Annotated in this window: 56 protein-coding genes (1 of these 56 only partly in view); 26 read left to right on the forward strand and 30 right to left on the reverse strand. The window is 61.1% G+C overall.

The window, feature by feature from the left end:
- The first annotated feature begins 409 nt into the window (after positions 1-409).
- Positions 410-805, forward strand: coding sequence for a universal stress protein (locus C481_RS02635; RefSeq protein WP_006107334.1), 396 nt, complete (start codon positions 410-412; stop codon positions 803-805).
- Positions 806-899: 94 nt separating this feature from the next.
- On the opposite strand, the gene C481_RS02640 is transcribed toward C481_RS02635, so the two are convergent.
- Positions 900-2,360, reverse strand: a complete 1,461-nt coding sequence (locus tag C481_RS02640; RefSeq protein ID WP_049904369.1) for a YjiH family protein — start codon at positions 2,358-2,360, stop codon at positions 900-902.
- Between the two features lie 589 nt (positions 2,361-2,949).
- Here C481_RS02640 and C481_RS02645 point away from each other — a divergent pair.
- A complete protein-coding gene (locus tag C481_RS02645) occupies positions 2,950-4,179 on the forward strand; it encodes an FAD-dependent monooxygenase (RefSeq protein ID WP_083860875.1) in 1,230 nt (409 codons plus the stop codon).
- A 335-nt stretch (positions 4,180-4,514) separates the two neighbouring features.
- On the opposite strand, the gene C481_RS02650 is transcribed toward C481_RS02645, so the two are convergent.
- The 5 genes from C481_RS02650 to C481_RS02665 all read right to left on the reverse strand — a co-directional run bounded on the left by C481_RS02650 (position 4,515) and on the right by C481_RS02665 (position 8,096).
- Positions 4,515-4,838 carry a hypothetical protein gene (locus C481_RS02650; protein WP_006107337.1) on the reverse strand — a complete coding sequence of 108 codons (324 nt, stop codon included), beginning with the start codon at positions 4,836-4,838 and terminating at the stop codon, positions 4,515-4,517.
- Between the two features lie 4 nt (positions 4,839-4,842).
- Positions 4,843-4,974, reverse strand: coding sequence for a hypothetical protein (locus C481_RS22885; RefSeq protein ID WP_275040049.1), 132 nt, complete (start codon positions 4,972-4,974; stop codon positions 4,843-4,845).
- A gap of 20 nt (positions 4,975-4,994) precedes the next feature.
- The gene (locus tag C481_RS02655) at positions 4,995-6,494 is read right to left on the reverse strand and encodes an aldehyde dehydrogenase family protein (RefSeq protein WP_006107338.1); all 1,500 of its coding nucleotides are present in this window, start codon (positions 6,492-6,494) and stop codon (positions 4,995-4,997) included.
- A gap of 216 nt (positions 6,495-6,710) precedes the next feature.
- Entirely contained in the window at positions 6,711-6,896 is a 186-nt protein-coding gene (locus C481_RS02660; protein WP_006107339.1) for a hypothetical protein, read from the reverse strand.
- Positions 6,897-7,016: 120 nt separating this feature from the next.
- Complete coding sequence (locus C481_RS02665; protein ID WP_006107340.1) at positions 7,017-8,096, reverse strand: cupin domain-containing protein; 1,080 nt, start codon at positions 8,094-8,096, stop codon at positions 7,017-7,019.
- A 165-nt stretch (positions 8,097-8,261) separates the two neighbouring features.
- Between C481_RS02665 and C481_RS02670 the strand changes: the two genes are divergently transcribed.
- A complete protein-coding gene (locus tag C481_RS02670; protein ID WP_006107341.1) occupies positions 8,262-9,137 on the forward strand; it encodes a fumarylacetoacetate hydrolase family protein in 876 nt (291 codons plus the stop codon).
- A gap of 74 nt (positions 9,138-9,211) precedes the next feature.
- Here C481_RS02670 and C481_RS22545 read toward each other — a convergent pair whose 3' ends face one another.
- From C481_RS22545 to C481_RS02685, 4 genes are all read right to left on the reverse strand, one after another.
- Positions 9,212-9,538 (reverse strand): acetate--CoA ligase family protein, encoded by a 327-nt coding sequence (locus C481_RS22545; protein WP_241434640.1) that lies wholly within the window; start codon positions 9,536-9,538, stop codon positions 9,212-9,214.
- Positions 9,459-9,977: an acetate--CoA ligase family protein gene (locus tag C481_RS02675; RefSeq protein ID WP_006107343.1), complete on the reverse strand. Its 519-nt coding sequence runs from the start codon at positions 9,975-9,977 to the stop codon at positions 9,459-9,461. Before C481_RS02675 ends, C481_RS22545 begins: the two co-directional genes overlap by 80 nt.
- A complete protein-coding gene (locus C481_RS02680) occupies positions 9,974-11,362 on the reverse strand; it encodes a CoA-binding protein (RefSeq protein WP_006107344.1) in 1,389 nt (462 codons plus the stop codon). The genes C481_RS02675 and C481_RS02680 overlap by 4 nt, the downstream gene beginning before the upstream one ends.
- A gap of 293 nt (positions 11,363-11,655) precedes the next feature.
- Positions 11,656-13,209 carry a class I adenylate-forming enzyme family protein gene (locus C481_RS02685; protein ID WP_006107345.1) on the reverse strand — a complete coding sequence of 518 codons (1,554 nt, stop codon included), beginning with the start codon at positions 13,207-13,209 and terminating at the stop codon, positions 11,656-11,658.
- Positions 13,210-13,244: 35 nt separating this feature from the next.
- Here C481_RS02685 and C481_RS02690 point away from each other — a divergent pair, with 35 nt between their 5' ends.
- Positions 13,245-13,580 (forward strand): hypothetical protein, encoded by a 336-nt coding sequence (locus C481_RS02690; RefSeq protein ID WP_152422133.1) that lies wholly within the window; start codon positions 13,245-13,247, stop codon positions 13,578-13,580.
- Between the two features lie 36 nt (positions 13,581-13,616).
- Here C481_RS02690 and C481_RS02695 read toward each other — a convergent pair whose 3' ends face one another.
- The gene (locus C481_RS02695) at positions 13,617-14,384 is read right to left on the reverse strand and encodes an IclR family transcriptional regulator (protein WP_006107347.1); all 768 of its coding nucleotides are present in this window, start codon (positions 14,382-14,384) and stop codon (positions 13,617-13,619) included.
- Between the two features lie 440 nt (positions 14,385-14,824).
- On the opposite strand from C481_RS02695, the gene C481_RS02700 reads away from it, so the two are divergent.
- The gene (locus C481_RS02700; RefSeq protein ID WP_006107348.1) at positions 14,825-15,664 is read left to right on the forward strand and encodes a branched-chain amino acid ABC transporter permease; all 840 of its coding nucleotides are present in this window, start codon (positions 14,825-14,827) and stop codon (positions 15,662-15,664) included.
- A 32-nt stretch (positions 15,665-15,696) separates the two neighbouring features.
- The gene (locus C481_RS02705) at positions 15,697-16,725 is read left to right on the forward strand and encodes a branched-chain amino acid ABC transporter permease (RefSeq protein ID WP_006107349.1); all 1,029 of its coding nucleotides are present in this window, start codon (positions 15,697-15,699) and stop codon (positions 16,723-16,725) included.
- Between the two features lie 196 nt (positions 16,726-16,921).
- Here C481_RS02705 and C481_RS02710 read toward each other — a convergent pair whose 3' ends face one another.
- The 4 genes from C481_RS02710 to C481_RS02725 all read right to left on the reverse strand — a co-directional run bounded on the left by C481_RS02710 (position 16,922) and on the right by C481_RS02725 (position 20,317).
- Positions 16,922-18,136 carry an ABC transporter substrate-binding protein gene (locus tag C481_RS02710; protein ID WP_049904370.1) on the reverse strand — a complete coding sequence of 405 codons (1,215 nt, stop codon included), beginning with the start codon at positions 18,134-18,136 and terminating at the stop codon, positions 16,922-16,924.
- Positions 18,137-18,258: 122 nt separating this feature from the next.
- The gene (locus tag C481_RS02715) at positions 18,259-18,963 is read right to left on the reverse strand and encodes an ABC transporter ATP-binding protein (protein WP_006107351.1); all 705 of its coding nucleotides are present in this window, start codon (positions 18,961-18,963) and stop codon (positions 18,259-18,261) included.
- A complete protein-coding gene (locus tag C481_RS02720; protein WP_006107352.1) occupies positions 18,960-19,679 on the reverse strand; it encodes an ABC transporter ATP-binding protein in 720 nt (239 codons plus the stop codon). The genes C481_RS02715 and C481_RS02720 overlap by 4 nt, the downstream gene beginning before the upstream one ends.
- A 236-nt stretch (positions 19,680-19,915) precedes the next feature.
- Positions 19,916-20,317, reverse strand: a complete 402-nt coding sequence (locus tag C481_RS02725; RefSeq protein ID WP_006107353.1) for an acyl-CoA thioesterase — start codon at positions 20,315-20,317, stop codon at positions 19,916-19,918.
- 171 nt (positions 20,318-20,488) lie between these two features.
- On the opposite strand from C481_RS02725, the gene C481_RS02730 reads away from it, so the two are divergent.
- The gene (locus tag C481_RS02730) at positions 20,489-20,977 is read left to right on the forward strand and encodes a DUF3237 domain-containing protein (protein ID WP_006107354.1); all 489 of its coding nucleotides are present in this window, start codon (positions 20,489-20,491) and stop codon (positions 20,975-20,977) included.
- 142 nt (positions 20,978-21,119) lie between these two features.
- Here C481_RS02730 and C481_RS02735 read toward each other — a convergent pair whose 3' ends face one another.
- From C481_RS02735 to C481_RS02755, 5 genes are read right to left on the reverse strand one after another with little or no spacing between them, the layout of a single operon-like run.
- Positions 21,120-22,121 carry a malate dehydrogenase gene (locus tag C481_RS02735; protein ID WP_006107355.1) on the reverse strand — a complete coding sequence of 334 codons (1,002 nt, stop codon included), beginning with the start codon at positions 22,119-22,121 and terminating at the stop codon, positions 21,120-21,122.
- 6 nt (positions 22,122-22,127) lie between these two features.
- Positions 22,128-22,907 (reverse strand): ABC transporter permease, encoded by a 780-nt coding sequence (locus C481_RS02740; protein ID WP_006107356.1) that lies wholly within the window; start codon positions 22,905-22,907, stop codon positions 22,128-22,130.
- Positions 22,898-23,698: an ABC transporter permease gene (locus C481_RS02745; protein ID WP_006107357.1), complete on the reverse strand. Its 801-nt coding sequence runs from the start codon at positions 23,696-23,698 to the stop codon at positions 22,898-22,900. Before C481_RS02745 ends, C481_RS02740 begins: the two co-directional genes overlap by 10 nt.
- A 4-nt stretch (positions 23,699-23,702) precedes the next feature.
- Positions 23,703-24,548, reverse strand: coding sequence for an ABC transporter ATP-binding protein (locus C481_RS20980; RefSeq protein ID WP_006107358.1), 846 nt, complete (start codon positions 24,546-24,548; stop codon positions 23,703-23,705).
- 18 nt (positions 24,549-24,566) lie between these two features.
- Positions 24,567-25,574, reverse strand: coding sequence for an ABC transporter substrate-binding protein (locus C481_RS02755; protein WP_006107359.1), 1,008 nt, complete (start codon positions 25,572-25,574; stop codon positions 24,567-24,569).
- 217 nt (positions 25,575-25,791) lie between these two features.
- Between C481_RS02755 and C481_RS02760 the strand changes: the two genes are divergently transcribed.
- The 7 genes from C481_RS02760 (at position 25,792) to C481_RS02790 (ending at position 33,682) form a co-directional block, all read left to right on the forward strand.
- Positions 25,792-26,949: a thiamine pyrophosphate-dependent dehydrogenase E1 component subunit alpha gene (locus tag C481_RS02760; protein WP_049904371.1), complete on the forward strand. Its 1,158-nt coding sequence runs from the start codon at positions 25,792-25,794 to the stop codon at positions 26,947-26,949.
- A 4-nt stretch (positions 26,950-26,953) separates the two neighbouring features.
- Positions 26,954-27,922 carry an alpha-ketoacid dehydrogenase subunit beta gene (locus C481_RS02765; protein ID WP_006107361.1) on the forward strand — a complete coding sequence of 323 codons (969 nt, stop codon included), beginning with the start codon at positions 26,954-26,956 and terminating at the stop codon, positions 27,920-27,922.
- A gap of 315 nt (positions 27,923-28,237) precedes the next feature.
- A complete protein-coding gene (locus C481_RS02770; protein WP_006107362.1) occupies positions 28,238-29,008 on the forward strand; it encodes an IclR family transcriptional regulator in 771 nt (256 codons plus the stop codon).
- A 411-nt stretch (positions 29,009-29,419) separates the two neighbouring features.
- Complete coding sequence (locus C481_RS02775) at positions 29,420-30,754, forward strand: methyl-accepting chemotaxis protein (protein WP_049904372.1); 1,335 nt, start codon at positions 29,420-29,422, stop codon at positions 30,752-30,754.
- A 69-nt stretch (positions 30,755-30,823) separates the two neighbouring features.
- Positions 30,824-31,063, forward strand: a complete 240-nt coding sequence (locus C481_RS02780; RefSeq protein WP_006107364.1) for a hypothetical protein — start codon at positions 30,824-30,826, stop codon at positions 31,061-31,063.
- Entirely contained in the window at positions 31,060-32,700 is a 1,641-nt protein-coding gene (locus C481_RS02785; RefSeq protein ID WP_006107365.1) for a long-chain-fatty-acid--CoA ligase, read from the forward strand. The genes C481_RS02780 and C481_RS02785 overlap by 4 nt, the downstream gene beginning before the upstream one ends.
- A gap of 217 nt (positions 32,701-32,917) precedes the next feature.
- Positions 32,918-33,682 carry an IclR family transcriptional regulator gene (locus C481_RS02790; RefSeq protein WP_083860876.1) on the forward strand — a complete coding sequence of 255 codons (765 nt, stop codon included), beginning with the start codon at positions 32,918-32,920 and terminating at the stop codon, positions 33,680-33,682.
- 55 nt (positions 33,683-33,737) lie between these two features.
- Here the strand turns inward: C481_RS02790 and C481_RS21560 are convergent, their stop codons facing one another.
- Positions 33,738-33,911, reverse strand: coding sequence for a hypothetical protein (locus tag C481_RS21560; protein WP_193787831.1), 174 nt, complete (start codon positions 33,909-33,911; stop codon positions 33,738-33,740).
- Between the two features lie 566 nt (positions 33,912-34,477).
- Between C481_RS21560 and C481_RS02795 the strand changes: the two genes are divergently transcribed.
- The 10 genes from C481_RS02795 (at position 34,478) to C481_RS02830 (ending at position 46,108) form a co-directional block, all read left to right on the forward strand.
- Positions 34,478-35,932, forward strand: a complete 1,455-nt coding sequence (locus tag C481_RS02795; protein WP_006107367.1) for a YjiH family protein — start codon at positions 34,478-34,480, stop codon at positions 35,930-35,932.
- A gap of 77 nt (positions 35,933-36,009) precedes the next feature.
- Positions 36,010-36,180 carry a hypothetical protein gene (locus C481_RS21885; RefSeq protein WP_161605617.1) on the forward strand — a complete coding sequence of 57 codons (171 nt, stop codon included), beginning with the start codon at positions 36,010-36,012 and terminating at the stop codon, positions 36,178-36,180.
- 114 nt (positions 36,181-36,294) lie between these two features.
- Entirely contained in the window at positions 36,295-38,244 is a 1,950-nt protein-coding gene (locus C481_RS02800; protein WP_049904374.1) for a 3-hydroxyacyl-CoA dehydrogenase/enoyl-CoA hydratase family protein, read from the forward strand.
- Between the two features lie 7 nt (positions 38,245-38,251).
- Complete coding sequence (locus C481_RS02805) at positions 38,252-39,442, forward strand: thiolase C-terminal domain-containing protein (protein ID WP_006107369.1); 1,191 nt, start codon at positions 38,252-38,254, stop codon at positions 39,440-39,442.
- Positions 39,439-39,927, forward strand: a complete 489-nt coding sequence (locus tag C481_RS02810; protein ID WP_006107370.1) for a Zn-ribbon domain-containing OB-fold protein — start codon at positions 39,439-39,441, stop codon at positions 39,925-39,927. The genes C481_RS02805 and C481_RS02810 overlap by 4 nt, the downstream gene beginning before the upstream one ends.
- A gap of 484 nt (positions 39,928-40,411) precedes the next feature.
- Positions 40,412-40,816, forward strand: coding sequence for a transcriptional regulator FilR1 domain-containing protein (locus tag C481_RS23280; RefSeq protein ID WP_449406446.1), 405 nt, complete (start codon positions 40,412-40,414; stop codon positions 40,814-40,816).
- Positions 40,817-41,878: 1,062 nt separating this feature from the next.
- Positions 41,879-43,003 (forward strand): tyrosine-type recombinase/integrase, encoded by a 1,125-nt coding sequence (locus C481_RS02815; RefSeq protein ID WP_006107371.1) that lies wholly within the window; start codon positions 41,879-41,881, stop codon positions 43,001-43,003.
- Positions 43,004-43,130: 127 nt separating this feature from the next.
- Positions 43,131-44,003, forward strand: a complete 873-nt coding sequence (locus tag C481_RS02820; RefSeq protein ID WP_006107372.1) for an SDR family NAD(P)-dependent oxidoreductase — start codon at positions 43,131-43,133, stop codon at positions 44,001-44,003.
- 90 nt (positions 44,004-44,093) lie between these two features.
- A complete protein-coding gene (locus C481_RS02825; RefSeq protein ID WP_006107373.1) occupies positions 44,094-44,597 on the forward strand; it encodes a hypothetical protein in 504 nt (167 codons plus the stop codon).
- Complete coding sequence (locus tag C481_RS02830; protein WP_006107374.1) at positions 44,594-46,108, forward strand: sodium:solute symporter family transporter; 1,515 nt, start codon at positions 44,594-44,596, stop codon at positions 46,106-46,108. Before C481_RS02825 ends, C481_RS02830 begins: the two co-directional genes overlap by 4 nt.
- 287 nt (positions 46,109-46,395) lie before the next feature.
- Here C481_RS02830 and C481_RS02835 read toward each other — a convergent pair whose 3' ends face one another.
- The 4 genes from C481_RS02835 to C481_RS02850 all read right to left on the reverse strand — a co-directional run bounded on the left by C481_RS02835 (position 46,396) and on the right by C481_RS02850 (position 49,925).
- A complete protein-coding gene (locus tag C481_RS02835) occupies positions 46,396-47,109 on the reverse strand; it encodes a helix-turn-helix domain-containing protein (RefSeq protein ID WP_006107375.1) in 714 nt (237 codons plus the stop codon).
- A 930-nt stretch (positions 47,110-48,039) separates the two neighbouring features.
- Positions 48,040-48,378, reverse strand: coding sequence for an ArsR/SmtB family transcription factor (locus tag C481_RS02840; protein ID WP_006107376.1), 339 nt, complete (start codon positions 48,376-48,378; stop codon positions 48,040-48,042).
- 185 nt (positions 48,379-48,563) lie between these two features.
- A complete protein-coding gene (locus tag C481_RS02845; protein WP_006107377.1) occupies positions 48,564-49,001 on the reverse strand; it encodes a hypothetical protein in 438 nt (145 codons plus the stop codon).
- 480 nt (positions 49,002-49,481) lie between these two features.
- Positions 49,482-49,925 carry an ester cyclase gene (locus C481_RS02850; RefSeq protein WP_006107378.1) on the reverse strand — a complete coding sequence of 148 codons (444 nt, stop codon included), beginning with the start codon at positions 49,923-49,925 and terminating at the stop codon, positions 49,482-49,484.
- Positions 49,926-50,071: 146 nt separating this feature from the next.
- Between C481_RS02850 and C481_RS02855 the strand changes: the two genes are divergently transcribed.
- Positions 50,072-50,707, forward strand: coding sequence for a helix-turn-helix domain-containing protein (locus C481_RS02855; protein WP_049904391.1), 636 nt, complete (start codon positions 50,072-50,074; stop codon positions 50,705-50,707).
- Between the two features lie 29 nt (positions 50,708-50,736).
- Here the strand turns inward: C481_RS02855 and C481_RS02860 are convergent, their stop codons facing one another.
- From C481_RS02860 to C481_RS02875, 4 genes are all read right to left on the reverse strand, one after another.
- Positions 50,737-51,531, reverse strand: coding sequence for an alpha/beta fold hydrolase (locus tag C481_RS02860; RefSeq protein WP_006107380.1), 795 nt, complete (start codon positions 51,529-51,531; stop codon positions 50,737-50,739).
- A gap of 859 nt (positions 51,532-52,390) precedes the next feature.
- Entirely contained in the window at positions 52,391-53,242 is an 852-nt protein-coding gene (locus C481_RS02865; protein WP_006107381.1) for an ABC transporter permease subunit, read from the reverse strand.
- Positions 53,239-54,216, reverse strand: coding sequence for an ABC transporter ATP-binding protein (locus tag C481_RS02870; protein WP_006107382.1), 978 nt, complete (start codon positions 54,214-54,216; stop codon positions 53,239-53,241). Before C481_RS02870 ends, C481_RS02865 begins: the two co-directional genes overlap by 4 nt.
- A 261-nt stretch (positions 54,217-54,477) precedes the next feature.
- Positions 54,478-55,878, reverse strand: coding sequence for an outer membrane protein assembly factor BamB family protein (locus C481_RS02875; protein ID WP_394295598.1), 1,401 nt, complete (start codon positions 55,876-55,878; stop codon positions 54,478-54,480).
- Between the two features lie 584 nt (positions 55,879-56,462).
- Here C481_RS02875 and C481_RS22065 point away from each other — a divergent pair.
- Positions 56,463-56,633, forward strand: a complete 171-nt coding sequence (locus C481_RS22065) for a hypothetical protein (RefSeq protein WP_006107384.1) — start codon at positions 56,463-56,465, stop codon at positions 56,631-56,633.
- 210 nt (positions 56,634-56,843) lie between these two features.
- Here the strand turns inward: C481_RS22065 and C481_RS02880 are convergent, their stop codons facing one another.
- Positions 56,844-57,321, reverse strand: the 3' portion of a protein-coding gene (locus C481_RS02880) for a TetR/AcrR family transcriptional regulator (protein ID WP_006107385.1). Its footprint extends 161 nt past the window's final position; the window shows 478 of its 639 coding nt (coding positions 162-639); its start codon lies beyond the right edge, outside the window; it ends in the stop codon at positions 56,844-56,846.

A 57,321-nucleotide genomic window follows, 5' to 3' on the forward strand; every position in this document is an offset into this window, starting at 1 on the left:
GGTATTTCATCGCTGGCATCGTCTCCCGCATCGAATACAGTATTTGAACTCGCAGTCATCCTCAACTGATCACTTCGATAGGCCATCACACGTTTCACAACGATAAAGCGTTCGACAGCGCGCCGACCGAGTCACTCGTTCCCCGGCACGCTGTCTCGGCGACTACCGCTCTCGAATCGGTCGAGTCTCTCCCGCAGTGGGGCTGAACGGTCGGGAATCTCTCGTTTTACCCCACCTCTCAGTTCGGTTCGATCGACATGACGGTACGCGAAACAAACAGCTATATGCCTGAGGCGTGCTAACTGCTATCGATACGACCAGTGGTCAGTGTCCTGCATCGGCACACCGAACGAGTGCAGCCGAGCGCAGTCACTCGACTCACGGTCGCCGTTCCAGTCTCACCCGACCTATGCAAACGATACTCCTCTGTGCCGATACGGATGGCGAACGAATCACCGAGCAGGTCGACTCAATCACGAGCCTGCCGCTCGAGCAGGATCGCGTGCGGGTACTCGTCTATCACGTCTTCCGGACCGACGACGACGAGGTCAACGCCGCGAATCTCAAGGCGGTCCAGTACGCCACCGCTGAACTCGAGGCAGCGGGCTTCGAAATCGAGGTGCGCCAGTCGAGCGGGGATGCCGTACGGAACATCCTCGAAACGGCTGCGGCCGTCGATGCCGACCTGCTCAGTATCGGCGGCAGAAAACGATCCCCGACCGGAAAAGCGCTGTTCGGCAGCGTCGCACAACAGGTGATGCTTCGATCGGAGCGCCCGGTCCTGTTCTCCACCGCCGGCGAGTAAGCGGGTTCGGTCGCCGGATTCTGAACTCGCGTGGGTTCGGCTTGCGCTACGCGTCTTCGAACGCCGGTTGCCGTGTCGTGTTCGTCGTCGCGGGTCACAGGAGGCCGACGAACACCGCAGCGTGAACTAGGGCTGCGGTGATCGGAACGAGGAGGACCGTTCGCATGACGAACAGCACGAAGAGGTCCCGGAACCGGATCGGAATGTCGTCGAACATGTCCACCATCATCGGGGCCGACGCGGCGAAGAAGATCGCCTGCGAACTCACGACGATCACGACGAACGCTTTCGTGATCACGTCGGTGCCAACGACGAGCGTCGCGGCGATGAACATCTCCGCGCCGCCGATGATGATCGCCGAGGCGGCGATCTGCGGGTCCGGAATGCTCAGGGCCGCCAGGACGGGGACCAGCGGCTGCGAGATCACTTCGAAGACGGACGTGTACTCGTTGAGCGTCACGACGGTGATCCCGATCGAGAGGATCGTTCCGAGCATCATCGCCGTCAGCTTCATCCCGTCGATGAGCCCTTCAATCGCGGACCGCGGAATCGAGGCCCCGTGTTCGGCGGTTCTGACCGCCTCGTTGAACGCGAACCGGATGTAATCGCCGACCGAGCCGCGGAACTCCGGTTCGGGATCGGGGGTCGCGACGTACTCGTTCGGAACGGTCGACAGCGGCGGCACGCGAACGAGGATGACCGCCGTCGCGATGACGCTGATCAGGTAGAGGAAGACGACGATCGGGAAGATGTGCAGGATGTCGAGCACGGCCGCGATCGCGCCGACCGTTCCCAGGTTCCCCGTCGCGAAACAGGTGCAGATCGCAAAGACCTCGCGTTTGTTGTAGCCGCCGCGGTCGAAGACGTTTCGAGTGAGGTAGTAGCCGATACTGAACGACCCGAGCCAGGACGCCGCGCTGTCCAAGGCCGCGCGGCCGGGGAGGTTGAACAGGGGCCGCATCACCGGCTGAGACAGCGTGCCGACGAACTGGAGGCCGCCGAGTTCGGCGAGCAAGTTGACGAACATCGCACCGATCGGAATCACGAGCGCGATCGTCAACAGGAGGCCGCCCCAGACGACACCGGAGGTACTGTCGCTGAGAAGCCATTCCGGGCCGGTTCTGAGCAGGATCGGTGCGGCGACGACGATTCCGAGCAGGCGAAGCGCCCAGAATAGCTTCGAGGTCTGCCAGTAGTCGAGTTCCAACCGATCGACGAGTCGCTGGTCGATCGTCGCGAGTCCCTGATAGTGAAGCATCGAGACGCTCGTCAAGAGACCGCCGCCGAGAATCAAGCCGAACGTAAACACTTCCACGAGAAACGGGTACGACTCCTGAATGAGACCGACGACGACATCGAGCGGGATCGTCGTCTGTCCCTCCCATTCGATCGGAAACAGAAAGAAGAACGACCCGATCCCGAAGGCGAGAACGAACCGTAATAACGGCCGCGGGCGCTTCTCGATCAGCGTCACGTTGTCGATCGTTTTGTCCTCCGGCTCGGCGTTCTCTCCTGACATGTGCTCGTCACTCTCCCACGCGGTCCTCCCGAACATGGTCCGAGGGTATTTTTCATTAACAATAAAGTCACCGATCATGCGTGGTTGTTACTGACCAACTTACACCAATAGTGTTGTTTCGTCACACATTGTCTTCTCACGACGAGCCGAGAGCCGGCGTCGAACTGATCGCACGGACAACCGATGTACTCCATTCCGATCGTGAAGAACGGTGAACTCGTCGCCGACCGATCACGGATTACAATCATCGCTAATACGGGCTGGATATGTGAAATCGGTCTCCAGAAATAATTATTTTGAATTTTTGTAATACACGCGTAGTATGTGCGCGGATCTCATCCGGGAGCAGTTACCATCAAACAAACGGTCAGATTTTACGCACATACCGCTGTAACGCACAGCGTGTAACTCGCTCGGGCCAGTCCCGCCGGACTCGGCCCGTTCCGCCCATAGAACGCCGTCACCGATCTCTCCTTCCGGGTGGCTCGCGCTGGATACGCTGGATACCGTACATACCGCGGCCGCGTGCGCGCTCCGGACCCGGCCGGCAGGATGTCCTCATCCCTCCTCGACACGCGGTGAGCGACCACAACAATTATCACGGTTTGCCCCAACCACTCGTAGTATGAGCGGTGATACGACGGCATCTCCCGTACTGATAGCCGGTGCTGGACCGGTCGGAATGAGCGCAGCACTCGCCTTACACGCGCGAGGAATCGACGCAACGATTCTCGAAGCCGAATCTGCAGACCGGGATCGTTCCGGCAGTCGCGCCATCTACGTCCACGGGTCCACGCTCCGGACGCTCGAACGAGTTCACCCGGGGCTCGGTACCGACCTCGTCGACGAGGGACGCGTCTGGCCGACGCGACGCACGCTCTTCCGGGGCGCGGAAGTGTTCAGCCGAACGTACGACTCTCCCGGCGGCTCGGGTGACATTCCACACTTTACCAGCGTCCCGCAGGTCGTCACCGAGGACTACATGCACGACGCACTTGACGAGGCCGGCATCGACATCCACTGGGACGCCGAGGTCACTACCGTCGAGTCCTCACCCGACGGCGTCCGCGTCGAAACGGCCGACGGCCGCGAACGGCGCGGCGAGTTCCTGATCGGCGCGGACGGCGGCGGCTCGACCGTCCGCAAGGAGATCGGCGCGAACTTCGAGGGCGACCAGTCCGAGAACGCCTTCCTCATCGCCGACATCGAGGAGATCGAAGACGAACAACGCGAACTCGAGCGGGTGTTCCACTACGACGCGCCCGCGGCCGACGGCCGCAACGTGTTGCTCGTCCCCTTCACCGGCGGCTGGCGACTCGACATTCAGTGCATCGAGGGCGACGACCCCGAGGAACTCAGCAGCGAAGATCAGATGCGCGAGTTCATCCGCGACATCATGGGCGAGCGCTACGAGGACAACCTGCAGTGGGTCTCGAGTTACTACTTCCTCCAGGTGATGGCGGACACCTTCATCGACGACGACCGCCGGGTGCTGCTCGCCGGCGAAGCGGCGCACCTGCTCGCGCCCTTCGGTGCTCGCGGAATGAACTCTGGCATCGCCGACGCGGACGAGGCAGCTTCGGCGATTGCGGCCGCTATCGATGCGAGGACCGATGCGGTCGTCCGCGACGAGGTCGAACTGTACGCGGCCCGGCGCGAGAAAGCCGCCGAGTTCAATCTCAACGCGGCGGGACAGGCGCTCGAATACCTCCAGGGCGAGGATCCGGTGACGGTGTTACAGAAGGAGGCGGCGGCCTCGCTCGCGGATCAGTTCGAGACTGCGGGCGAGTGGCTCGACGACGCTCCGTACGGTCCACACGGGACGCCGCCGATCGTGTCGACCGGGAACTACTGACTCCTGAGCGCCCGAGTCGGAGACCGAACGCACCTGTGCTGCGGTCGGTCGTATCGCACGGTCTCAGTCCGCTTTTCTGCTGCTCACTCGCCGGGATTGTTCAAACCGAAGCGTTTGCGATGGTCGACGAGTTCACGACTGCACGAGGAACACGACCGAACGGAGTGAACTCGCCGGGAGTCGGTACTGCGCCTCCGGAGCGCGCTGGTGCTGCGGGAGTACCACTACCGCTACCGGGTCGCCATCGGCTCACCGAATACGCGGGACGTTGCACGTTGTCACAAAATCGTCACCGTCACTCCAAAGACACCGATACCTGCACCAACTCGGGCGTCTCAGACGAGTTCGAGTCGCTTGCCGACCCAGTGATCGCGCGCAGCCAGCACCAACGCCTTCTCGTCCGCGAAGTCGGTCGTCTCCGCGACGAACTCGTCCCACTCGCCCTCCGAAACGGTCTCGAGTTCAGCCGCGGCGTCGGCGGAACTGGGACTCGCCGCAACCAGGTCGTCGAACGAACTGAACTCGGTGCGGGCCTGGACGAACTCCGCATCGAACAGGTCGGTGAGCGGAATCTCGGTACCGGGGTCGTGTACGTCGGCGGCGGTCGGAAGATCGTCACGTTGTTCGGCGGCCGCTCTCACGTCGCTTTCGAGTGCCATGGGCTCACTTGGCGGTCGGGTATTGTAAATCCATTCCATTGTCGCCCGCGTCGACCGGCTCGGGTACCGTCTCACGCGCCGGCTCGCTGACCCGCGAGAAGCGGGCCCCGCCGACCGCCCGTTCTTCGTCGTCCATTCGTTCTCGTTCTCGGCCGATCAGAACGGGAACTCGCGGGGCTCGTGCTGGAGCGAGATCCACTTTTGCTCGGTGATCTCGTCCAGGAAGGCCTCGCTGTTGTAGCCGCCGACACCGGAGGCTCCGGTGCCGCCGAACGGGACGTGTGCCTCGTCGTTGATCGGCTGGTCGTTGACGTGGACCATGCCGGTCTCCAGCTGGTCGGCGATGCGTTTGCCCGCGCCGACGTCGCCGGCGTGAACCGAACCGGACAGGCCGTACGCCGTGGCATTGGCGAGTTCGACCGCTTCGTCGACGGTCGAGAACGGGATGACCGGCGCGATGGGACCGAAGTGCTCGTTGCAGGCGGCCGCCATGTCGTTCGTCACGTCCGAGAGCACGGTCGGCGCGACGACCAGCGAATCGTCGACGCCGTCCAGTTCGACCGTTTCGCCGCCGGTTTCGAGGGTTGCGCCGGCTTCGATCGTCCGCTCGACGTACTCGAGCATTTCGTCGCGCTGGGACTCGTCGATGATCGGGCCGACGACCGTCTCCTCGTGTGCACTGCCGACCGGAAGGCTCTCGGCGCGGTCGGTCAGTTTCGCGACGTACTCGTCGTAGATATCCTCGTGGACGAGGTGGCGATTGATGGAGATACACACCTGCCCCTGGTGGACGAAACTCCCGAACGCGGCGGCGTCGACGGCTGCGTCGACATCGGCCGCGTCGGTAACGATGTGGGCGTTGTTGCCGCCGAGTTCCATCGCGGGGACCGCGAGGTTTTCGCCGGCGGCAGCGGCGACGCGGCGGCCGACCGCGGTCGAACCGGTGAAGGCGACGACGTCGCTCTCGGGGTGGCTCGCGACGCGGTCGCCGATCTCGGACCCGCGTCCGGTGACGACGTTCAACACGCCCTCGGGCAGTCCGGCGGCGTCGAACAGGCGTGCGAACAGGAGGCCGCCGACGATCGGCGTGTTCGTCGCGGGTTTGAGTACGACTGCGTTACCGGCGGCGATCGCCGGCGCGACGGCGCGCATCGAGAGGTTCAGCGGAAAGTTCCACGGCGAAATCACCGTGACGACGCCCTTGGGGACGCGCTGGACGATGTTCTCTTTGCCGGGAATGTTCGACGCGGCGTGCTCGCCTTTCATTCGGCGGGGCAGCGTCGCCGCTTCCGCGGCTTGATCCGATGCTAGCTGGAGGGACGTTTCGCCCATTCCCCGCGTCCCGCCGGCCTCGTGGGCGAGCAGATCGATGATCTGCTCGCGATGGTCATCGAGCAGCCCCAGCATCTCCTGGACGACCTCCTGCCGTCGGGCCGGCGGCGTCTGTGCCCACTCGTCCTGCGCCTCGGCGGCCGCCTCGTAGGCCGCGTCGACGTCGGCCTCAGTTCCGGCCGGCACCGTCGCGACGGTCTCTCGCGTCGACGGATCCGCCACGTCGATCGTCGCCCCGTTCGTCGCCTCTCGCCACTCCCCGTCGATGTACAGCCGATTCCAGTCCGCATCGATGCCGTACGGAGACTCCATCTGTTTCCCCATACCATTCCATTCGGCGGCAAGCAGATCAATGTTTGCAGAGTGGACACCGGTGTTACCGGCTCAACGGCGGCTCTATCCGGATATCGAGATTTCGAACCTCGCGTCGCGGCGGCCGCCTGGAGACGACATATCCCGACACTGAACTCGATCGACCAGTCGAACGCGAAAGCGAACCCGACACGCTGGCGCACGCGGACACGCAACCGCGAGTCGGCATCAGTCTGCAGTCCGTTCGACGGCGGCGTCGAACACTTGCTCCGACCGGAAGACGCCGTAACACTCCTCACAGACCATCTGTCCTTGGACCGCGTATTCCCAGAGCTTTCCGCCACAGTCCAGACAGTCGAAGTGCGCTTGGACGAACGGATCCTCCTCGACGTACGGATTCTCGAACTCGGCCATACGAAGACGCTAGGGACGACAATCTATAAGAGTATTGCCTCTTTTGCTACCAGCCTTTCCGGATTCCCATACCGAGGTGGGAAGCGGAACCCGCACGAACGAATCCCGAGCCGGTTCAAATTAGCCGTCAATACCGGCTTCGGCGTAGAAGTTCATCGCCTCCAGAATCGGGCGGTCGGTCATGCCGAGGAGGATCGCTTCGTCGTCCGGTTCGTGGTGATGGGGTGCGTCCGGCGGCACGACGAAGATGTCCCACTGCCCCCATTCGAGGGCCTCGCCGTCGACGTGGGTCGCGCCCTCTCCTTCGATGACGAAGTAGACTTCCGTCGCGTTGTGGAAGTGTGCGTCCGTCGGCCCGTCGTTTAGCAGCTGCGCCCGGAAGGACATGGTCGGGAACAGCGGCTCCTCCCCCGTGGCCGGATTGACGTACGCGAGGCTGTAGCCGTCGTAAGGGTCCGGCTCGTCATTGTCAGCGCGCTGTCGGAGCGACGCTTCCATCTCGTCCCACCCGAAACGATACGGCGGCGTCGGCTCCTGATTCCCTTCGAACGGGCCGGGAATGGAGCCGTCTTTTTGCTCGCCAGCGGGACGCCCGCGCCCGTACTGGGAGGCCCAGTATCCCTGCGACTTCGTCACCGGCTGGCGCTCGAGTTCGTGATTCTCGAAGACGTGCGTGTTGTTCAGCGTATCCAAGAACAGCGGCAGGTCGAGAACGTCGAGCCAGGCGGCCGTCTCGTCGGAGTCGTTGACGTGGTCGTGCCACTCCCACTGCGGCGTGGTGACGAGGTCGTTGTCCTTCATCGGGAACTCCTCGCCGGCGACGACGGTCTTCATGTCCTCGTGGCCGTCGATGGTGAACCGAAGCGCGCTGGCGGCATGGCGGTGGGAGGGAGCGGTTTCGCCGGGTGAGACCGTCTGCACGCCGACGTAGATCGTGTTCGAAATCGCGTGTTCGGCGTTGATCGGAACTGCAACCCGTCGCTGGAAGCCCGGCGGGAGGTCGGCGATCGGCACGTCCGCCTCGATGCCGTCGATAGCGGCCTGGATATCCTCCCACTTCCAGATGTCCGCTTCGAGGTCGTCGAGGAGATGCCCCATGTCGTCTTCTACTTCCCAGAGCGGGCGGAGGTTGTGTTGCTCGAGGGTGCTCCGCGTGTCGGAACTCAACTCCAGGAGCTCCTCTGGCTCTTGTTCTGCCATAGTCGCATGTTTGATGAACGATACCATAAGTGTGTTGGAGGCACCATCGCTGTCGTAGATGGCTGTAACCGCGGCCGTTCGCTCTCCGGTCTGGTCTCACAGACCGCCGGACGGGTAGTAGACGAGAAAGGATGATTTATGTGGGCGTATCGCAGTGCATGTACTATGCGACTTGTCCGATTCAACGACGACAGGCTCGGCCTGTTGACCGACGACGGCATCGTAGACGTCACCGACCGCCTCGGACTCGAGACGAACGACCCGCTCCGGGAGTACGCGACCCGCGATCTCGACGCGAGCGAGTTCACGGACGCAGATGCGGACTACGACCGCGGCGAAGTACGTCTCGAATCGCCCGTTCGCCGCCCCGGAAAGGTCATCGCTGCACCGCTGAACTACGAGAACCACGTCGAGGAGGCCCTCGCGGACAAAGATATCGTCACCCAGGAGTGGTTCACCATCGAGGACAAGGGCTATTTCCTCAAGGCCCCCTCGAGCGTCGCCGGCCCGGAAGACGGCATCGAAGTACCGTTCAGCGACCGGCGCGTCGACCACGAGATCGAACTCGCGTTCGTCATGGGTGAGGACGTCAAAGATATCGACAGCGACGACGTCTGGGACGCCATTCTGGGGTACACGATCCTGCTCGACGTCTCGGTTCGGGGCGATCAGGACCGCTCGAACCGCAAGTCCTACGACACCTTTACGATCATCGGCCCTTGCGTCGCGACGCCGGACGAAATCGACGATCCGCACGACCTCGAGATGGAACTGAAGCTCAACGGCGAGACCCGCCAGCAGGAGAACACGGGCGAGATGATCTACAGCTGTGCCGATATCGTCGAGTACGCCTCGATCGGCGCGACGATCGAAGCCGGCGACGTCATCACCACCGGCACGCCGGAAGGCGTTAGCGCGATCACCGGTGGGGACACCATCGACGCCGAAATCGAGAGCGTCGGATCGATGGCCGTCGACGTGACCGAGCGCGACCTGTCCTTCGAGGACGTCGACGTGGAGAAGAGCCAGCTAAACGAGTAGCTGACCGCGTTCGACCGCCGACGCGTGCGGTCCAGCCGTTTCCTTCGTTTCGCCGTTTCGCGACGCCGACGGAGTCACGACCGGTTTCGTCTCCGATCCCTGCGGCGGTCTCCGTCGTCGTGGAGTTCGCCGTCGAGCGAGACGAGCGCGTCGAGGGCGACCGCTCCGTCCGGCCTCGCGAGTAGCGGATTAATCTCGACTTCGCGGATCGCCTCGCGTTCGGCCACCAGATCGCCGACGGCGACGATCGCCTCGGCGACCGCTTCCCGGTCGACTGCCGGAGACCCGCGGTAGCCGTCGAACAGCGGCGAAGCCTCGAGTTCACGCGTCATCTCGAGCGCCGTTGCCGTCGAGACCGGGGCGATTCTGTGGCTCGTGTCCTGGAGGATTTCGACGGCGATTCCGCCGAGACCGANCGAGACCGACGAGGACGGTCGGGCCGAACGACGGGTCTCGCGTGGCACCGACGATTACTTCGAGGCCGGCGTCCACGTCGATTCCTTCCTCGATGAGGACTGCTGCATCGAGACTCCGGTCGGCCGCGGCGTCGAAGATTCGCGTTGCGGCCGTTCGGACGGCATCGGCGTCGCGGAGGTTTACGTTCACGCCGGCGCCGCCGGCCCACTCGCTCTTGTGCTGGATCGACGGTGCGGCGACTTTCGCGACGACGGGGAAGCCGAGCCGCTCGGCCGCTTCGACGGCCGCATCGGGAGCGCGCACGAGTTCACCCGTCGGGGTTGTAAGCCCCCGGTCGGCGACGGCGGTCTTCGCTTCGGATTCGGTCAGCGCGGCCCGGCCGTCCGCCAGCGCCGCGTCGACGGGTGCGAGGGGATCGCTCATCGACTCACCTCCGTGCCGTCTCTCACCGTATCGGGAGTCCGGGTTCGCTTCGCGGCCCGGACGAGCGCGGCGACGGCGTCCGCGCCGGCCTCCGGCGTCCGGTAGGTCGGCACGCCGAGCGCCTCGAGTTCAGGGAGGGTCTCGTCCAGAGTGTCGTCGGGGCCGCCGGTGGCGAAGACGATCGGTTTGTCGACCGCGCTGACGAGTTCCTCGAGCGTCTCGGTCGGGTAGCCGATGCCGCCCTCGTACAGTTCGTAGACGAGGACGATGTCGATGGTATCGTCGCGTGCGACGGCGGCGACGACGTCGCCGAAGGCGGGCATCGGTCGCCCCGTGTCGACGGGATTCGCGGAGAAGGTGATCCCGGGGAGGATGTCCTCGATGACGGCTTGCGTTTCCGGATCGAGCGAGGGCAGCGTCGCACCGGCGGCCTTCAGTCGGTCCGCGATGGCGATGCCCGGTCCCGCCTGCGCGGTCACGACGCCGACGTTCGGCCCGTCGGGTCGGGGACAGGTCGCGAGCGCGCGTCCGCCGTCGAGTAGTTCGGCCGTCGACCGGACGGTCGGCACGCCGTACTGGGCGAACCCGGCTTCGTAGAGTTCGTATCGACCGGTCAGCGCTCCCGTGTGGGACTCGGCGAAGTCGCCGACGTCCTCCTCGCCGACGTTGTATGCGAGAACCGGCGTTTCTACGGCCCGGCAGGTTTCGAGGAGGCCGCGCGCGTCGTCCGACCCTTCGACGTGCAGCAGTATTGCATCGGTCCGGTCGTCGCCGTCGAAGTACGCGATTGCCTCGCCGAAGCCGACCGTCGCCCGATTGCCGAGGCCGACCATCGCAGAGACGCCGATTCCGCGGTTTTCCGCCTGAAACGCGAGCGAGTAGGCCAGCCCGCCGCTCTGTGCGACGATCGCCAGGTTTCCCGCCGGAACCGTCTCGATGCCCGTTGCAAACGTCGCGTATAGACTCTCGTCGGGAACCAGAAAGCCGCTCGTGTTCGGCCCGAGGAGGTCGACTTCGTTCTCGCCCTCGGTCGCCGCGGCGACGAGTTCGTCCTGCAACTGCTCGCCGTCCGCTCCCGCTTCGGCGAACCCGCCGGCGAAGATGACCGCCCCGCCGATTCCCGCTTCGCCGCACTCCGCGATAACGCTCGGCACGACCGGTGCCGGAACGCAGACGAGCGCGAGGTCGACGGGACCGTCGATGGCTCCCACCGAGTCGACGAACTCCCGGCCGAACACCGACCCCGAGGCGGCGGGGTTGACCGGATAGGCCGGCCCGTCGAATTCGATCGCATTCTGCACGGCTTCGTACCCCATCTTTCCCGGCGTGTCGGACGCCCCGACGACGGCGATTCCGCTGGGGTCGAATACGTCTTGTACAGCCATGCCAACCGTGTTGTTTCAACGGCGTGAAAACGTTTTCCCCGCGTGTAGTCTCGGATGATGACGATGCGCCGCTCGTCGCCGCATCGACCGCCTCGAAGAGCGCGTCGGTCGTCCCCGGTAGCCCGTACCGACGAGCGTCGCCGTTTCCAAATCGAAGAGGAACGCGCGCTACCGCGCCGAGCCGTCGTCCTGCAGGGGCAGATCGTACGCGTCCGGCAGCAGTTCGGTGTACACCGGTTCCGATCTGTTTCGAGCCCGGAAATACCGTCCCGTCGGGATGAATGCAGGCGTCGTCATTCGCCGCCGAAGAACTCGGTCGAGACCGTCTCGCGTTCGACCGTTCCGGTGTCCGTTCGGGGAAGCGGTTCGGTCGCCACTGCGTACTCGCGCGGGCGCTTGAAGTTCGCGAGCCGGTCGTGGTCCTTGCAGAACTGATCGAGGTCGTCGACGTCGACATCCGCGCTTTCGGTGTAGATGACGCAACCGACGCGGTGGCCCCAGCGCTCGTCTTCGACGCCGACGACGACGGCTTCGTCGATCGAGTCGTGCGTTTCGACGACGCCCTCGACATCCTCCGGATAGACGTTCTCGCCGCCGCTGACGATCATGTTGTCGACGCGGCCGACGATGTACAGGTAGCCGTCCTCGTCGACCGTCGCGCAGTCGCCGGTTCGGAGCCAGCCGTCGACCAACAGGCGGTCGGTCTCCTCGGGACGGTCTAAGTACCCGTCGCACATTCCCGGATTCCGCATGAGTATCTCGCCCGTCTCGCCCGGGTCGACGGTCGCGGTCGGATCGGGGTCCTCGCCGGGTTCGGCGGCTTCCACGACCCGGAGTTCACACGTGAACGACTCGGTGCCGATCGTTCCCGGGTGGTCCTCCTGGGCGGAGGGGTGTGCGAACGTCAGGTTGGGCCCGCCTTCGGTCAGCCCGTAGGTGTTGTACACGCCCTCGGTCAAGTATTCGGCGGCCTTCTCGATGAGTCCGTCCGTGACGATCGAGCCGCCGGTGCGGATGTACGAGAGCGTCTCGATGTCGTACCCCGCGTCGGCCTGCGTGTCCGCAAGCGCGTGTAACTGCGTCGGAACCGCGAGCATTCCCGTCACGTCGTGTTCCTCGATGAGTTGGAGCGCCTCGTCCGGATCGAAATCGGACTGGACGACCATCGCCGCTCCGGCCTGGATGTGCGGGAGGATCCAGGCGTCGGAGGTGACCATGTGATACCACGGCGTCGTCACCAGCGCCGTGTCCGTCTGTTCGATCCCCATCTCCATGACGACTTGCGTGCTACCGTACCACAGCTGTTCCTGGTCGAACAGCACGGCCTTCGGCGTGCTCGTCGTCCCGCTCGTGTAGAAGACGCCGTGTTCGCCCTCCGGTTGCGGTTCGACCGGTTCGGTCGAGGCGTCGGAGAGGAGTACGTCGTAGTCGAGAACGCCGTCGCGCTCGATCGATTTTTCGCCGGCGTGTATCGCTCTCTCGAACGGTACCCGGTCGAGTACCGATAGCGCCGTCTCGGCGTTTGCATCGTCGAAGAGGAGAACGCCCGCATCGGTCGGTTCGAGCATCGACGCCAGTGCGCCGGGACTCTCCCGAAACGGGAGTTGAACGTTTCCGACCCCGCGCTTCTGGCTCGCGAGCATCGCTTCGATCGCCGTCGGTCCGTTGACCGCAAGCGTTGCGAGCCGCCGACCCGGAGCGCGCTCGGCCAACGCGTTCGCCAGCCGCGTCGTGCGGTCGTCCAACTCCCCGTACGTCTGCGACTGCCCATCCTCGGTGACGATCGCCGTCGTCGACGAGTGACACCGGACCGTTCTCTCGAACGCGTCTCTGAGATTCTGGTTCATCCGCCTACGTATGGGAGGGGATACCGAGGATATTAATGATTATGGTGCCGGGATTCGTTGCCGCTCGGTTCTCGCCTCCGGACGGCGTTTCGAGATCGAAACGGACGATCTCCGTCGCTCTCGGCCCGAGTCGGGCACGATTCGTTGCAATCGGTTTCATCTTCGCCAGCGTCTCGCTACTGGGTGCCGCGATCGCGCTCGGCGCACTCTCACAGCGGGTTGCAGTCGCCGGAACCGTTCCCGCGTGTGCCGGAACCTGGTGTCTCACCGGCCGGTACAGCGCGAACCGCGCCGTGTACGTTCTCATCGGGTTGACGTACGCGTTCGCCGGGATCCTGTTTCTCGCGATTCAGCCTAATCTCTTCAGCTGACGCCGTTGAGCGCGCGACCGGGCGATACCCGTGACGTCATCCGTACACCAGTCGCAGTTCGATGTCGTCGACCGCTTCGAGCAGGCGCTCGGACAGGTCGTCTTCGATCCGCTCCTCGGTAACCCGGTTTGCGGCACCCGCGATGGTGACGGCCGCGACCGGCCGGCCGTCGGTGATCACCGGCGAGGCGATCGCGTGCAGTCCCCGGAGATCCTCCTGTGCGTTCATCGCATAGCCGCGGTCTCTAACCTCCGCGAGTTCGTCGAGCAGGGTCTCGCGATCGGTGATCGTGTTCTCGGTTTGTGCCGGCAGACCGTGGCGGTCGATGATCGACGAGACCTCCTCGTCGGGGAGGTGGGCCAGGATCGCCTTGCCGGCCGAGTTCGCGTGTAAGTAGACCCACGTGCCGATCGTCGAGTCGAAGGTGAACGCCTCGTTGTGCGCGACGCCGTAGACGAACATCCCCATCCCGTTTTCGTGAACGATGAGCCAGGCCGCCTCGTTCGTCTCGGCTGCGAGCCTGTCGACTCGATTCTTGGCGGCGTGATAGACCTCGTACTGGTTTCGAACGTGGATGCCGGCGGTGAAAAACTGGAGTCCGAGCCGATACTGGCCGTCCTCTTTGACGACGTACCGGTGGCGTTCGAGCGCCACGAGGTGTTTGTGAACGGTGCTCTTTGCGAGATCGAGTCGATCGGCGAGTTCGGTGACACCTGCACCGTTCGTGCGCTTTAAGCATTCGATGATGGCGAACAGCGTCTCGTCCGATTTGATAGACCGCCCATCGATATCACGATTTTCCATAGGAATTCTTTCTGTTGCGTCTATATAAGAGATGTTCAAGGCTTCTAGCAGATCGTGCGGGGAAACAAATCCCTCCTGTTCGCTGTGATGAAACGCAGTAGTTAGCCCGTCAACAGTATTTCGCCGCGCCACCATTACACGAGTACTACTGTAAAATATTCTGCGTAAGTTCCTCCATCAGCTCACGGAATCGATGTAAACTCGTCGCACAGGATTCTCCTCGGACCGGCCGGTCCTAAATTATAGACCGTTCGGGATAAGCATCTCGTTTCCTGAGAGCGAACAGCACGTGTGTCATGAACGCACGGTACAATCCGGCGTGTCACCACACAACTCGCTCACCGCGACGGCGGTGTGTGACCGCCCGGTCGACCACAATGTATAAGATATGGTGATGTGATAGCACACCTGTAATGGTGTCAGCGTCGGTAACACAGCTAGTGGAATTTGCGATCGACGGGATCACACAGGGGCTCGTCCTGGCCCTGCTCGGACTCGGAATCACGATCGTGTTCGGGCTCGGTGGCGTGTTGAACCTGTCGATCGGGGTCTTTTCGGCGATAGCGGTCGTCATCGCGATCGAACTCCTCGGGATCACGTCGAGTCTCCCGCTCTCGATCGTCCTCGCCGTCGTCGCCGTCACCGGACTCGGCCTGGTCGTCGACAAGTCGCTGCTCTCGTTCGTCTACCGATCCGAGGGCGAAGAGCGGGTGTTGCTCGGGATTTTCGTCACGCTCGGGTTGGCGACGCTCCTCGACGGACTGCTCGTTATCGCTCGTCCGTCGTCGTACTCGCTGTCCGTCGGCGTTCCGTCGACGACGGTCTTCGGTGCACAGATCCGAGGTTCCTCGATCGCGATTATTGTAATCAGTCTCGCTCTGTTCGCGGGGCTGTATTACTTCTTTCGCCGAACGTACCTCGGACGGGCGACGCGAACGGTTCTGCAGGACGAGACCGGAGCGGTTCTCTGCGGAATCAGCCCGCGAAAGATGCGAACGCTCGTGTTCGTACTCAGCGCGTCCATCGCGGCGGTCGCGGGGATACTCTACAGTTTCACCCAGCAGGTCGGTGCAGCGGAGGGATTCGAGCTGACGATCCTGGCGCTGATCGTGTCCATCGTCGGCGGCGTGACGAGCATCGTCGGTGCGGTCGCGGCGGGACTCGTCCTCGGTCTCATTGCCACGTTCACGAGCGCGTACGTCGGCGCATACGTCGCCGAAATCGCTCTGTTCGCGGCCGCGATCGTCGCACTGCTGCTCCAACCGGAGCAGGTCGCATAACGAACTCGGTACACACGGACACTGTAATACCAATGATACACGCACTACTCACGCGCGTTGGTGGCACTGATTGGGAGACAATTCGGTTACCGCTCGTCCTGGGGCTACTCGCACTCGTTCCCCCGGTCGTCTTCCGCGAGGGCGCGACGTACGTTTCCCGCCTGATTATCCTGGCGGCGATTTTCGCGACGCTCGCGACGGCGCTCAACATCGTCTTCGGACACACGGATCAACTATTCCTGTTCGTCGGCGCACTGACTGGAATCGGCGCGTATACTACCGCGCTCTCGGCCGAGGCGCTCGGCGTCTCGCCGTGGGCGACGCTCCTCATCGGTGCCCTCCTGACCGGCGTAATCGGTGCGCTCGTCTGTTACGTCGCGGCGAGGCTCCAGTTTACCGTGATCCTGATCGCAATCTTAACCCTCGCGCTGCAGTTTGCGGTCATCGAGTTCTTCGTCGGGGCCCGCGACATCACCGGCGGGAGCACCGGGCTCATCTTCTCGGGCCTCGGATTCGAGTCGCTTCAGGAGGGATTCGGCATCCACGAGCACGTGATCCTCTATTACCTCGTGCTCGCGCTCCTCGGCGCGACGTTCGTCTTCTACGAGTGGCTTCGCGACTCGACGTACGGATTGGCCTTCGACGCGATCCGACAGGACGAGGTCGCTGCCGAATCGATCGGCGTCGACGTGGTCCGGTACAAGGTTCTCGCGGGGTTCACCAGCGCCTTCATCATCGGACTCGTCGGTCCGCTGTACGCGCAACTGGAGGGGTTCGTTATCCCTGGCCTGTTCGAGTTCCAGGTGATCGACGTGCTCGTCCTCATCATCCTCATCGTCGGTGGGATGCGGACGCTCCTCGGGCCACTCGTTGGAGCCGGACTCGTCGTCTGGATCGATGAGGGGCTGGCGTCCACGGGAGAGTGGCGCACGGTGATCTTCGGTGCGCTCCTGATCTTCCTGTTCCTCTACTTCCGCCAGGGCGTGGTTCCGTTCGCGGACCGCATCCTGAACGATCGATTCCGAACTCGCGAGCGGATCGCGACGTGGCGCGAAAGCTAGCGAGAACGGGCACGACCCTCGTCAGCTCTCCTGCGCACGTTTCTCGATCACTGTAGGGCACGCACGCGACCGTGACTCCCGTCCCAAAAAAGACCAGTCTGCTAACCAGCCGCCGAAAGTCAATACACACCCGATCGTACAACCCTCGTACGATCGAGTGTGTAACTCGTTTCAGTTGGTACTCTACCGTCCCGGGCTACCATTCCGTCGGGTCGATCGCCGAGAGGGAATCCGTCCGGTAGACCTCGTGCAGATCGAAGTCGCCGTCCGGATAGTACGCCGGTGCCTGAGTCTCGAACCCGCTCCAGATCAGCGAGTAGTTGTCAAGCTCACCCCACTCCGTATACTGGACCGGTTCGGCGTAGATCGTGTCGAACTCGAGTTGGCGCGTGCCCGCTGCAACGTCCTGTGGATCGGCCGACTCCTGTTGGCGCATCGCCTCCGCGATCAACTGCACCGTGACGTATCCGGCCGCCTGCGTCGGGCCGAAATAGCCCCCCGTCTCCTCGTAGAACCGATCGGCGATCTCCCGGTACTCGTCGGAGTAGACGTCCGGAAGGTGGCCGAACGTGAATCCGTTCGCGACGGCGTCCCCGATCCCGTTGTAATTCGTCTCGGGCGGATCGACGGCACCGGTCATCAGTTCGGGTTCGAGCCCGACCTCCATCATCTGACTGAACATGTCGTTCAGTCCCGGCGGATGCCCCGAGCCGACCAGCACGTCCAGATCGCTCGGCATATCGCGGAGGTACGGCGCGAAATCGCTTTCCCCCTGCGGTGCCGTCCGCATCGTGAGGTCGATACCGCTCGGGAAGGTTTGCTCGATGGCTTGCTCGGCTGCGATGCCCCACGCGTAGTCGGCGTTGATCGCTCCGATCGTCTCGTACCCGTTGTCTTCGATGATGTCCGCGACGGCCTGGATGAACGCCGGCGCGGGCGGCAGCGCCGTCCGGAACGTGTAGCTCGAGTCCCGCGAGAGAATCTCGATGTCGCCCGACGTGTGCAAGAACAGCGGCACCTCGAGTTCTTCCGCGTTCTCCGAGGTCAGCACTCCCACGTCGCTCGAGACCGGGCCGACGGCGGCGACGGCGTCCTCAGTTTCGACGAGTCGGTTGAGGATCGTCACCGCCTCGCTCGGCTCCGATCCGGTATCCTCCGCGACGTGTTCGAGTTCCTGATCGAGGATGCCACCGTCGGCGTTGATCTCCTCGATTGCGAACTCGATCCCCGCCGTGTGGGCGTCTCCATACAGGGCAAACGGTCCCGAGTGGGGCTGTAGTCCCGCAATAGTGTGCGTATCGCCGCCCCCGCTCCCGCCCATGCACCCGGCCATAAGTCCGATCCCGACGCCGGCACCGGTCGATTTCAGCACCGTTCGACGCTGTATTCGGTGTAATCCCGTCTCTGGCATTTGTACCACGGTACCAACTCACACTTACCATCCTTCAATCTTTTTGTCGCCGGTCCGCTCGTGGTGAGTCTGCTCGCGACGCTCGCGGGACGCCACCGGCCCGGTTCGGTGACCGCTGCATGCTAGCCGCGGAGATACGCCTCCACGACGTGGTCGCTCTGGAGCAACTCCGATCCCGTCCCCTCGGCGGCGATGCGACCGTTCTCCAGCAGGTAGGCCCGGTCGGCGAGTTCGAGCGCCCGGTCGACGTGTTGCTCGACGAGCAAGACCGTCACGTCCGTACTGATCTCTTCGATCTTCTCGAACACCCGCTCGGCGAGTTGCGGGGCGAGCGCACCGGACGGTTCGTCCAGCGCGAGGATGTCGGGTTGTGCCATCAACCCGCGGCCGATCGCGAGCATCTGCTGTTCGCCGCCGCTTAACGTCCCCGCCTTCTGCTCCCGGCGCTCCTCGAGAACGGGGAACATCTCGACGACCTCCGCGTGCGTCTCCTCGAACTCGTCGCGGTGTCTGTACGATCCCATTTGCAGGTTTTCGGCGACCGTCATCTCGTCGAAGAGATTCCGCCCCTCGGGCACGTGGACGAAGCCGAGGTCGACGATCTCCTCGGCAGGGCGGGTGGAGATGTCCGAGCCGAGGATTTCGATCGTCCCGGCGGACGGCTCGAGCAGGCCCGAGAGCGTTCTGAGCAGCGTCGTCTTGCCGGCCCCGTTCGGCCCGACTAACGTCACGACCGAATCCTCCTCCGCAATCGCCATCGATGCGTCCCAGAGCACCTGCAGATCGCCGTAGGAGACGTCGATCCCGTCGACTTCGAGCAAGGTCATACCTCCACCCCACCGAGGTACGCCTCGGCAACCTGTTTATCGGACTGCACCTCCGCGGGCGTTCCGTCGGCGATCTTCGCGCCCTGATTGAGAACGATGATCCGATCCGTCGCACCCATGATCGCATCGACGATGTGCTCGATCCAGAAGACGGAGATTCCGTGCTCGGAACGGATGCGCTCTAACGTCTCCGTCAGGGTCTCGAGTTCGGTCGGCGTGAGACCGCTGCCGATCTCGTCGACGAGGACGAACGCCGGCTCGGTCGCGAGCGCCCGGGCGAGTTCGAGCAGTTTCCGGTCCGCGATGTTGAGTTCGCCGACCGGGTCGTGGGCCTGCTCGTCGAGGCCGATGAACTCGAGCAGTTCGTAGGCCCGCGTTTCGGCGCGGGCTTTCGAATCGCCGGTGCCGAAGACGGCGCCGATGGCGACGTTCTCGATGACAGTCGCCTCGTCGAACGTCCGTGCGGTCTGGAAGGTCCTGGCGACGCCGGCCCTCGCGATTTCGTGTGGCTTGCTGCCGGTAAGCTCCGTCTCGTCCAGGACGATCGTCCCCTCGGTTGGCGGATGGACGCCCGTAATCGCGTTGAACAGCGTCGTCTTGCCGGCTCCGTTCGGCCCGATCAATCCGACGATCTCCTCGTCACCGATCTCGAAAGTTACGTCGTCGACGGCGACCAAGCCGCCGAACGATTTGCTAACGCTCGTCGCCCGAAGCATGCTATGCGCTTTCGACGCATCCGCAATAAATGATGTGGTAACGAAACGCACGGCCGTAGCGACAGACGCTGACGACGGCTCACCGAAACGCACAGCCTCCGACGAGTTCATCACGGTTCACCCCGTGTCGGTGGGGGGACACGGTTTCGTCGTGCTACGAACGCACTCGTCACCGGCCCACGATCTCGTCCTCGTCGTCCGGATCTCCTCGTCCACGGTCGTTTCAGTGGGACGACTCAGTCGGCAACGGCGTCGAGAGCGGTTCTGAGTTCGTCGGGGACCGGGACGCCCCCGTCGCCGTCGACGGGGACGCAGACGCGGTGTTCCGTCCCGCTGAAGACGACGGTCCCGTCGTGCGTCGCTCGGTATTCCAGTTGCACGCTCGATTCGCCGACCGTCGGCGTCAGTTCGATCTCGACGTCGTCGCCGGCTTCCACCTGGACCGTAAAGTCGAAATCCATCGAGACGAGCGGGAGACCGACCCCGTGTTCGTCGGTCAGTTCCCAGAAGGGCCAGCCGATCGATTCCATGAACATATCCGAGGTCTCGTGAATCGCATCGATCATCCGCGGGTAGTGTGCGATCCCGAACGGATCCGTATCCGAGAAACGAACCGTCCACGTTCGTGTGAAACTCATGCGGTGTCTCGTACCGACAGGATCGAGTCCTATAAGAATTCTCGAACGCCGCCGACGGATCGGTCCGTCCTCGGACACCGTCACCGCTCACCCGTTCGGTTCGCCCCGGCTACGGCGACCGCCTGCCCCAATCGACAATAGTTATGTATCGGCGCGTTCACGTTCCTTTTAATGGGTGATGATCCCAATTCACACGGATCGCCCGCACCCAAACCCGAACTCGAGCGCGTTCTCGAGTTGACCGTGGAGGTCGAAGAACCGATCGAGATCGGCGAGACGGGCGACGGACACCGTCGCATCATCCCGATTAGCGGCGGTACAGTGACGGGGCGGTGTAGCGGACGAGTGCTGTCGGCCGGCGCGGATTACCAGCTCTTTCGGGCTGAAGGGCCGACGGAGTTGGTGGCGAAGTACGCCTTCGAAACCGACGACGGTTCGCGGGTGTACGTGGAAAATCGCGGCATCCGGCGGGCTCCGTCGGAGGCGAGCGAACGGCTCCGCGACGGCGATCCGGTCGATCCCGATGCCGTCTACTTTCGATCGGTGCCGTCGTTCGAAACCGCCGATCCGGAACTAGACTGGCTCACGCGGCACGTCTTCGTCGCCGCCGGAACACGCCAGCCGGCGGGCGTCAGGCTGGCGGTGTATCGCGTCGGATAACCGGGCCTCCTCGTGCGCGTGAGGGCCGGAATTCCACGGAATAGCGCCCTCAGCGACGGGATTTTCACCGGCAACACGGTGTCCATTGGTGAACCGATCAGGGACCCGGTCCGGAACGAAACGAGTTCAGGGAGCCGACCAGTTACGACAGTTCGAGGTCGGCAGTAACCCGCTCGTGAGCGGCTGCCAATCGCGCGGTCTCCTCCTCGGTCAACTCCCACTCGAGAATGTCGCCGACGCCCGTCGCCGTTAGCGTCACCGGCACGCTCAGACAGCCGTCGTCGAACCCGTACTCGCCGTCGAGCGGCGTCGAGAGACAGATTGCGGTTCTCGAACCACCGGCCGGTCCCGTACTCGAACGCGCGGTACTACCCGCATCGATCATCGATCGGACGACCCGCACCACGCCGGCGCTTGTCACCCAGCGCGAAGTCTCGTTTGCCCCGCGACGACTCGCGATTTCGAACGGCACACGCCGGACGAACTCGCGGACGGCCGAACGCTGGTCGGCAGTTACCGTCGCCGGGTCGCCGTCGATGCGGAGCTTCGAGAAAATCGGGACGATCCCCTCGCCGTGTTCGCCCATGACGGGGCAGGTGACGGTGCACGGATGCGCGCCCGTCTGCCGTCCGATCTCGTGTGCCGCCCGCGCCGTCTCCGACAGCGAGTAGCCGAGAAACCGCTTCCGCGGCCACCCGAGTCGTCGCCAGAGACGGTGCGTGATTCGATCGATCGGGTTCGTCAGCACGAGAACGGGCACCGACTCGATCGCTCGGAGTCGGTCGGCCACGTCGTCGACGACGGCGCGGTTAGCCTCGAGTTCAGCGTCGCGTGCGTCGCGGTCCGTGGCGTCGTCGGGCCGGGGTCCTGCGGCGGTGACGATCACGAGATCGGGTGCAGGATCGAGTGCGGGAAGGGCATCGATGTCCGCGGCTTGGATGGTGCCGAACGAGTCGGCTCGTTCACCGCCGAGCGGTGCGCCCGCGGCGTGAAACGCGGCGTGTGTGATGTCGACGGCGTGGGCCCAGGCGGCCTCGGTTGCCGGGTCGACGAGCGTGATGTCGAGCGTCGGGTCAGCCGTAGCAAGTGTGTCGGCGACCGTCGAGCCGATCGTGCTCGCGCCGCCGATGAGGACGATGTGCATCGTTGGTCAGGTCCACGCGAGGAGCCGGCCGCGAAGGTACCGCAGCCCGCGGTCGAGGGTGAATCCCACGATCATAATTGCGATGAGCGATGCGTACACCTGCGCCGACTCGAACGACCGGACGCCCTGGATTTCGAGGTGGCCCAGCCCGCCGCCGCCGGCGACCATCTCGAAGACGAACGTGACGATCAGCGCGATGGGCAGCGCGATTTGAACGCCCGAGATGATCCCCGGTGCTGCCGCCGGAACGACGACCCGTCGGAGCAGTCGGCGATCCGAGGTCCCCATCATTCGCGCCGACCAGACGAGGTTCTCGTCGACCTCGCGGGTCGCATTGCGGGCGTTGATCGCGACCGGCCAGAAGCAGCCGACGACGACTAGCATGATCTTCGGCAGGTCGCCGGTGCCGAACCAGAACATGAAGACCGGAACGAGCGCGATTACCGGCACCGGGTAACCGACCTCGATGACCGGGTCCCAGAACCAGCCCATGATTCGGTTTCGGGCGGCGAGCACGCCGACGACGATCCCAAGGAGACACGCGAGCAGCAGGCCGGCCATTGCTCGGCGGAACGTCAGGTACGCGTGTTCGAGCATCGTTCCGCTGGCAGTCAACTCGTAGAAAGTAGCCAGCACGTCCGATAACGGCGGCAGGAAGTAGGAGTGGACCATGTCGTACTGCGCGACGAACTCCCACAGGAGCAACAGCAGTACGAGCGAGTAGATCGATTTGGCGGCGGCGATCACGTCGTTGCGATCGAGGCCGACCGTTCTGGTCACGTCCATGTGACCACCCGCCGTTCGAGCCACTCGTAGCCGCGGACGGCGACGAACGCCGTCCCGGAGATAACGACGAGGACGGCGAACATCGACGTGTAGTTCCCGATCTGTCCGTGCCGCAGGATTTCGAATCCGACGCCGCGGTTCGAAGCGATGAGTTCGGCGCTGACCAGCGCGATGAACGCGATCGGAATCGCCTGTCGAATCCCGGTGAGGATACTCGGTATCGTCGCCGGAACGACGATTTTGATCGGGAGTTTCCACGCGGGCATTCCCATCATCCGCGCCGACCAAATCAGGTTCCGATCGACGTTTCGAGCGGCGTTGTAGCTGTTCAGGACGATCGGAAGCAAACAGGCGAGGAAGACGATCAGGATCGCCGTCTCCGTACCGATGCCGAGCCAGAGGATCGCAAGCGGCACGAGTGCGGCCTTCGGGACGGGGTAGATCAGCGCCAGGAACACCTCGAAGAAGTTCTCGATCGGCTTCACGCGGGCCATTCCGACGCCGAGTGCGACGCCGACGACGATACTCAGGCCGAGTCCGACGCCGATTCGGTAGAGCGACACCTGCAAGTGCGGGAGGATCCGTCCGGAAACGAGCAACTCCCACGAGACCGCGAAGACGGCGGACGGCGGGGGCAGAATCTCGCTCGAAACGGCGGTTCCGCTCGCCAGTTCCCACAGTCCCGCGACGATCGCGATCGGAATCCACTCGAAGACGAACCGGACGACCCGTCTGAACGGGTTCGGGATCGTTTCCGCAACCGTCTCCAGTCGGAAGTCGGCGTACGACATGCGCTCAGTGTTCTCCTCCGGGCGTCGTTTCTTCCCGAAGCGATTGCCACACGTCGTTCTTCGTGGCGGTGTACTCGTCGGACAGAACGAGTTCTTCGCGGGGTTGCGTGCGATCCAGTTCGATATCGACGGTGGTCTTTTTGGTCCCCGGGTGGCGGGTCATGATCAGCACGCGTTCGGAGAGATACACCGCCTCCTCGACGTCGTGGGTGATGAAGATGACCGTCTTCTCGAGTTCGCGCCAGATGTCGATGAGGTGGTCCTGGAGCGATTCGCGCAGCGGTTGGTCGAGCGCGCCGAAGGGTTCGTCCATCAGGAGGATCTTCGGATCGTACGCGAGCGTTCTGGCGAGCGCGACGCGCTGTTTCATCCCGCCGGACAGCTCTTTGGGGTACTTGTCCTCGAAGCCGTCGAGATCCATCATGTCGATGAACCGCTGGGCGGTCGCCCGACGCTCTTCCTTGCCGACGCCCTTTTCTTCGAGTCCGTACGTGACGTTTCCCATGACCGTTCGCCACGGAAAGAGCGCGTAGTCCTGGAAGACGACGCCGCGGTCGGTTCCGGGGCCATCGATCGGGTCGCCGTCGACGGCGATCGTCCCTGTCGTCTGTTCGAGAAAGCCGGCGACGAGATAGAGCAGCGTACTCTTGCCACAGCCGCTCGGGCCGACGACGCCGAGGAACTCGCCGCTCGGAACCGTCACCGAGAAGTCCTCGATCGCCGTCGTTCGTTCGTCTCCCGACTCGTACTCCTTTTCGAGTTCGGCGATCGTCACGTGTCCGTCAACCATCGTATCGTGCGTCGATTTTGCGTTCGGGGGGTGCTGTCGGTGGGTCTGCGTTCGGTTCATGGTCGGATCTCGTGTTCCTCACGGGAGGTATTCGTTGGTCGCGTACTCCTCGACGTCGAACGTGTCGTCGGTGAACCCCATGTCGTGCATCTCGTCCATCGCGTACTGGAGGCGCTCGGTATCGATCTCGATATCGTCCCGGTAGTAGTCCGCATCGGTCAGGAAGAACGAGTCGACGAGCGACTCCGGAAGCTCGAAGTGGTCGCTGGCCAGGGAGACGACCTCGTCGCGGTTCTCGAACATGTAATCGACGACCGTAACGTAGTCTTCCATCCACGACCGCACGGCCGACTCTTTCTCTTCGAGAGCGGTATTCGAGGCGACGATGTACGCGAACGGATACGCCTCGTCCCAGACGTCCTGGCTGGAAAACACCTCGTTGAAGCCGTTGTCTCGGGCCTGAGGTGCGAACAGTGCGGGATAGATCGCGACGTCGAAGATGCCGTCTTCGAGACCGGCCGTAAACGTCGGAAAATCCTGCTCGACGAACTCGACGTCTTCGTCGGGATCGAGCCCGAGATCCAGGAGTTGGCGCTGGTACACCGAGTGGATGCCGGTTCCCAGAGCGTTGACGCCAAGCGTCGCTCCCTCCATATCCGCCGGTTCGGTGATCTCCGAGTCGCTACGTGAGAAGATCGTGAACCCGTAGTGGTCCGCGTGAGCGTCCCAGAAGTCCGTCGCGAGCATCGTGATGTTCCCGGGTACGGCTTCTTGCATCACCGCAGAAGCGTAACTCACCGTCGTCACGAGACAGAGATCGGACTCCCCGGCCGCCAGCGCGTTCAACGAATCCGGGGTGCTCGAGTTCTGCGAGACGTCGAGTTCGTACTCCTCACCGATGTTGTCGAGTTGGTCCTGAATGTCGGGGATATCCAGCAACGAACCCAGGTTCTCGACCGGGACGGTGAAGTTGAATCCGAGCGTCCCGTCACCGTTTCCCCCGCCGAGACAGCCGGCCAGTCCGGTCAGACCGACGGCGGCCGTGGCCCCACTCTTGAGGAATGTCCTCCTGTCACGTGGTAGCATACACCTCTCAATTCTCACAAGGTGGTAAAAAGATTGTGATCAACCGGCGGTTACGACGTCGAGTATGGTTCGCCGATTCGATCGGCGCAAGAAGCGGTAAACACGCAGCGGGACGCCGCTCGACAGCCCATCGGTCCGCGTCTTGTACTCGTGTAACTACCGTTGAGAATCAGTCGCAAAGATTTATACGGCTGATGGAGTCATGTTGAGGCGTACTATGGACGACAGCCCACGAACAGTGCCTCCAGCAGCGGCCGACATCGGCGTCGATCCGCTCTCGCAGGGTGACCTAGAGATCGAAACGTACCGCGTGGTACGTTCCGACGGTTCGTTCGACGCCGAACGAGTTCCGGATCTCGACGACGAGGACTTCCGCGATCTCTACCGCTGGATGCTTCTTCAGCGCATCTACGACGAGCGAGCGACGAAACTCCAGCGACGCGGCCGCCTCGGGACGATCGCGTCCGGCCACGGCCAGGAGGCCAGCATCATCGGCAGCGGCTACGCACTCTCGCGCGACGACTGGATCTTTCCGTACGGCCGCGAGGCCGGCGCGTTGTTGTTACACGGCCTCTCGATGCGCGACCTGCTGTTGTACTGGCGTGGCATCGAAGACGCCTCGCGAATGGAGGGGGCGAACGTCTTCGGCATGGCGATCTCGATCGGGTCGCACATCCCGCTTGCGACCGGCAAGGCCTGGGGACTCGAACTCGACGGCGAGGACGCCATCGCGTTCGCGAATCTCGGCGACGGGGCGACCTCGACCGGCGCGTTCCACGAGGGGCTGAACTTCGCCGGCGTCCTCGGCGTGCCGGCCGTGTTCTTCTGTCAGAACAACCAGTACGCGATTTCGCTGCCGTTCGACGAACAGACGAACGCCGAGACGGTCGCCCAGAAGGCCCTGGCGTACGGCGTCGACGGCATCCGCGTCGACGGCAACGACGTGCTCGCGGTCTACAACGCGGTCTCGACGGCTCGCGAACGCGCCCTCGAGGGAACGCCGGTTCTGGTCGAAGCCGTCACCTACCGGCGCAGCGCGCACACGACGAGCGACGATCCGACGCGGTATCGCTCCGGCGACGAGGTCGACGAGTGGGAGGAACGCGATCCGTTAGCACGATACCGGGCGTTCTTGGAGCGGACCGGACGCTGGGGCGCGATCGACGAGGACGCGATCCGCGAGGAGGTCGAGTCGGAGTTCGACGAGGCGGTCGACGCCGCGGATGCCGTCGAAGAACGCGGCATCGAAGAACTCTTCGCGTACCTCCACGAGGAGATGCCGCCCGAGTTGGAACGTCAACTCGAGGAATTGCGCGACCTGCTGGAGGAGCGACCGGACATGTACGAGTTCATCGAACAGCGGCCGAAGGGGTGATGTCATGAACGCAACAATCATCGATGCGATCAACGACGCACTGCACGCGGAGATGCGAAACGACGATCGGACGTTGGTCTTCGGGCAGGACGTTGCCGAGTCCGGCGGCGTCTTTCGGGCGACGGACGGGCTCTTGGCGGAGTTCGGGTCGGACCGGGTCCTCGATACGCCGCTCTCGGAGATTGCGATCGTCGGTAGCGCGGTCGGCCTGGCGACCCACGGGTTCCGTCCGATCGCGGAGATTCAGTTCTCCGGCTTTCTGCCGCCGGCGTTCGACCAGTTGGTCACGAACGCCAGCCGGATTCGCTGGCGAACGCGCGGCGAACTCACCGCGCCGATGGTCGTTCGAACGCCCTACGGGGCCGGCGTCAGGGCGCTCGAACACCACTCCGAAAGTCTGGAGGGAGCGTACGGCCACGTTCCGGGGCTTACGGTCGCGATCCCGTCGACGCCGCACGACGCCAAGGGGATGCTCATCAGCGCCATTCGCGATCCCGATCCGGTCCTGTTCATGGAGCCGAAACACGTCTACCGGTCGCTGCGCGAGGACATCCCCGAGGGAGACTACACCGAACCGCTCGGCGAGGCGGCGGTCCGGCAGGAAGGGGACGACGTGACCGTCGTCTCGTGGGGTGCGATGATGCACAAGACGCTCGAGGCCGTCGACAACCTCGACGGCGTCGACGCCGAGGTGATCGACCTGCGGACGATCTCCCCGCTCGACCGGGAGACGATCACCGAGTCGGTTCGAAAGACCGGCCGCTGCGTCGTGGTCCACGAGGCGGCCAAGACGGGCGGGTTCGCCGGCGAGCTTATCGCGACGATCAACGACGAGGTGCTGCTGTATCTGGAAGCGCCGATCGAGCGCGTGACCGGCTTCGACATCCCCGTTCCGCTGCTCTCGATGGAGGACTATTACGTTCCGCACCCGCCGCGGATCGAGGAAGCGATCACGAAAACCGTTTCCTACTGACCCGCCTCGAGCAGGAGCAATGCCGCGACAACGCCGTCGTACGCCGACGGAATCTCGACGAGCGTTTGACGGTCTCGACGACATTCGAGCAGTTGCCCTTTCTCGACGAAATCGCCCGGCTCGACGAGCCAGGTGACGAGTTCATCCGCCGCGATCCCCTGCTGTGTCGATGGGTGAGAGGATCGCTGGCAGTCAGTTCCGGCGCAGCCGCGGGTCGGTTTGCGACTTCGTCGGTCAATCGTTACAGCAGGCCGTATGAAACAGTTGCCACGGACGAACAGCTATTAGTACATTGCGAACAGTCTATCGTGTACAATGACAACGAGAGACACGAAACCGGAAACGCCCGTGAAAACGGCACAGACGACGTTTCGAATCGTCGAAGCGCTCAAAGAACTCGACGGGGCGACCGTAACGGCGATCGCCGACCGGCTCGAGTTGCCAAAGAGCAGCGCCTACAACTATCTCAAAACGCTGGAACACGAGGGCTACGTCGTCAGTGACGGCCGGACGTACGAACTCGGCCTTCGATTCCTCGATCTCGGTGCGTACGCCCGAACGCAAAAGAAGCTGTACGACGTCGGAAAACCCGAACTCAGAACCGTCGCCGACGAGACCGGTGAACTGGCCAATCTCCTCGTCGAAGAGAACGGGTACGGTGTGTTCATCGTCCGAGAGCGAGGCTCGGATGCCGTCAGTATCGATTCCTACACCGGCCAATGCGTGCACTTGCATACGACGGCGCTCGGCAAGACCATCCTCGCCTATCTCCCGCCGGAGCGACGAGAACAGATCATCGACAGCCACGGTCTCCCGGCGAAAACGGACCGGACGATCACCGACCGGGAGTCGCTGCTCGATGAACTCGAAACGATCAGACAACGGGAGGTCGCGTACGACCGGGAAGAGCGTATCAACGGGTTACACTGCGTCGCAGTGCCCGTCTTTAGAGACGACCGGATCTCCGGTGCGATCAGCGTTTCCGGCCCGAGCAGCCGACTGGACGAGGACCGAATCCAGGAATCGATCCTGCCGAAACTCCGCCATGCGGCGACGATTATCGAACTCAACCAGACGTACTCGTAACCGATACGGCGATTCGCCGCTGGAACGGTCACGTCCGCTTGTCCCCCCGTCGCGGGCCGCTGAACCGGCTGCTGTTCGATTCGGAACTCGCTGGGTCTCGTTCGTGAAATCCGAATCTCCGTTCGGCTACGAGATCACGATCGTCGCTCGAGTTCAACCCGCGGAAACGCGCTCACTTGCTGTATTTCGTCCCTCACAGCCGATACGATGCTGATTCGGGGGTATTACAACCATACATCTGTAAAACCATCCGTACCGAGACCGGAATCGTTTCCGAGGATGCTTCGGCGGTCCAGAACGAGTATTCGCTTCTGACGAATGCGTCGCTATCGCGATAGCTGTGGCGTCCAGTCCGCCTCCGGCCGCAACTGCCAATAGATATTTAGTACTTGTCCAGCAAACGGACAGTAGATGGCTAGTACACGTCTTCGTCCGCAATCGGAGGTTACAAACCCTGATAACGGAACTGAGGGTACTGAAGTGGATCGACTTCGAGCGGAACGTGACTTCTGGCGACACCTTTTCGACCAGTTAGTCGAAGAGTTTCCCGAACCGGTGTTGGTCGTTAACGACGACGGCGTCATCACCCACTGGAACGAGGAACACACGGCGCTCACCGGAATCGGTCACGAGGGGGCGATCGGAGAGAAGGCGATCGATGTTATCGGGACCGATGGTGTCGACGAAACGCTGGCAGAGGAAATCGCCAGAACGGGCGAATCGGTCAGGGAGGACGACGTCCGATCCGGACGGAACGGGGGCGACGAGTGGCACATTCGCGCCGCTGGGACGCCCCTCGAAGCTCCCGACGGCGACGTCGTCGGCGCGTTCGAGTACGTGAGCATCGTTACCGATCTGGTCGAACAGCGCGAGGACGTAAAACGGGTTCAGGAATCGATCAGCGACACCGTCAACGGCGCGGTCGAAGAGTTGCTCGCCGCGAGCGAAACCACCGCCGAGACCAACGCCGAACTCGAAGCGTTCGCCGACGACCAGGTCGAGAACCTCGAATCGGTCCGCGACGAGATGGAATCGCTCTCGGCGACCGTCGAAGAGATCGCCGCCAGCGCCACCGAAGTCAGCGACCAGAGCGCGACCGCGGCCGAACTGGCCGATGAATCCAGAACGGCGACCACGGAAATCGTCTCCTCGATCGACGAGGTCCGCGACGCGACGACGACGCTCGCCGAGAACAGTCGGCTCCTGGAAGACCGCGTCGAAGAAATCGACACGGTTGTCGACGTCATCGACAATATTGCGGACGAAACCAACCTGCTGGCGCTGAACGCCAACATTCAGGCGGCACAGGCCGACACCAACGTCGCGGGCTTTCGCGTCGTCGCAAGCGAAGTCAAAGAACTCGCCGATCAATCGAAAGCGGAAGTCGACACCATCGAAGACATCGTCGGAGAGATCCGAACCAATACCGCTGAAACCATCGAGAGCGTCGAAACGACGCTCGACCGCGTCGACGACGCCATCGAACACGCACGGGTCGTCGACGACAAACAGTCCGAAATCGAGACCGCAGCTACCGAGGCGGCCACCGGCGTCGATCAAATTGCCGACGCAACCGACGACCAAGCCGCAAGCGCCGAAGAGATCGCGAGCATGCTCGACTCGGCCGTCGACCAGATCCGGGACATCGCGACCGAGATCGAAACGCTCTCCGAAACCAACGACAGCCAGGCCGAAAGCGTTCGCAACGTCCGCGATACCGTTCGTGAACTCGAAGCGGAACTGTAGTCACCGATCGCACCGCCGGGGACCCGTTCCACAAAAGGTATATATGCTATCCCATCACATGATCTCGTAATGATACACGTGGGTAGACGACACGCCACCGTCCGCGCTACTACCAACACGAGTCAACAACGCACCGCAATCGCCTCGCTCAACGGCGACACCGCGGTGAGACCGATCCTCGCGAACATCGTCCCAGACCGAAGGAACGGCGTTTCCGGTAGTACCCGCCACCCGATCACGGCGATCGCACGAAATCGGATTGCCCGCGTCAGCTTCGATCCGATCCACCCACGCGGTGACCCCCGATGAACGATTACGAACTCACGCTACAGGTCATGCTCGAACGGGCCACTGACCTCTTTTCCCACAAAGAAATCGTCTCCGAAGAACTCGACGGACGGACCCACCGCTACACGTACGCCGACGCGTCCGACCGAATGGGACAACTCGCACACGCACTCGACGAACTCGGCGTCTCCCCCGAGACGCGACTGTCGGTGATGGCGCTCAACCACCACCGCCACTACGAACTCTACTTCGCGCTCCCCTGCAGCGGCCGGAGTATCCACATGACGAACCACATGCTGCCGGACGAGCACATCGTCGAGATCATCACCGAAGCCGAAGACGAAGTCGTCTTCGTCGACCCCCATCTCGTCGATACCGTCGAGGCCGTCGCCGACCAGCTCGAGACGGTCGAGCAGTACGTCGTCCTCGCCGACGAAGTCCCTGAGACCAGTCTCGAGCCGATCCACGCCTACGAGGACCTCCTCGACGGGCGAGACGCCGACTACGACTGGCCCGCCATCGACGAGAATCAGGAGGCGGGAATCTGCTACACCTCCGGAACGACCGGGCTTCCGAAGGGCGCAGCCTACTCCCACCGCGACCTGTACCTCCACGCGGTGACCCACAGCCACGTCGACGTCTTCGCCATTAGCGAGCGCGATGTCGTGATGCCGGTCGTGCCGATGTACCACGTCAACGGCTGGGGGCTCCCCTACACGGCGACGATGTGCGGTTCGAAGCTCGTGCTCCCCGGTTCGAAGACCGGGACCGAACAGATTGCCGACCTCATCGACCGCGAGAACGTGACCGTCACCGCGGCGGTCACGACGGTGTGGCTGGAGATGGCAGACTACTACGACACGGACGGCGAACGCGACGAGTTCAGCCTCGAGAGTCTCGATCGCGTGCTCATCGGTGGCACGTCTCCTCCCGAGTGGCTCATGGAGACGTTCGATAAAGAGTTCGATGCGCCGATCAAGCAGGGGTACGGGATGACCGAAGCCGCACCCCATCTCGTCAATACTATGACGACGACCGAAGTGCAGGAACTCTCCGAACGCGAGCAGTACCAACAGCAACTGAAACCCGGGCTTCCCGCCCCCGGCTGTCGTATCCGACTCCGCGATCTAAACGGCGACCCGGTTCCTCACGACGGCGAGTCGACGGGCGAGATCCAGGCCCGTGCGCCGTGGCTCATCGACGAGTACTACAATCGCCCAGACGAAACCGACGAATCGTTTACCGGCGACGGTTGGTTCAAGACCGGGGATGTCGGCGTCATCGACGAGTTCGGCTATCTCGAGGTCGTCGACCGTCTCGACGACGTCATCAAGAGCGGCGGCGAGTGGATCTCCTCGATCGAACTCGAAAACGAACTGACGGCCCACGATGGCGTCGACGAGGCGACGGTGCTCGGCGTCGAACACGAAACGTGGGACGAACGCCCCATTGCGCACGTCGTACCGGGTGCCTCTCTCAGTGAAGAGACACTCCGGGAGCACCTCCGCGATCGATTTCCGAAGTGGTGGCTGCCGGACGAGTTCTTCGTCGTCGAATCGCTCCCGAAGACCTCGACCGGCAAACTCGATAAGAAGGTGCTTCGCGAGGAGTTCGTCGCGGAATACGGATCGCTACCGATCGACGGAGAGCGCAGCTAATTGCGGCCGGACTTCGTCCAGTATTGATAGACGGACTGGGCTTTGCGTATCGGCAGTCGGCAACTCGAACATCTCCGTTCCGCGTCTCGCGAACTGCCCGCTGACCCGGTACAGCTGTCGGGTCGGCGGTTATTCGAGGCGTTCGTTTCGGCGGTGGATGGTCTCGCCGTCCACTATAATCGAACGACTTAACTCGCCGTTCGTGTTCGGTGGTACCATGACAACAGGCGGAACACCGACGATGACATCGGTGCTTCGGGCGTTCGATATCATCGCCGTTCTCTGGGAGGTAAAGCGCGCAGGGCCGTCTGAAATCGCAACCCGAATGTCGATTCCGAAGAGCACCGCCCACGCCTATCTGCGCACCCTAGCGGAAACCGACTACGTCGTGAACGACGGCGGCGAATACTCCCTGAGCTATCGCTTCCTGATGACCGGATCGCGGATTAAACACCGAAACAGTCTCTTTCGCGTCTCCGAGCAACTGCTCGCTGAACTCGCCGTGGAAACCGACGAACTGGTGACGCTCGTCGTCGAACAGCACGACGAGACGGTGATACTCCACACGGAGCGCGGCGATCGGTCGCTCGAATTAGGACTGTATTCGGGGATGACGACCCCGCTTCATACGAACGCGACGGGGAAAGCGATCCTCGCACAGCTTCCGGATGAGCGGGTCGGCGAGATCATCGAAACGCAGGGACTGGAGCCGGTGACGGAGCAGACGATCACGGACGAGCGCGTTCTTCGGTCGGAGCTGGCGGACATTCGCGATGCCGGGCACGCCGTCGATTGGAATCAGCAGGTCGTCGGGATGGGACTCGTCGGAATCCCGATCAACATCGACGAGCAGGTCGCGGGTGCCGTCGGAATCGTGACGCCGACGGAGCGGATCAAAAACGAGGAGTACCGTCGAACGCTCCTCCAGAAGCTCCAGGAGACAGTCGATTCGATCACGATCAAGTATCGGTACGGCCACTGATCGACTCGCTGCGCCGATCGATACGATAGCGGGATCAGCAAGCGCTATCGGAGCGCTATCGGGCGCGACGAAGCGCGAGGACGAGAACTGCCGCAGCCACAAACAGCAGTGCGATCGCCTTGAAGGCCGCGATTTCGCCGTTGTAATCGATGATCCATCCAAGCAACACCGGCGCGAGTGCACCGCCGATCGGGAGGACAGTATAGACGAATGGGACCGTAACGTCCATACTCGACAGTGAGACTCCTGGCACCTACGTATGTGGGTCACCGTGACACTCCCCCGCGGCGACGGCGAGGTTGCTTTCTACCCGCCGTCCATCGCTCCCGTTCAGGATGCGTGAACGCTCGCGCGACTACCCGCGGTTCTGCACCGCGTCGAATGCCCTCCTCAGCCACCGGCCGTATGCCACTCACCGCCGATCTGGCGATCTCACCATCTCGACTGCACTCGAGTACTCCCCTCCACAGTACACGCTCGTCTACTATTGTCGGACGGACTCCGCCCAACTGCCGTCTCTCTCCTCGGCACTGTGTGCGACTATTTCGCCCGTGCGACTGCAAGAGATCGCGAGTTCACCAGTGGGGCCGCCGCCACGCACGGACTGAACTCGTCTCGCTATACCGCCAATAATTTACATTCGTATGTATGTAATATCAGGTGGAGTTCGACCTCGGTTGGGCGGTGATCCACTAATGTTGGATCGCCGATTATCGAACGCGTTGCTGTTCGCTCGCACTCTTGCGGACAATATCACCGATACATTTATACAGCATTGGTATCTCATACCACGATATGTTTCGCCAAGACGCATGGCGTAGCGATACGGATGTCTGGGAGGAAACCGAAGCGGACGATCAAACGATCGACGACGAGTCACTGACCGGAACGGAGACGGTTCCGTTTCTTCGGTTTACGATCATTTTCGTCGTCGGGGTCGCGTTTTTCGTGCTGCCGGTTCCGTGGGAGAACACGATCACGGTGCCGTTCGACGTCTTCGTCGGCCTGATCGAAGCCACTCTCGCACGATACGTGCTGGGAATGGCCTGGCTCATGGTCGTCGGCGCAGCCGTCCTCACGACGGTGGCGGAAACGTATCGTCGCGGTCTCATCGGTATCGATACTGAAACCGCGTCTCGGCTCGACCTCGACCTCTGGGAGACGAATACCGCGTTCTGGATACTCCGGATCGTTGGTGCAGTGGTTGCGACCGGGTTCTTCTTCGAGAGCGGGCCGGCGTTGATCCTCGATCCCGAAATCTCGGGCGTCGTCTGGGAGACGTTACTGTTGAGCGTCGTCATTATCATTCCGCTCGGATCGATTTTCGTCAATCTGCTCATCGAGTGTGGCGCACTGGAGTTCGTCGGCACGCTTGCCCGTCCAATTATGAAACCGCTCTTCCGGCTTCCGGGCCGGTCTGCACTCGATGGTGCCGCTTCCTGGGCGGGTTCCTTCGCGATCGGATTTTACGTCACCAGGAAGGTCTTCGACCGCGGTGGCTACAACAAACGAGAGGTATTCATCATCTGTTCCTGTTTCGGAACGGGCAGTATCGGAACGATCGGCGTCTTCGCGGCCGCGTTCGACATGCTCCACATCTTCCCGGTTATCCTGCTCGCCTACCTGATCGCGATCGTCGCAGCAGCGGTTGTGACGATCCGACTGCCGCCGCTGTCACGCGTTCCGAAGGAGTACGTCTCGGAACCGGCCGTCGAACCGAATCTGACGGGATCGGCCGGCGACTACGTCCGACTCGCTATCAGCGAGGCGATCGACGAGTCGAGAGGGACGTCCTCACCGCGGGCCGCCTGGAGGGGACTCGTCGACGGAATCGTGCTGACGGCGACGATGACCGGGACCGTCGTCGCCATCGGAACAACCGTTCTCGTCCTCTACCACAACACTTCCCTCTTTCAGGTCGTCTCCGCCCCGCTCGAGTCGATCATCGCCGCGTTCGGAATCCCGAACGCGGATGTCGTCGCTTCCGCGCTCATCATCGGCTTTGCCGACATGTACGTGGGAGCGCTTACGGCCACCGGCCTCGCGTCTACAGCGCAGTTCTTCGTGATTCTCGTCGTCAGCGGTCAGATCCTCTTTCTCGCTGCGTCCGGGCCGATGATGATGGATATGTTCACGGACATTCCCGTTCGATTTCGGGACATCGCCGCGATTTTCGCCGTCCGAACGCTGGTCCTGATCCCCATCAGCGCGGCGCTGACTCACGGTGTCACGCTTCTGGGATTGCTCTAATCGGTGTCTCCCGATCACTGAGTCGTCTCGTCCCGCAGCTCGTCCGGAACGCTATCTCGCGATGTGGGTGGACCGGGATGACGGAAGTACAGGACCTCCCGAAATCACTCCAAGGATTAAATACGTGTACGTCCATCGTCCGCGCGAGTTCAGTCGGGCTCCCACCGTCGAGTTTCCGGAGCGCGTCGATCACGTCGAAGGTCCGCTGCACCGACGTCATCGGCGCCGTCGTGCCAGAACACGCATAGACGACTGCTAGTAAACCGTTCGACTATGTTGGACCAACCGATCGTCACCGTTGTCGCTCTCGTCCATCCGCCGCGTCCAAAGACCTATGGTGAAGTGTGACAGAGTAGGCCGTGATGACGTGCGAGACAGTCCAACGAGTAGCGGTTCTTGGAGCCGGTAGCATGGGTCACGGTATCGCCGAAGTCGCCGCCCTCGGCGGCTACGACGTCACGATCCGTGACATCGAAACGGAACTCGTCGAAGAGGGGTACGACAACATCGAGTGGAGCGTCGAAAAGCTCGCGGAGAAGGGACAACTCGACGAGTCCGCCGAGACCGTTCTCGACCGAATCGAGACGACGACCGATCTCGCGGCGGCCGTCTCGGATGCCGATCTCGTTATCGAGGCCGTCCCGGAGCAACTCGATATCAAGGAAGAGACGTTTTCGACGGTCGATGAACACGCACCCGAGCACGCGATCCTGGCGTCGAACACCTCCAGCCTCTCGATCTCTGCCATCGCGTCGGCGACGAACCGACCCGAACAGGTCGTCGGACTCCACTTTTTCAATCCGCCGGTGAAGATGGACCTCATCGAGGTCACCTACGGCGAAGCGACGACCGACGAGACGGCCGAACTCGCCTCCGAGTGGGCCGAATCGATCGACAAAACGCCGATCTACGTCCGCAAGGACGTCCACGGCTTCGTCGTCAACACCGTCCTCGTTCCCTTCATGGAGGAACCGGCCTGGATGTTATCGAACGGCGAAACGACGGTTCGGGCGGCCGACGCGACGATGGTCTACGAACGGGGCTATCCCATGGGCCCGTTCGAACTCAACGACTTCGGCGGCATCGACATCGCCTACCACTTCCGGGACGCCTCGGACCGGCCGGTCCCGCCGGTTATCGCGGAGAAAGTCGAGAACGAGGCCCTCGGAAAGAAAAGCGGGATGGGATTTTACGACTACGAAACCGGTGACGGCGTCGACTACAACCCCGAGGATATCTCCGACTTCGACACCCTCCGCACCGAAGCCGTGATGATCAACAAGGCCGCCTGGCTCATCGGCACCGACGTCGCCACGCCCGAAGCGATCGACACCGGCCTCCGACTCGGCGGGAACTTCCCCGAAGGCGTCTGCCGCCGGGGCGACCGACTCGGACTCGAGACGGTCCTCGAAAAACTCGAAACGCTGTACGAAACCCACGGTGCCGATCGCTACGAACCGGCCGACTATCTCGTCGCACTCGTCGAAGACGGATTCACCGGCGAAGACGCCGGCAAGGGCTTCTACGACTACCGCGTCGATCCCCCGTATCACTACCTCGACTGGGACATCGACGACGACGGCGTTCTCGAGGTCGCGATCGACCGTCAGGAGCGGATGAACTCGATGTCCGAGGACGTATTCATGGAAATCGACCGCCTCCTCACCGAGGTCGACACCGACGGCGTTTCCTGCGTCGTCTTTACCGGCGCGGGCGACAAGGCGTTTAGCTCCGGCGCGGATATCACCGGCTTTACCGCGGGCGAACCGACCGACATCATGGACGTCGACGAGGTCTTCCGGACGGTCTCCGAGTTCGACCGGCCGACGGTCGCGAAGATCGACGGCTTCTGTCTCGGGGCCGGCATCGAACTGGCACTGGCCTGTGACATCCGCGTGGCGACCGAGGGATCGACGATCGGAACGCCCGAGACGACGCTGGGTCTGATCCCCGGCGGCGGTGCGACCCAGCGCCTCGTGCGGCTCGTCGGCGAGGCGCGAACGAAGGAGCTGATCTTCCGCGGGCTCCAGATCGATGCCGAACGGGCCGAGGACTGGGGCGTGATCAACCACGCCGTTCCCGAAGCCGAGTTCGAAACCGTCGTCGGCGACATCGTCGACGATCTAGTGTCGGGCCCGCCGATCGCGCTCAAGGCCGCAAAACGGGTCATCAACGAGGGGCAGGAAGCCGGCCTCGACGCGGCACTCGCCATGGAGAAGCAATCGTTCGCGCTGCTGTCGACGACCGACGACATGTACGAGGGCGTCACGGCGTTTCGAGAGAACCGCGACCCCGAGTTCGAGGGGGAGTGAGCGTGCGATGACGCGAAACGTTGCCATCGTCGGCGGCGGACAGGCAAACTGGGGCGAACGAGACGCAACCTGGAAGGATCTCGCACAGGAGGGCGGCAAGGCGACGTTCGACGCGGTTCCCGGTGTCGACCCTGACGACATCGAGGGGCTGTTCGTCGGCGCGGTCCAGCCCGAACGATTTGCCAACCAGACCCACGTCGCGCCCATGGTCGCCGAACTCCTCGGAATCGAGGTCGACGAAATGATCGCCCGAACTGAACTCGCGTGTGCGAGCGGGCAGGCCGCGCTGCGATATGCGTGGCTGGCGATCGCGGCCGGGCAGCTCGACGTCGCGATGGTACTCGGCGTCGAGAAGATGAACCTCGGGCGCGAGCACATGCCGGAGGTGCAGTCGTCGATGGCGAACGTCTTAGACCGCGAGTTCGACGGCGCCAACGGGCTGGCCGCGCCGCCGTTCTTCGCGTGGTACGCCCAGCGCCACATGCACGAGTTCGGGACGACCCGCGAGCAGCTCTCGCTGGTCGCCGCGAAGAACAAGACGAACGCCTCCCGGACGGACTTCGCCCAGTTCCAGTCGACGGTCGACCCCGACGAGGTGACCGACTCGCCGGAGATCGCGCCGCCGTTGCACCTCTACGACTGCAGCGGTATCACGGACGGTGCGGCCGGCGCGATCCTGATGAGCGAGGCGAAAGCCCGCGAGGTGACCGACACCGCAGCCTGGATCACCGGCAGCGGGCAGTCCACGATGGCGGGGAACTCGATCAACAACCTGCCGTCGTTCAGCGGCTGGCCGCAGGCCCGCAAGGCATCGCAGAACGCGTACGACCAGGCCGGAATCGACGACCCACTGGCCGAAATCGACGTGGCGGAGGTCCACGACTGCTTCTCGATCAGCGAGATCATCGAGTACGAAGAACTCGGCTTCGCCGAGCGCGGCGAAGGCGGCCAGTTCATCGAGGACGGCCGCAGTCACCTCGACGGCGACGTTGCAGTCAATCCGCGCGGCGGGCTCCTCGGCTGCGGCCATCCGCTCGGCGCAACGGGCGTCTCGCAGGCCCTCGAGATCACCCAGCAGTTCCAGGGCGACGTGACGAACGATCGGCAGGTAGACGACGCGACGACCGGTCTCATCCACAATCTCAGCGGGAGCGGCTCGGTTCACAGCGTCATGGTCCTCGACCGTGATCCACAATGACTGATACTTCGACCGACGACGAGCGAGAACAGGTTTCGGTCCCCTCGGAGATCGAGTTCCCCCGACTGCTCGACTTCTACGACCTGCAGACGGCGGACCAGACCCAGATCCACGAGTTCTACGACAATCTTCGAGCGGGACAGTTCACGACGACGCGATGTACCGAGTGCGACGCGATCCACTTCCCGCCGCGCATCGTCTGTCCCGAGTGTACCGGCGACGCCCTCGAGTACGTCGATCTCCCGCACGACGGTGAACTCTTCGCCTTCTCGGCGGTCCGCGGCGGGCTTCCGCTCGGATTGCGCGAGCACGAGGTGCCGTACGTCGTCGGCGTCGTCGACCTGGGTCCCGTCCAGCTCTCGGGTCGAATCGACGACGCGGCCTACTCCGACCTCGAGATCGGCGATCCGGTCTCGCTGAAGATCGTCGACATCGACGGGCCGACCGACGACGACCGCGTCTTCTACCGGTTCGAGCCGCAGTAACCGATTCGCGATCACCGCCGCATCCGATCCGTTCTTCGCAATCGGTTCCGATCGCTCATCGACATCGCCGTCACTCTCACTATAATTGGAGTAGCGTATAATATGATCAAGGAGAATAGCGCCGAGCTCTGGTCAACGCTTCACAAACGACACAATGTGCTCACCGCCCTCGCAAACGAACTCCGGACGAGATCAGATCTCGTCGACTCCGACGACTGGTCCCGCTCGGCGATTGGTCGTGCCATTAGCGCCTTGGAGACGCAGACTGTATTGAGCGACATGACAGCACCTACTACCTTACCGAACTCGGCCGTGTATCTTTCTCTGAACACAACCGGTACACGAAGACCATGGACGGCATCGCTCGCGCTAGTGACGTCCTTGACTCCGCCTCCGTAGAGGTCCACATCGATCCCGTTTTCTTCAGCGAGTATCCATCCAAACCATTGATCCGCATGCCCCAGGATCTGCCCTCAAAGATAGCATCGAGGCGCTCAAGACAACCGACCGACTAGTCGACCTCGTTCCTCTCATCCTCTCGGCATATATTGAGGCACTTACCGACCTCGTCCGAGAACACGACATCAAAGCCGAACTCCTGCTCCACGAAAACGCATTAGATTCCCTCCTTGAATACTATCAGGACATATTCAGTAAGGTTGATATTACAGATCACGTTGACTTCTACGTGACCGACCAGGACCTTCCTTATACGCTTTGGATCACAGAACACGACGAGCGGTCGCGAGCCGATATCACCTTCCATGAAAACGGTGGCGTGCGCGGCGTTCTAATGAACGATTTCCCGACTGCTCTGCAGTGGGCTCGTGACGAGTTCTCCCCGTATCTCGAAACCGCAGATCCAGTTACAGTTAATTTGACCCCATGACTCCGCACGCCGATCTCGGATGAACCTGGGGACCCATCGACAGTGTGATCGCTGCCTAATCTACCAGCGCTGCCGGTCATCGGTCACATGTCCCATTCTACATACGCGAATCTGTTCGGTTGACTCACAAGTCAAAACGTTGTCACCAAGCCACTCAAAGTCGACGCCGAGTGGAGTGAAACGAAAAATTGAACAGTATAACTGCACCAAGGCCGTATGTGAGGCCTGCAACGCTTCATCTAAAAGGATTAACTATCTAAAGCAGTGCAATAATAACACTAAAGTCAAATTCCCTTCAAAAATAGGCGTTCGTGAGTTTGGTACGTACTGAAACTCATTCATTAGAGTCTTGATGCGAACCTAAGAACCCTTCCAAAAAGTGGTTTATAATCCAGAGACTCAGAGCAGTCATTGTAACTATCAGTAAAGCAAGTCCCTGCGAAGTACTTAGGACGCCAAGTGCAGAGAGGATGGTCCCGAGAATTATTAGCGCAGCCACTATGTAACCGAACGGTATGCCAATCATAGCTGGAAATTTTGCATGGATATCTGGCGAACTCAATTTTTGTGAATTAAAAGTACCACTCCATCCTATTTGAATCTACACCCCGGTTCTCTACCTAGTGACATTAATTTTCTTATCAAACCATGATCTCTTCCTCACTATCTGAGCAAAATAACTATTATGGGTGAATTTCACTACCGTGCATGACGAATCGATATAGCCGACCTCAGGTGAATGATGTCGAAGTACTCGAGGTAGCTTCATTTCGGGCTCACCTGTCGTAAGCGACAGTACCTATCCTAACTTGCGAGACGTGCCATGTATCGTCTGGTTAGTGGTCTGTAGAAATCCAAACGCAGAATCTGTGAACTTCGAAGCCAGAAGGATTCTATATCGCGTAATATGATTTATGTTCAATCTAGTTAGCGTGAGATGCCCGGTATCTGGCTCCTCACGGGTTATATCTTCGATATCATGAATTGGGGAATACACTACACATTAGGCCAATAATGTGCGGTGGATTTAGGTAGGTCGCCGCCCTCGGGGAAGCCAAGTCGATGACAAACAGCGACTCCGGGGGTTCACGCCGAGAAACGCCGCTCGAGGGGGCGACAGCCGAGTTCATCGCCGAGCGCGACGGCAACTATGCACAGAATCTCGAGTACGTCCTCGAGAAGTGGACTGACTGGTGTGCCGACCAGGATGTACGGACACTCGACGACGTGACACCGCTGACGATGCGCCACTATGCGTCGTCTCTCAAGCGGCGCTCGAAGACCGCCGACGGAGACGGAATTAGCGCGTCGACAGCCCGGACGTACTATAACTACGTTTCAGCGCTATTAACGTGGGCCGTCGAGGTCGAGTATCTCCCTGAAAACCCGGCCGAAAAACGGAAAGCAAAGAAACCGCTGCCGACTGCACGGACCAACAGCGGCGAGCAGCAGTTCTGGCAGCCCGAACAACGGCACGCGATCATCAATTACGTCGACGAACGTGCCCGCGAGGCGATCGATGAGCGAGGGACCGACGCTTTCGAAGCAATTCGCAACCGAACGCTGATTACCGTTCTCGCCTACACCGGCGTTCGGGGGTCGGAGGTCCTTGCCGACTACCGCGACGAGCGACGGAACGGGTTGCGGTGGGGCGACGTCGATCTCGAAAACGGCGTCATTACGGTCCTCGGCAAGAGCCAAAATCCGAACGAGGAAGTCGGGCTTACGGGGCAGACAATCGAACCGTTACAGCGACTGCAGACACTTCTTGACTCGCCCGCGAACTCGTGGCCGGTATTCCCCTCCCGACACCCGCCATCGTTGTACGAGAACATCCGTGCTGCAGGACACGACGTTCCAGATGGCGATCCCTGGGAATTCATGCTCGAAAACGGTATCGAACCGCCCTCGATGAGCACATCCGGAGCGCGGACGGTGCTGAAACGGCTTTCTAGCGAAGCACCCATCCCCGATCTGGATACGGAAAACGGCGAGTACCTTACCCTCCACGGTGCACGCCGTGGCGTCGGTGAGGCGCTTTTCAGAGAGCACGGCGCACAACGCGCCCAACGAACGCTCCGACACGCCGATCCGAAGACGACCTCACAGATGTACTCCCACATCGAAGCGAGTGAACTCGGGGAGGCCAATACGGCGGTGTTCGACGACGAATCCGATTCACACTGAAATCAGCGAAATCGACGGTATACAGTATCGACGGCTACACTCAATGGCCATCGAAACCGCAAGCCGGCGGCGATGATTACATATCAACCTTCTGTTTGAACCCGATACCGCCCGTCTTTCTAGCTACATGAGCGGGGAATCCGACACACACAACAGTATCGAACCACCCGAGCTCACCGCCGATTTGATCCATCACATCGACGATCCGCGGTTTACCAGTGAGAACGTGGCGATCGTGACTGGCGCAGCGTCGGGGATCGGTCGTGCGACGGCGCTCGTCTTGGCGGCAAATGGCTTGACAACGATCGCAACCGATGTCGATGAGAACGGTCTCCACGAGACGGCCGAGAAAGCGGACGGCCTCGCAGTCAAGGGGGACCTCAAGACGGTCGCATGTAATCTGACTGACGACGCCGAGATCGAGGCACTCGTCGAGACGGCCGCCGATGCGGGACAGCTTCGGTACGTCGCAAATATCGCTGGCATACAGCACATCTCGCCGATCGCGTCGTTCCCGATGGAGACGTTCGACTCGCTCTACCAGGTGATGCTCCGCGCGCCGATGTATCTCACGAAACTGGCGCTTCCACACATCCGCGAGGCCGAAGATGGCGTCGGTGCCATCGCCAACATGGCGTCCGTCCACGGTCACTACGTGACCCGCGATAAGGTCGCCTACAACACGATGAAATTCGGCCTTCGAGGGCTTACCAGGTCGACTGCGGCCGAAGGTGACGGCGATATCCGTGCGTTCACGGTCAGCACGGGCTACGTCAAGACACCGCTCGTCCTGGACCAGATTGCGGATACGGCCGAAGAACGCGGTATTACCGAGCGAGAGGTCGTCGAGGACGTGATGCTCGGGCAGGCTCGGACCTCCGAGATGATGGCGCCGGTCGAGGCGGGCAACCTGTTCGCTTTCGGGCTCTCACGCCACGGCAAACACCTTAACGGCGGTGACTTGCTCTGGGACGGCGGCTTCGTGAACACGTACGAGTGATGGACACATGGAATATACAATCTGGATACCACGGCACGAATTGGAACGGAGGAATCGAAGCTGCGGGTCGACCGTTGAGGGGGCAAGCACATGTTAGACGGCGAGATCGATGTCGGGGGAATAACCTCGGAACTGATGCTCGCAAGCGGCGTTCTATGGACTGCCGTGCTCGGACTCGGGCTGGCCGGCTATTGGTTCGTCGCCTTGCTCGTCTCGGTGTTTCTCTTTCATCCGTGGTTCATCATCGGCGCGAGTTCAAACGGGACGATTTCGACGAAGTTGCTCGTCTATCCCCTCGGAATATGGACCGGACTCCAGCTATCGGCGTTCGTCCTGACCGAGTACTACTCGAACGCGTTCGCAGGCAGCTCACCGGCGTTTCTGGTCACCGGCATGCATCCGTCCTTCGCCGCCGTCTACTGGCTCTACTGGGTCGGTGGGTTCATGACGATCACCCTCGGCTACGGGATTTACTTCCGCAAACACTTCCTGCCGGAAGGGGAGTGGGACCGGTTCCTCGATGAAGTCGAGCGGGTGAACGCAGAGAGCGAGAGACCGGAAGCCGACGAGGCTGTCGAGGTGCGTAATCAATGATCGACTTGCTCGTTCCCGGCTTCGTCGCGTTGTTTATCCTCTCGGTGTTCGCTGTCGGTCTCTACAGCAAGCGCCTGATCGACTCCTCCGACGAGTTCTACGGTGCGACGAAGATGTTCGGTGCGGCGGTCATCACCCTGGCGAGTATGTCCGGGGTCATGAGCGCCTTCGGATTTATCGGCGGTCCGGGGCTCGTCTACCAGATGGGCACGTCCTCGCTGTGGATGACCTTCGCCAGTGGCCTCGGGTTCGCAATGGCCTATTGGATCGTCGGGAAGCGCGTCCGCGGAATGGCCGATGTCGCCGACATCGGCACGCTCGGGGACATCGCCGACGAGCGGTTCAACAGCGGCGCGATCCGCGGGATACTCGCAGTGATTCTCTTTATCGCGTGTTGGGCGTACCTCGCCTCGCAGGTCGCTGGCGGCGGCTACGTCCTCTCGGTAATCCTCGGTATCTCGATGGAGACCGCCGTCTGGCTCGTGTTCGGCCTGATCATCGTCTACGTTGCCGTCGGTGGCATGGCGTCGGCCCAGCTTGCGGGAGCGTACACGGGCGCGGTGATGCTCGTGGGCGTCGTCGGCGTCGTCGTCGGGTTCTTCCAGATCGCCGGCGGGATGGAAAACACGACGATGACCGTCGTCGAGGCCGGCGAACTCACCGGCGCAGATGTGACGAAGGCGTTTGCTCCCCAGATGCTCGACGGCTGGGGGCTCGCCGAAGAGTCTGCACCTGGCCTGCTATTGATCTGGCCGGTCGTCTTCAGTATCGGCGTCATGGGACAGCCACAGGTCCTCCAACGAATGTTTTCGATCGACGATCCGAAGGGGCTGCGAACCGTCGGCCTCGTCAGCGGTGTCACCTATGCTGTGGGGAGCATCCTCTGGTTGCTCATCGGTTTCGTTGCGCTCTACCTGGTTGCGTCCGGAAGCGTCGAACCGCTCGCAGACCCCGACATGGCCGCCTTCGAGTTCGTCGATCGGTTGCACATCGTCTTACAGATGGTCATTTACGCGGGGCTGGTCGCTGCGATAATGTCCACCGCGGCGTTTTTCCTCTCGGTCGCCTCCGGCGCGATCGCCCGCGACTTCGTGCGGGCGATGGGCTGGGAGGTTTCCGAACAGCGGGAAACGTGGCTGGGACGAGCGGCGGTCCTCGTCGTCGGCGTTGGCTCGGTGATCTTCGGCCTGTACGGCGGCCACCTCGTCGCGATCCTCGGGACCTTCGGCTGGGGCACGTTCGTTAGCGGGACGATCCCTGCTGTGGTCGTCGGGCTGCTCTGGAAAGGCGCGAGTAGAGAGGGCGTTACTGCTGGACTTGCCGCGTCGCTCCTCCTCAACGTCACGCTGCTGGCTGCGACACAGCTCGGGTACGCGTTCCCGATCGGGATGGACTTTTACTTCATCGCGATCTCCGTTTCGATCGCCGTGACGATCTTCGTCTCGTATCTGACCGAAGGGGCCAGCGGCGAGAACGTCCCAGAACATGTTAAACCGATCTTCAAACTCTAACGGAGGTGAGAGATATGGAACTCTGGCTCGTCGGCTTCGTCGCGATGATGGTGATCAACCTGATCGTTCTCTTCTTGAAAATATAGGCGGCTCCCCGCTGGTTTTCCCCTGCGCTCACCGCGGTTGTGATCTATTTTCCGAACGACTGCGCGACCGCGAATCGTCTCTCGGGAAAGCACCTTCCGAGTTCGGACATCGATCCCTCTACGACGGCAATAACATGATCCGATCACTCCTCGGAGCAACTACGGGTTTCTACCGCTTCTGATCGGTCGACACGTCACCCTCTAATCCCATCCTTCGTCTTCTAACTCCATCTGAGCTTCGACGTCGTTCATCACGCGAACAACTCGGCGGAGAACCTTTCGCTGGCTCCGGCGAAGGTTCTTCGAGGCACCCATCTTCGAGATGTCGAACTCCGCAGCAACGTCGTCTAGGGTCGCTCCCCGCGGCGTCGAAAAATACCCCTTCTCGACTGCAGCCTCGAGCGTATCGCGCTCCCTGTCCGTCAGATTCTGGAGCGCTCGAAGCATCGAACCGACGGATTCGACGTTCTGAAGGATATCGAAGAAGTCGTCGATATGGATCGAATCGTTACCCTTGATCGTGAACTCGTTCGAAGCATCGAGTTCTGAGAGCGCGTCTTCTGCCGACTTCGATCTATCGAAGCCGACGTTCCAGATTTCACTGCCGTTTCGAATCACGAACGGACCGGTCACATAGCCGGCGTTCTCACGAATCGTCTGCATGGCGTCAGTTTCGCCGATCCGCGAACGGACGAGCGCCGTATTCTGTTTCCGAGACAGGAGTTCGTACCCCCGAAGCATCTCGTAGCCGTTGAGCGTCTCGAGTGCGCCGTGTAACTCTTCCGGGCTCTCCCCGATCACGAGCAACCGTGTCTCGAGCGTCCGATCCGCCTGATTGAAATCCCAGTGTTGGGTGTGAAAGGCGACATCGTGTTCTCGAGTGGTCCGAATGTACGGACAATCGTACTGGACCATGTCAAGCTTTAGCGCATTCATCTTGCAGAACTCTTGTATTCCAGTCGTATAGCGTTTTGTGAACTGTCCGACCTACTCGCTCGATTGCGCTCGCAAGCAGTACTCGGCGCTTTCGAGGCCCTCGCGAGTAGTTCCCTGCTGTCACAGCCGACCGCCTCAAGGTCGGCTTCGGGCATCAGCGCGAGTTCTTCAAGAACGGTGCGAAAGTCCGGGTAGTGATAGACCGGGTCGCGTTTCGTTGCGTCGCGAGGCGGTGAACTCGTCGTCAACGTTGTGCCAGCCGAGTTCACACGGTGGACCCTCGAAAAGCCGTTTAGCGTCGCGTTCTCAAGGGCGAACAACGACTGTGCTCGTCGGTGGAGTCGTCGATCGCTGCTCAGTGTCGGACTACGCTTCGTCTCCGCCGTCCGCCCTTGAAAACTGGACTCTCTCCCACCTTCCTTTCGTGCCGGACGACTAATGAACTGGTGAACTCGTGAACTCGTGAACGGAGGAGTGCTTGCAGTGAACACAGACTGGCCGGTATAGCTAGTACGTGTCGGTAGCCGATTCGACCAGGTGGATGTACGAGTTAGCTTATCTAATCAGGCTAATTGATTAGGATAACTAATCAACGCACTCTACAGTTTTTCAACGGAACTACCAGGCAGGGCAACGAACGGGTGGATTCGTCGCAGACAGCGCCGTAACCGTCTTATTTTGGTTCTCGATTTCGATTAGTTATTCCGGTTGTTCTCGAACCGGCATCTGATGTGCGTGACCTCGGTCCGATTCGATCGTGGTCGTGAAGCCGTCCGGCCTACCATTAGTCGACCTGCTCTGGATCCGACCAAATGTCGAACACGCTCTCTCACGATGCGTCGAACGTGCGACGGATAGTGAGGGTCGCGTCCGTCGTTTCAGTAACGGTCGCATCTGTCGTGTTAGGTGTCATCGTTCGCCCGTCTCCAGATGGTCGGCCAGCGCGTCGAATCGATCCTCCCAGAAGACGCGGTACCGGGTCAGCCAGCCGAACGCCTCGCCAAGCGGAGCGGCGTCTAGGTGACATCGCCGAACTCGTCCGTCCTTCTCCACCGTGACGAGGCCCGCATCCTCGAGCACCTGCAGGTGCTTGGATACCGCGGCCAGCGAGACATCGTAGGGCTCTGCGAGTTCCGAGACGCTCTTTGGCCCCTCGGCGAGTTCCTCGATGAGCGCGCGTCGCGTCGGGTGCGACAGCGCTTGGAAGATCGCGTCGAGGTCCCGATCGTCCGACTGTTGCTCAACCATCTGGTTGAACAGTAGGGATGCATATACTTATCCACATCGTCGGATAAAGCGACCACTCCGTTCTGCGGTTCCAGTGGTTAATTCGGCGATCGTGCTATCTCTCCGTTCTACATCGAAGGGGGGTTAGTCAGTGCAGTCACCGACTCGGACAGTCATTGCTCGGGTACACGTGGCCAGCAACCGGACTACGGAACTAATTTCTCTTCGGTCGACTGGCGACTTCGGAACCCCTCCCAGTTCCTGTCAGCCCTGACGAGCAGATACGCGACGATGATTACGACGGCCAACACACCATCGACGATAGCTGTGCTCGTGGCGTCCGGAGCGTCGCTGGCGAAGGCAAACAGGTACGTTGCCGTCACAGCCTTGTGGAAGATTGCGAGTTCCCAGATGCCCGGGTACAGTCGCGGTCGAACTGCAAGCAGCAGAAAGATTCCGGCGAAGACGAGAAGACCAAAGAGTCGCCAGCTCTCGGCGACTACCGCCTCGGGACCGGCTGTTCGGACGGCCGTGATGGAGGTCCCGAACGCATATACTGCACCGAGGGCGGCGAGAAGCAAGAGACTGCTCGCCGTCCATCGCCGCCACCCCCTCACATCGTTCGAGTCACTCCCCTGAGACATGGATCGTGAGTGAATTCGACGGCAAGGAAGATATACTTCCGGAACGAATTCGACATACCAGTGACTAGTAATAACAGAAACAAGTTGAAGATAACCTAAAACCTTAGATACTTCTTCGTATTGTTCTCCGAGGCGCTTGGGGCACCGCCGATGCGCTCATTGGTGGCTTAACACGGATATATACTCCGTGATGCATCTGGCGTCGGCTATCGTCGTCCCCCTCGGCGATGGAGGGAAGCTACCAAATTTGGGATCTATTAGTCTCTTTGATGACCGTGAGAGGATCGAGTCGGTCTACCAGAGGTGCTGAACCATCGAATTGGTTCCATCGTGCCTCTTCCGTCACCCGTGTAGGATTCTCCTTCTGTGTCGTTGTGAGGATCCTACTTTGCCGTTATCGTGTGACGGTGTGAGCCAACTGACGGTGCTACTGGAGCCACACTTCGACTCCTGCGCAGTAGCGCGGTGCACTCTCGGTCATCACGTCGGTGGGAAGTCGATGACACCAAGCTGTTGCAAGAGACTGAGGTTATCCGGCAAGAACCATCGTTCAGCGATCACCCCGTCCTCTATGCGGGCAAAAAACATCTGTTGAACCTCGATTTCCGTTCCGGTTGGTTCAATCCCTCCAAGCTCACCCGTGTGTGTCCCACGACTCGTGATACGCACCGCGACCAGATCTCCTTCCGCAACGATATTCTCGACGGTCTGCGAGACGTCGGGGAACGCGGTGAGAAAACTATTATAGGACTCTCGAATCGCCGGTCGGCCTTGGTGCGTTCCCATCGCATTGCGCTCGACAGCGTCTTCGGCGTACAGTTCGTCGAGCAGATCGAGATCGCCCTCCGCAAAGATCTCTTCGGGAATGCGGCGGACAAGTTGCTTATTCGCCTCTAATTGAGCGGTTGGTGATGAGTCTGTCATTGATACTGTTCCTCGTCGGTGTCAGTACAGGTATCGGTCTGTGAATTCACTGCAACCACGTCTGGTACTATGTGAGCGATAATCGTGTGCCTTCACAGGAACAAGTTTCTGCCTTTATGTGGCTCGGGAGCCGACTCTCCGCTGAGATGCCCAAAATTCAGGTGAAACTCGACGGGACAGCGGTGGACGGTTGGCTGGCGACGATTTCGAGCGAGTTCCCCGATGCCGAGTTCAGACTGATGGCGACCCAGTTACGGAACGAAGGTGCGTTCGTTATTCTCGAAGTACTGACACCCAAGGGAGACGAACTCGTTCGCCGATTCGAGAACACACCCGAAGTAGACGCAGTTGATGTCTACCATACCGATGAGCGGATGGTGTTGCTCCAGTTTCAGACCTCAGCAACGAAGTCGTATGATCCACTCCGCAAGTCGAAGAACATCTCAATTTACCCAACGATCCTGCGCAATGGATGGTTTTCCGTCGAGCTAGCGGCCTCACACGAACGGCTATCGAAGTATACCGACGAGTTAGCAGCGGCCGGCATTCCGTACGAGATTGTGTCGCTCGTCCAATCACACACTGTAAGTGAGATACTCACGGATCGCCAATGGGAATTCATTACCGAGGCAGTCGAGCGGGGGTTCTACGAGACTCCTCGGAACTGTACGCTCGCCGAGTTGGGGGACGTTCTTGACATCCACAAATCCGCGGTAAGTCGGTTGCGCCACCGAGCCGAGAGTCGGGTTATCAAGAATTTCGCCGCAGAAGCAGCACAATAGGAGACAGATAGCGACTAAGTACCTGCTCTTCAGTTAGTGAAGTTTCGGACTATTTCGTTGAATTGCTCCGAGTTCTCCCAGAACAGCATATGGCCAGCGTCGTCGAAGAACACGGTTTCAGCATTGGGTATTTGTTCGCCGACGTACGCGCTCTCTTCCGGAGGCGTTGCTCGGCTATCTCTGCCGACGAATACCAGCGTCGGAATTTCAATCTCGGAAAGGAATGTCCGCCAATCAAGATTGAGAATATCCCGCATGAGTTCGATTTTCGCCGTCTTCGAGCAGTTCACCATCTCGTCCACAAACCCTGATTCTCCAAGCGTTAGGGAATCGTACCGACCGGCCATCCGGCTGAAGACGTCTTCTTCGGCGTATTCGATGTCCTTCGCAAGTTTAGTGAACGCTTCGACATCGAAGCACTGCTGTTGGTCCCAGTCCTGCGGGACGAGATTTTCTTTTGGGGATTGATCGACACAGACCAGTTTCGAAATGCGATCACTGCCGAATAGTTCCAGATGCGACCACAGCACGACTGCTCCCATTGACCATCCGACTGCAGTAACATCAGTGAGGTTCAAGTGATCTAATAATTCTTTGAGATCCATCGCAAGTCGAGAAATGCGGTATCCGTGTCCGGGTTTCTCCGATTCGCCGTGGCCCCGATGATCGAATGCGACTACTTGGTAGTCCTCAGCGAGGTCGGGAACGTTTTTCTCGAAGAATTGTAACGTGCTGGACCATGCAGTGACGAATACGAGCGGTGGTCCCTCACCCTGTGTTTCGTAGTACAGTTCGACACCATCGTTGGTGGTAAGAGTCGCCATCAATACGGACTTTGATCCGGATCAACATGATTTCGCACAGAAACTGGGTGCTGTGTTTAAAACATCGTGTTAACTCTTCACAGTTGTCTCTTACAAACACCTGAGTCCAACTCACTGTCGTCTTCAACTTTGAAAGACCATTTACCGTTAATCTTGACAGCAATTTCACCAATAGTTACCTGCGACGGTGAAACCGCCCTTAGAACGCTCTGAATTCTGACACACTGTACAACAGTATCGCTTTCCTGAACGTCGGCAGGCCAGCGTCGCTATCAGCGAGCCGATGGACTCACTTATAAATGACTCTGTGAGAGCGTTCAACGTCTGATTCAGCGAGAACCGACGTTGCCTCATGGAGTGGACAACTGCCTCGCTTATCCTCTTACGACTCTTAGAAATAGACGGTCTCTCAGGCGAACACAAATTCATAGGCAAGTGCCAGAAGTAGCATCGAAACAGCAGTTCCAACAACCGCCCCGACAGGACCCGCCTCGATATACTCAACAGCGGTGACTCCAAGTACGAGGGAACTACTTCCAAACACCCATGCTACCCGTGATGGAAGGCGCTTCGTTGTAGTAGTAGTGCTCATATCGTCGATTTCTCTACCTACGTACAACAGTTTTGTGCACCAAATCCGCTCTGGCAGACACCCGACGGATGGTTGAACGAGCGCAGTACACTCAGACGTTTCCGAAATCGTAACGGTCGGCGGAGAATTGGAGGAGGGTCAACAGACCAGAATTTTGAACTGCTGCTGTGCGCACGGTTGTAAAGTCCAGTATGCTGGTGGTCTCGAAGCTCAAGTTCTCAATCGTTCTCCGTTCAGTTTGCGTGGCGTCTAACGGTTTTCGAGAAGTTAGCTCATCACCGCTCGATTGAACCGATAGTAGCCAATCCCGAGTGGGATCGCGACCCATGCGATAACGATCACCCAGGCGAACCACGTCTCGAGGAAGAACGGGACATCCCCCGCGAGTCGGTCGGCCGTGGAGACGGTTTCTACGCCGGCGATGTCGACGAGCGTCCCTGAGAGTATCCCGAGCGGTTCCCAGATCCCGAGGCGTTCAACCAAGACGTACCACGCCGGCAGATCCGTCGAGCCGGGTAACTCGCGTTCGAGGAGCCAGTAAATTGCCATCGGGACCGTCCACCAGAGCAAATCGAAGATGAGGTAGATCCCGAGCACGCCGCCGACGGCTTTCGCTCGCGTGTTGACGCTAGCGGAGACGGCGACGGCAACCGAGACGTACACCAGTCCGATGACGAGCGCGAACACCAGCAAGCCGATGTAGTCGGTCACGGCAAAGCCGTCGTAGAGGGCGAGGATCACGACCGCACCCACGAGAAAGCCGATCACTGTTGGCACCGCGACGACAGTGGCACGTCCGAGGACCTTCCCGACGACGACGTCGCGTCGAGAGTTCGGCAACCCGAGGAGAAATCGAATACTGCCGGATTCGCGCTCCCCAACGATCGCTCGATAACCGACGACCAATCCGATGATCGAGACCATCATGGTCATCCATGTAAACATGAAGCTCATCCCATCGTCGAATCCCGGAGCAGGCCCCTGGCCGGGAATATACAACAGTTGAGGAATCGCGGAAATGCCTGCGACGACTAAAATCATGAGGGCCGACAGAACCCAGAGTAACTTCGACCGAAGCGCGTCCGCAAAGTCCTTCCGGGCGACGTGTACCCAACTCATTGGTCCGCCTCTCTGATCAGTTGAGTGGTATTGGCGGCGTTCTCTTCTGCATGCCGTGAAGTCGGACGCTCGCCGGTAGTGAGCGTCGCGAAGAGATCCTCGAGCGAGGAATCGTCAATCCGAATGTCCTTGATGGTCACACCGCTTGCTCCGACCGCCTCGATAACAGGTGCCTTCCGGCTAGCATCGGCCACTACGACCGACACGTCGTTTCCATCGGCGTTGATGTCGGTGACGCCGTTCATCGTTTCTAAGGCAGGAACAATATCGTCTGCAACGGTATCGAGCGTGAACACGAGTCGAGAATCAGCGTCGAATCTGTCTTTGAGCGAGTCGATGGCGTCCTCAGCGATTAGGCGCCCGTCACGCATAATGCCGACACGGTCACAGATCGCCTCTACTTGCTCCATGACGTGACTCGAGAAAAAGACGGTCGTCCCGCGTTCGTTCTCCTCACGGATGATCGCGCGCATCTCCCTGGCTCCGTTCGGATCGAGACCGGACGAGGGTTCGTCCAGAATAAGGAGGTCCGGATTTCCGGCCAGCGCCATCGCCAGCGCGAGACGTTGCTTCATCCCGGTTGAAAAGCCGCCGGCGGTCCGGTCAGCTACGTCCGCGAGTTCGACACGCCCTAGAAGGTCGTCCGGATCGTCGTCTGCGCCTTTCGTCTCGATAGCGAAGCGAACGTGCTTTCGCGCGGTTAGACGACCGTATACCCCGAAATCCTCTGGAAGGACGCCAACTGATTGGCGAATGGCCACCGATTCGTGCTCGAGATCGTAGCCGAGCACTGTTCCTGATCCCGACGACGGTGGGGTAAACCCGAGGAGCATATTGATTGTCGTCGACTTTCCAGCCCCATTCGGTCCGAGAAACCCGTAGATCTCTCCCTTTTGGACCGTGAGATCCAGTGACTCAACGGCGTTTACATCACCGAACCGCCGGCCAAGCGAATTCGTTTCGATGGCATCCATATACACCCATATTTTCCGATCGGTAAATACCTTACCGGTGTCCAGGGCGTCATCGAACCGTTCTCATATCCTCTCCGTGACTACCCGATAAACGGTCAGTACAGGGAACCGACATAATGCAGTGGATTGTGATCTACTGGACTTTTCTAAGGATACAGACTATCCGGGTGCGTCGGACACGGTGAAAACGTAATCGGCCAGGCGAGTATTCCGACCTGTTGTTCAGTGCTCTCGTCCTACTTTGCCCGATCCGGGAACCCCTTACTCAGACGGTTCGTTCACGCTGGTCGATTCGTCGACGCCGGCCTTCCGGCGTAGCCACTCGATGCCGAGCGCCCCACCGAAAAGTCCGGCGCCGGCCGTGAAGCCGGGCACGTTATCGGTGGTAGGGTTGTTCTCGGTGTTCGTCTCGTTTCCACCGTCCGCATTTCCGGCGTTTCCGTTCCCGACGTCGCCGTCATCGGCAGACGTTCCGTCGTCGCCGTCGTCTCCCCCTGTGCCGCTGTCGTCTCCTCCCGTGTCGCTGTCGTCCTCGCCACCCTGCTGATCGGCTTCTTCGTCGGATCCGTCTTGCTCGTTGTTCCCTCCGCCTGTGTCGTCGTTCCCGTCACTGTCGTCGGGCTGGTCGTCCTCGCCGCTTTCGTCGCGAAGCGCCACGAGTTCGCCGTCGTGGTCGACGTAGATCGTCTCGCCGCTGATCGCACGGATCGATCCGACCGGCGTATCATCCTTCGAGAGCACCCACTTCTCGGACCCGTCGTACTTGTTCAGGGCGACGAGGACCTCATCGTAATTCCGCTCCCCGGAATTGGGCGTGTCCTGAGTGAGATACGCGTACACAGTTTTTCCGCTGATGACGGGTTGCCCGTAGGTGTACGTAACGTCGAGATCCCAACTGTATTCGTCGCCGCGGATCGAACCGCCGGAGTACCCCTGGTTGGTGGCGCTGCCGACGTGGATCTCCTCGCCGAACGCTATTTCGTTCATCCCGTCGCCTATGGCTATAGATTCGCCAGTTTGGGCATCGTACAACGGCCACCCCACCTCGGCACCGGCGTCGTGAGCGACCGCTGCCGACGTTGCGTAGATGGTATTGACATGGGGGCCAATGTAGGTTCCCTCCTGCCAGACTTCGGTACCCGTCTCGGGCTCGAGAGCGATCGGACCGGCACCCGTGACGCTGTAGATCACGCCGTTTGCTGCGGCGGGCGGCGTCACGAACTCGTACTCGTCCTCCTCGTTACCGAACGGCGCAGCGGTGATCGACTCCTTCTCCCACCGAACCGAGCCGTCGTCGGCCTCGAGTGCGTACAGCGTGCCGTCGGCGACGGCGTATACGCCGCCGTCGGCGACCGTCTGCCAGACGATCTCCTCCTCGGGATCGAACTCGGTTTCCCAGCGAACGCTCCCGTCAGACCGGTCGAGCGCGACGACCTCGTTCCCGCTGAGATAGACGCTCTCGCCGGCGACCGACGGCGTTTCCGCATCCACCTCCGTGTTCTCCCAGACGACGGTGCCGTCCGCCGCATCGAGGGCGACGACGCCGTCGTCGGTCGGCGTGTAGACGGTCTCGTCAGCGACAGCAACAGTACCCGCGCCCGCACCCTCGACGGACCACGCGGCCTCGAGTTCACCGCCGCTGAACTCGTGGCCGTCCGCGATGTATCTGGCGTGACCGGGGTCGCCTCGGTGTGACGGCCAGTCCTCGTTCGGNGCCGCTGAACTCGTGGCCGTCCGCGATGTATCTGGCGTGACCGGGGTCGCCTCGGTGTGACGGCCAGTCCTCGTTCGGTCCCGGCTCGCGATCCGGATCCGGAAGTTCGTCGACGTCAGCCTCGGAGGCTCCGGCCCCCACCGAAGCGAGTCCGGTCCCGACCGACAGCGCTGCTCCAGTCGCTAGCACAGAACGTCTTTTCCACATAACTACACGAGTACGCACAAATACCAGTCATAACCCTATCGAGCAATTAACGCGACTTCTTCGCTATGCAACTATTTGAAACAATAGCAGTCAGAGCTCTATCTGGCAGTTAATACGACTTTTTAGCTGTCCACGTGTCTCGAGCTTTCCCGCGGTCTGAACTCTCACGCAGGTTTCAGCCCGATCACCACTATCCGATTCGCACATGCAGGAACGAATGACCGCCCCTCGCCAAGGACTATCTTGGGGACACTGCGTTACATCCGGGAGAACCATGTCTCAGTTGACCCGCGCGCTTATTCTCTCACAAATCGAAGGAGAGCATATGTCTGAAGAGGGGAGTAATCAGATGGATTCGAACAAAATGGGCGCAGGAATAGCGGTCGGGCTTCCACTAGGAGTCGCTTTGGGAGTTACGATGGACAATATCGGGATGGGGATCGCTATCGGCATCTGCATCGGTGTCGCTCTCGGTGCAGGGTGGAGTCAATCGTAGGGAGGTACCCAGCTAGTTCCATCTTGATTCTGCAGTAGGTTTCCAGGTCTACTTAACGGCCGGTTCACCGTAAAAGAGAGAGCAACCCTGAGAAGACTTCTATGACACCCACGATGTCGGCTAGCCGGAACCGGGACGATCACAATAGCTACTCGGTTGTTGTCGTGATTTGCACCGTCAAACAAGTAGCAAACCCACGCGGACAGCGGATCACGTTCCCGACACGGTGTCCGTCGGCGAATTGACCAACAAGCGAGAAACGATAAGTTGGTCGATCGTCTCGCGCGCATTGCCAGGTGCCACGTCCTGTCCGAGGTGGATCTTCCTAATGTGGGCACCGGCGATGAGATCGTTAATCAGCATCGCTATTTGTTGCGGGTCTACGTCATCGAAGATCCCCTCATCGATTCCTTCTTGAAGAATTCCGCTCAGATGGGCGACGTACTCATCGGTAAGATCGTTGAGAAGCCGTTGGTGCTCTGCGTTGTGGTGGGCCTGGGCCTGAATCTCGTAGACGACCGTGAAGACCTTCCAGAACTCGTCGTCGTCCATGTACGTACTCAGCAAAATATTGTCGAGTTCAGCGTTGAGCTTCGTCAATGGATCGGCGTCCATCGAACTCGCGATCTCCTCGTGTTCATCGCTAAGAAGGTACACCAGCAATTCGGTGATCAGTTCGTCTTTCCCG

The sequence above is a fragment of the Natrialba asiatica DSM 12278 genome, assembly GCF_000337555.1.
GTDB lineage: Archaea > Halobacteriota > Halobacteria > Halobacteriales > Natrialbaceae > Natrialba > Natrialba asiatica.

Coding starts and splice junctions, on each gene's coding strand:
- C481_RS02635 (WP_006107334.1), top strand. CDS start 410: ATGCAAACGATACTCCTCTGTGCCGATACGGATGGCGAACGAATCACC.
- C481_RS02640 (WP_049904369.1), bottom strand. CDS start 2,360: ATGTTCGGGAGGACCGCGTGGGAGAGTGACGAGCACATGTCAGGAGAG.
- C481_RS02645 (WP_083860875.1), top strand. CDS start 2,950: ATGAGCGGTGATACGACGGCATCTCCCGTACTGATAGCCGGTGCTGGA.
- C481_RS02650 (WP_006107337.1), bottom strand. CDS start 4,838: ATGGCACTCGAAAGCGACGTGAGAGCGGCCGCCGAACAACGTGACGAT.
- C481_RS22885 (WP_275040049.1), bottom strand. CDS start 4,974: ATGGACGACGAAGAACGGGCGGTCGGCGGGGCCCGCTTCTCGCGGGTC.
- C481_RS02655 (WP_006107338.1), bottom strand. CDS start 6,494: ATGGGGAAACAGATGGAGTCTCCGTACGGCATCGATGCGGACTGGAAT.
- C481_RS02660 (WP_006107339.1), bottom strand. CDS start 6,896: ATGGCCGAGTTCGAGAATCCGTACGTCGAGGAGGATCCGTTCGTCCAA.
- C481_RS02665 (WP_006107340.1), bottom strand. CDS start 8,096: ATGGCAGAACAAGAGCCAGAGGAGCTCCTGGAGTTGAGTTCCGACACG.
- C481_RS02670 (WP_006107341.1), top strand. CDS start 8,262: ATGCGACTTGTCCGATTCAACGACGACAGGCTCGGCCTGTTGACCGAC.
- C481_RS02680 (WP_006107344.1), bottom strand. CDS start 11,362: ATGGCTGTACAAGACGTATTCGACCCCAGCGGAATCGCCGTCGTCGGG.
- C481_RS02685 (WP_006107345.1), bottom strand. CDS start 13,209: ATGAACCAGAATCTCAGAGACGCGTTCGAGAGAACGGTCCGGTGTCAC.
- C481_RS02690 (WP_152422133.1), top strand. CDS start 13,245: ATGATTATGGTGCCGGGATTCGTTGCCGCTCGGTTCTCGCCTCCGGAC.
- C481_RS02695 (WP_006107347.1), bottom strand. CDS start 14,384: ATGGAAAATCGTGATATCGATGGGCGGTCTATCAAATCGGACGAGACG.
- C481_RS02705 (WP_006107349.1), top strand. CDS start 15,697: ATGATACACGCACTACTCACGCGCGTTGGTGGCACTGATTGGGAGACA.
- C481_RS02710 (WP_049904370.1), bottom strand. CDS start 18,136: ATGCCAGAGACGGGATTACACCGAATACAGCGTCGAACGGTGCTGAAA.
- C481_RS02715 (WP_006107351.1), bottom strand. CDS start 18,963: ATGACCTTGCTCGAAGTCGACGGGATCGACGTCTCCTACGGCGATCTG.
- C481_RS02720 (WP_006107352.1), bottom strand. CDS start 19,679: ATGCTTCGGGCGACGAGCGTTAGCAAATCGTTCGGCGGCTTGGTCGCC.
- C481_RS02725 (WP_006107353.1), bottom strand. CDS start 20,317: ATGAGTTTCACACGAACGTGGACGGTTCGTTTCTCGGATACGGATCCG.
- C481_RS02730 (WP_006107354.1), top strand. CDS start 20,489: ATGGGTGATGATCCCAATTCACACGGATCGCCCGCACCCAAACCCGAA.
- C481_RS02735 (WP_006107355.1), bottom strand. CDS start 22,121: ATGCACATCGTCCTCATCGGCGGCGCGAGCACGATCGGCTCGACGGTC.
- C481_RS02740 (WP_006107356.1), bottom strand. CDS start 22,907: ATGGACGTGACCAGAACGGTCGGCCTCGATCGCAACGACGTGATCGCC.
- C481_RS02745 (WP_006107357.1), bottom strand. CDS start 23,698: ATGTCGTACGCCGACTTCCGACTGGAGACGGTTGCGGAAACGATCCCG.
- C481_RS20980 (WP_006107358.1), bottom strand. CDS start 24,548: ATGAACCGAACGCAGACCCACCGACAGCACCCCCCGAACGCAAAATCG.
- C481_RS02755 (WP_006107359.1), bottom strand. CDS start 25,574: ATGCTACCACGTGACAGGAGGACATTCCTCAAGAGTGGGGCCACGGCC.
- C481_RS02760 (WP_049904371.1), top strand. CDS start 25,792: ATGGACGACAGCCCACGAACAGTGCCTCCAGCAGCGGCCGACATCGGC.
- C481_RS02765 (WP_006107361.1), top strand. CDS start 26,954: ATGAACGCAACAATCATCGATGCGATCAACGACGCACTGCACGCGGAG.
- C481_RS02770 (WP_006107362.1), top strand. CDS start 28,238: ATGACAACGAGAGACACGAAACCGGAAACGCCCGTGAAAACGGCACAG.
- C481_RS02775 (WP_049904372.1), top strand. CDS start 29,420: ATGGCTAGTACACGTCTTCGTCCGCAATCGGAGGTTACAAACCCTGAT.
- C481_RS02780 (WP_006107364.1), top strand. CDS start 30,824: ATGATACACGTGGGTAGACGACACGCCACCGTCCGCGCTACTACCAAC.
- C481_RS02785 (WP_006107365.1), top strand. CDS start 31,060: ATGAACGATTACGAACTCACGCTACAGGTCATGCTCGAACGGGCCACT.
- C481_RS02790 (WP_083860876.1), top strand. CDS start 32,918: ATGACAACAGGCGGAACACCGACGATGACATCGGTGCTTCGGGCGTTC.
- C481_RS21560 (WP_193787831.1), bottom strand. CDS start 33,911: ATGGACGTTACGGTCCCATTCGTCTATACTGTCCTCCCGATCGGCGGT.
- C481_RS02795 (WP_006107367.1), top strand. CDS start 34,478: ATGTTTCGCCAAGACGCATGGCGTAGCGATACGGATGTCTGGGAGGAA.
- C481_RS21885 (WP_161605617.1), top strand. CDS start 36,010: ATGACGGAAGTACAGGACCTCCCGAAATCACTCCAAGGATTAAATACG.
- C481_RS02800 (WP_049904374.1), top strand. CDS start 36,295: ATGACGTGCGAGACAGTCCAACGAGTAGCGGTTCTTGGAGCCGGTAGC.
- C481_RS02805 (WP_006107369.1), top strand. CDS start 38,252: ATGACGCGAAACGTTGCCATCGTCGGCGGCGGACAGGCAAACTGGGGC.
- C481_RS02810 (WP_006107370.1), top strand. CDS start 39,439: ATGACTGATACTTCGACCGACGACGAGCGAGAACAGGTTTCGGTCCCC.
- C481_RS02815 (WP_006107371.1), top strand. CDS start 41,879: ATGACAAACAGCGACTCCGGGGGTTCACGCCGAGAAACGCCGCTCGAG.
- C481_RS02820 (WP_006107372.1), top strand. CDS start 43,131: ATGAGCGGGGAATCCGACACACACAACAGTATCGAACCACCCGAGCTC.
- C481_RS02825 (WP_006107373.1), top strand. CDS start 44,094: ATGTTAGACGGCGAGATCGATGTCGGGGGAATAACCTCGGAACTGATG.
- C481_RS02830 (WP_006107374.1), top strand. CDS start 44,594: ATGATCGACTTGCTCGTTCCCGGCTTCGTCGCGTTGTTTATCCTCTCG.
- C481_RS02835 (WP_006107375.1), bottom strand. CDS start 47,109: ATGGTCCAGTACGATTGTCCGTACATTCGGACCACTCGAGAACACGAT.
- C481_RS02840 (WP_006107376.1), bottom strand. CDS start 48,378: ATGGTTGAGCAACAGTCGGACGATCGGGACCTCGACGCGATCTTCCAA.
- C481_RS02845 (WP_006107377.1), bottom strand. CDS start 49,001: ATGTCTCAGGGGAGTGACTCGAACGATGTGAGGGGGTGGCGGCGATGG.
- C481_RS02850 (WP_006107378.1), bottom strand. CDS start 49,925: ATGACAGACTCATCACCAACCGCTCAATTAGAGGCGAATAAGCAACTT.
- C481_RS02855 (WP_049904391.1), top strand. CDS start 50,072: ATGCCCAAAATTCAGGTGAAACTCGACGGGACAGCGGTGGACGGTTGG.
- C481_RS02860 (WP_006107380.1), bottom strand. CDS start 51,531: ATGGCGACTCTTACCACCAACGATGGTGTCGAACTGTACTACGAAACA.
- C481_RS02865 (WP_006107381.1), bottom strand. CDS start 53,242: ATGAGTTGGGTACACGTCGCCCGGAAGGACTTTGCGGACGCGCTTCGG.
- C481_RS02870 (WP_006107382.1), bottom strand. CDS start 54,216: ATGGATGCCATCGAAACGAATTCGCTTGGCCGGCGGTTCGGTGATGTA.
- C481_RS22065 (WP_006107384.1), top strand. CDS start 56,463: ATGTCTGAAGAGGGGAGTAATCAGATGGATTCGAACAAAATGGGCGCA.